The sequence below is a fragment of the Methylophaga sp. F-2 genome, from assembly GCF_056859315.1.
This window is the reverse complement of record NZ_JBSXOF010000016.1, coordinates 1-57357: the sequence shown is the minus strand read 5'-3', so window position 1 is coordinate 57357 and position 57357 is coordinate 1. Positions and strand designations below refer to the sequence as shown.

At 44.4% G+C, this 57357-nt stretch carries 62 protein-coding genes, 1 other RNA gene and 1 riboswitch (1 of these 64 only partly in view); of the genes, 21 read left to right on the top strand and 42 right to left on the bottom strand.

The features are described from left to right. From AC13DA_RS04530 to rsmI, 15 genes are all read right to left on the bottom strand, one after another. Positions 1-41 carry the beginning of a D-alanine--D-alanine ligase gene (locus tag AC13DA_RS04530; RefSeq protein ID WP_284452360.1) on the bottom strand. It extends 898 nt beyond the left edge of the window, so the window shows 41 of its 939 coding nt (coding positions 1-41); it begins with the start codon at positions 39-41; its stop codon lies beyond the left edge, outside the window. Beyond that, entirely contained in the window at positions 38-928 is an 891-nt protein-coding gene (gene murB / locus AC13DA_RS04525) for a UDP-N-acetylmuramate dehydrogenase (RefSeq protein ID WP_284452361.1), read from the bottom strand. The genes AC13DA_RS04530 and murB overlap by 4 nt, the downstream gene beginning before the upstream one ends. Next, complete coding sequence (gene murC / locus AC13DA_RS04520) at positions 925-2349, bottom strand: UDP-N-acetylmuramate--L-alanine ligase (protein ID WP_007146004.1); 1425 nt, start codon at positions 2347-2349, stop codon at positions 925-927. Before murC ends, murB begins: the two co-directional genes overlap by 4 nt. Continuing rightward, complete coding sequence (gene murG, locus AC13DA_RS04515) at positions 2342-3418, bottom strand: undecaprenyldiphospho-muramoylpentapeptide beta-N-acetylglucosaminyltransferase (RefSeq protein ID WP_284452362.1); 1077 nt, start codon at positions 3416-3418, stop codon at positions 2342-2344. The genes murC and murG overlap by 8 nt, the downstream gene beginning before the upstream one ends. Further along, entirely contained in the window at positions 3415-4554 is a 1140-nt protein-coding gene (gene ftsW, locus AC13DA_RS04510) for a putative lipid II flippase FtsW (protein ID WP_007146006.1), read from the bottom strand. The genes murG and ftsW overlap by 4 nt, the downstream gene beginning before the upstream one ends. Then, a complete protein-coding gene (gene murD / locus AC13DA_RS04505) occupies positions 4551-5894 on the bottom strand; it encodes a UDP-N-acetylmuramoyl-L-alanine--D-glutamate ligase (RefSeq protein WP_237701208.1) in 1344 nt (447 codons plus the stop codon). Before murD ends, ftsW begins: the two co-directional genes overlap by 4 nt. A gap of 8 nt (positions 5895-5902) precedes the next feature. Next, positions 5903-6985 carry a phospho-N-acetylmuramoyl-pentapeptide-transferase gene (mraY, locus tag AC13DA_RS04500; protein WP_007146008.1) on the bottom strand — a complete coding sequence of 361 codons (1083 nt, stop codon included), beginning with the start codon at positions 6983-6985 and terminating at the stop codon, positions 5903-5905. After that, positions 6985-8337: a UDP-N-acetylmuramoyl-tripeptide--D-alanyl-D-alanine ligase gene (locus AC13DA_RS04495; protein WP_284452363.1), complete on the bottom strand. Its 1353-nt coding sequence runs from the start codon at positions 8335-8337 to the stop codon at positions 6985-6987. Before AC13DA_RS04495 ends, mraY begins: the two co-directional genes overlap by 1 nt. Further along, positions 8337-9881 carry a UDP-N-acetylmuramoyl-L-alanyl-D-glutamate--2,6-diaminopimelate ligase gene (locus tag AC13DA_RS04490; RefSeq protein WP_284452364.1) on the bottom strand — a complete coding sequence of 515 codons (1545 nt, stop codon included), beginning with the start codon at positions 9879-9881 and terminating at the stop codon, positions 8337-8339. The genes AC13DA_RS04495 and AC13DA_RS04490 overlap by 1 nt, the downstream gene beginning before the upstream one ends. After that, positions 9878-11581 carry a peptidoglycan D,D-transpeptidase FtsI family protein gene (locus AC13DA_RS04485; RefSeq protein ID WP_273182695.1) on the bottom strand — a complete coding sequence of 568 codons (1704 nt, stop codon included), beginning with the start codon at positions 11579-11581 and terminating at the stop codon, positions 9878-9880. Before AC13DA_RS04485 ends, AC13DA_RS04490 begins: the two co-directional genes overlap by 4 nt. Continuing rightward, entirely contained in the window at positions 11578-11871 is a 294-nt protein-coding gene (gene ftsL / locus AC13DA_RS04480) for a cell division protein FtsL (RefSeq protein ID WP_007146012.1), read from the bottom strand. The genes AC13DA_RS04485 and ftsL overlap by 4 nt, the downstream gene beginning before the upstream one ends. Beyond that, complete coding sequence (gene rsmH, locus AC13DA_RS04475; RefSeq protein ID WP_007146013.1) at positions 11868-12806, bottom strand: 16S rRNA (cytosine(1402)-N(4))-methyltransferase RsmH; 939 nt, start codon at positions 12804-12806, stop codon at positions 11868-11870. The genes ftsL and rsmH overlap by 4 nt, the downstream gene beginning before the upstream one ends. A 10-nt stretch (positions 12807-12816) precedes the next feature. After that, entirely contained in the window at positions 12817-13257 is a 441-nt protein-coding gene (gene mraZ / locus AC13DA_RS04470) for a division/cell wall cluster transcriptional repressor MraZ (RefSeq protein ID WP_007146014.1), read from the bottom strand. 321 nt (positions 13258-13578) lie between these two features. After that, positions 13579-13932: RNase P RNA component class A (gene rnpB / locus AC13DA_RS04465), an RNA gene on the bottom strand. 21 nt (positions 13933-13953) lie between these two features. Then, positions 13954-14805 (bottom strand): 16S rRNA (cytidine(1402)-2'-O)-methyltransferase, encoded by an 852-nt coding sequence (gene rsmI / locus AC13DA_RS04460; protein ID WP_284450419.1) that lies wholly within the window; start codon positions 14803-14805, stop codon positions 13954-13956. A gap of 91 nt (positions 14806-14896) precedes the next feature. Between rsmI and AC13DA_RS04455 the strand changes: the two genes are divergently transcribed. From AC13DA_RS04455 to AC13DA_RS04445, 3 genes are read left to right on the top strand one after another with little or no spacing between them, the layout of a single operon-like run. After that, entirely contained in the window at positions 14897-16750 is a 1854-nt protein-coding gene (locus AC13DA_RS04455) for a penicillin-binding protein activator (RefSeq protein ID WP_284450420.1), read from the top strand. 2 nt (positions 16751-16752) lie between these two features. Further along, a complete protein-coding gene (locus AC13DA_RS04450; RefSeq protein WP_284450421.1) occupies positions 16753-17112 on the top strand; it encodes a YraN family protein in 360 nt (119 codons plus the stop codon). 44 nt (positions 17113-17156) lie between these two features. Further along, complete coding sequence (locus AC13DA_RS04445) at positions 17157-17744, top strand: BON domain-containing protein (protein ID WP_007146018.1); 588 nt, start codon at positions 17157-17159, stop codon at positions 17742-17744. Between the two features lie 55 nt (positions 17745-17799). Here AC13DA_RS04445 and hemJ read toward each other — a convergent pair whose 3' ends face one another. Next, entirely contained in the window at positions 17800-18225 is a 426-nt protein-coding gene (gene hemJ / locus AC13DA_RS04440; RefSeq protein WP_284450422.1) for a protoporphyrinogen oxidase HemJ, read from the bottom strand. A gap of 57 nt (positions 18226-18282) precedes the next feature. Here hemJ and AC13DA_RS04435 point away from each other — a divergent pair, with 57 nt between their 5' ends. Beyond that, entirely contained in the window at positions 18283-18666 is a 384-nt protein-coding gene (locus AC13DA_RS04435; protein ID WP_007146020.1) for a PilZ domain-containing protein, read from the top strand. Here the strand turns inward: AC13DA_RS04435 and radA are convergent. The 9 genes from radA to AC13DA_RS04390 all read right to left on the bottom strand — a co-directional run bounded on the left by radA (position 18663) and on the right by AC13DA_RS04390 (position 26363). Further along, positions 18663-20057 carry a DNA repair protein RadA gene (gene radA, locus AC13DA_RS04430; RefSeq protein ID WP_273182703.1) on the bottom strand — a complete coding sequence of 465 codons (1395 nt, stop codon included), beginning with the start codon at positions 20055-20057 and terminating at the stop codon, positions 18663-18665. The genes AC13DA_RS04435 and radA overlap by 4 nt on opposite strands. Further along, positions 20050-21135 (bottom strand): alanine racemase, encoded by a 1086-nt coding sequence (alr, locus tag AC13DA_RS04425; protein WP_284450423.1) that lies wholly within the window; start codon positions 21133-21135, stop codon positions 20050-20052. Before alr ends, radA begins: the two co-directional genes overlap by 8 nt. 2 nt (positions 21136-21137) lie before the next feature. After that, entirely contained in the window at positions 21138-22559 is a 1422-nt protein-coding gene (dnaB, locus tag AC13DA_RS04420) for a replicative DNA helicase (protein WP_007146023.1), read from the bottom strand. A gap of 102 nt (positions 22560-22661) precedes the next feature. Further along, positions 22662-23210 carry a 50S ribosomal protein L9 gene (gene rplI / locus AC13DA_RS04415; protein WP_007146024.1) on the bottom strand — a complete coding sequence of 183 codons (549 nt, stop codon included), beginning with the start codon at positions 23208-23210 and terminating at the stop codon, positions 22662-22664. 37 nt (positions 23211-23247) lie between these two features. Next, a complete protein-coding gene (locus tag AC13DA_RS04410; RefSeq protein ID WP_273182707.1) occupies positions 23248-24174 on the bottom strand; it encodes a YybS family protein in 927 nt (308 codons plus the stop codon). 34 nt (positions 24175-24208) lie between these two features. Beyond that, positions 24209-24436, bottom strand: a complete 228-nt coding sequence (gene rpsR / locus AC13DA_RS04405) for a 30S ribosomal protein S18 (protein WP_007146026.1) — start codon at positions 24434-24436, stop codon at positions 24209-24211. A gap of 30 nt (positions 24437-24466) precedes the next feature. Beyond that, positions 24467-24805 carry a 30S ribosomal protein S6 gene (rpsF, locus tag AC13DA_RS04400; protein WP_007146027.1) on the bottom strand — a complete coding sequence of 113 codons (339 nt, stop codon included), beginning with the start codon at positions 24803-24805 and terminating at the stop codon, positions 24467-24469. Positions 24806-24922: 117 nt separating this feature from the next. After that, positions 24923-25663 (bottom strand): 23S rRNA (guanosine(2251)-2'-O)-methyltransferase RlmB, encoded by a 741-nt coding sequence (gene rlmB, locus AC13DA_RS04395; RefSeq protein WP_284450454.1) that lies wholly within the window; start codon positions 25661-25663, stop codon positions 24923-24925. Between the two features lie 25 nt (positions 25664-25688). Continuing rightward, positions 25689-26363, bottom strand: a complete 675-nt coding sequence (locus AC13DA_RS04390; RefSeq protein ID WP_482945854.1) for a YiaD family glycine zipper/OmpA-like lipoprotein — start codon at positions 26361-26363, stop codon at positions 25689-25691. A gap of 93 nt (positions 26364-26456) precedes the next feature. Here AC13DA_RS04390 and moaB point away from each other — a divergent pair, with 93 nt between their 5' ends. The 5 genes from moaB to AC13DA_RS04365 are packed head-to-tail and all read left to right on the top strand — an operon-like array spanning position 26457 to position 30257. Beyond that, entirely contained in the window at positions 26457-26972 is a 516-nt protein-coding gene (gene moaB, locus AC13DA_RS04385) for a molybdenum cofactor biosynthesis protein B (RefSeq protein ID WP_284450425.1), read from the top strand. Further along, entirely contained in the window at positions 26972-27223 is a 252-nt protein-coding gene (locus tag AC13DA_RS04380; RefSeq protein WP_284450426.1) for a glutaredoxin family protein, read from the top strand. The genes moaB and AC13DA_RS04380 overlap by 1 nt, the downstream gene beginning before the upstream one ends. Before the next feature lie 51 nt (positions 27224-27274). Continuing rightward, positions 27275-28165 (top strand): alpha/beta fold hydrolase, encoded by an 891-nt coding sequence (locus AC13DA_RS04375; protein ID WP_284450427.1) that lies wholly within the window; start codon positions 27275-27277, stop codon positions 28163-28165. Between the two features lie 43 nt (positions 28166-28208). Beyond that, entirely contained in the window at positions 28209-29354 is a 1146-nt protein-coding gene (gene rnd, locus AC13DA_RS04370) for a ribonuclease D (RefSeq protein WP_284450428.1), read from the top strand. 3 nt (positions 29355-29357) lie between these two features. Next, positions 29358-30257, top strand: a complete 900-nt coding sequence (locus AC13DA_RS04365; RefSeq protein WP_007146034.1) for a carbohydrate kinase family protein — start codon at positions 29358-29360, stop codon at positions 30255-30257. 28 nt (positions 30258-30285) lie between these two features. Here AC13DA_RS04365 and AC13DA_RS04360 read toward each other — a convergent pair whose 3' ends face one another. The 7 genes from AC13DA_RS04360 to AC13DA_RS04330 form a co-directional block, all read right to left on the bottom strand. Further along, positions 30286-30771, bottom strand: coding sequence for a phosphatidylglycerophosphatase A family protein (locus AC13DA_RS04360; RefSeq protein WP_284450429.1), 486 nt, complete (start codon positions 30769-30771; stop codon positions 30286-30288). After that, the gene (gene thiL / locus AC13DA_RS04355; RefSeq protein ID WP_284450430.1) at positions 30755-31723 is read right to left on the bottom strand and encodes a thiamine-phosphate kinase; all 969 of its coding nucleotides are present in this window, start codon (positions 31721-31723) and stop codon (positions 30755-30757) included. Before thiL ends, AC13DA_RS04360 begins: the two co-directional genes overlap by 17 nt. A gap of 58 nt (positions 31724-31781) precedes the next feature. Then, positions 31782-32234, bottom strand: coding sequence for a transcription antitermination factor NusB (gene nusB, locus AC13DA_RS04350; protein WP_007146037.1), 453 nt, complete (start codon positions 32232-32234; stop codon positions 31782-31784). Beyond that, positions 32235-32381, bottom strand: a complete 147-nt coding sequence (locus AC13DA_RS04345) for a hypothetical protein (protein WP_007146038.1) — start codon at positions 32379-32381, stop codon at positions 32235-32237. A gap of 73 nt (positions 32382-32454) precedes the next feature. Continuing rightward, on the bottom strand, positions 32455-33327 hold the full coding sequence (locus AC13DA_RS04340; protein ID WP_284450431.1) for a symmetrical bis(5'-nucleosyl)-tetraphosphatase: 873 nt from the start codon (positions 33325-33327) through the stop codon (positions 32455-32457). A gap of 18 nt (positions 33328-33345) precedes the next feature. Continuing rightward, positions 33346-33825: a DUF934 domain-containing protein gene (locus AC13DA_RS04335; protein ID WP_007146040.1), complete on the bottom strand. Its 480-nt coding sequence runs from the start codon at positions 33823-33825 to the stop codon at positions 33346-33348. Beyond that, positions 33812-35464 carry a nitrite/sulfite reductase gene (locus AC13DA_RS04330; protein ID WP_284450432.1) on the bottom strand — a complete coding sequence of 551 codons (1653 nt, stop codon included), beginning with the start codon at positions 35462-35464 and terminating at the stop codon, positions 33812-33814. Before AC13DA_RS04330 ends, AC13DA_RS04335 begins: the two co-directional genes overlap by 14 nt. A gap of 309 nt (positions 35465-35773) precedes the next feature. Here AC13DA_RS04330 and AC13DA_RS04325 point away from each other — a divergent pair, with 309 nt between their 5' ends. Both AC13DA_RS04325 and AC13DA_RS04320 read left to right on the top strand, forming a co-directional pair. Next, positions 35774-36217, top strand: a complete 444-nt coding sequence (locus AC13DA_RS04325) for a DUF3465 domain-containing protein (RefSeq protein WP_284450434.1) — start codon at positions 35774-35776, stop codon at positions 36215-36217. Then, positions 36217-36753, top strand: coding sequence for a DNA-deoxyinosine glycosylase (locus AC13DA_RS04320; protein ID WP_284450435.1), 537 nt, complete (start codon positions 36217-36219; stop codon positions 36751-36753). The genes AC13DA_RS04325 and AC13DA_RS04320 overlap by 1 nt, the downstream gene beginning before the upstream one ends. Before the next feature lie 40 nt (positions 36754-36793). Here AC13DA_RS04320 and AC13DA_RS04315 read toward each other — a convergent pair whose 3' ends face one another. From AC13DA_RS04315 to AC13DA_RS04290, 6 genes are all read right to left on the bottom strand, one after another. Beyond that, the gene (locus AC13DA_RS04315) at positions 36794-38242 is read right to left on the bottom strand and encodes a catalase (RefSeq protein WP_284450436.1); all 1449 of its coding nucleotides are present in this window, start codon (positions 38240-38242) and stop codon (positions 36794-36796) included. 200 nt (positions 38243-38442) lie between these two features. Continuing rightward, positions 38443-39888, bottom strand: a complete 1446-nt coding sequence (cysN, locus tag AC13DA_RS04310) for a sulfate adenylyltransferase subunit CysN (RefSeq protein WP_284450437.1) — start codon at positions 39886-39888, stop codon at positions 38443-38445. Next, on the bottom strand, positions 39889-40791 hold the full coding sequence (gene cysD, locus AC13DA_RS04305; RefSeq protein WP_284450438.1) for a sulfate adenylyltransferase subunit CysD: 903 nt from the start codon (positions 40789-40791) through the stop codon (positions 39889-39891). Positions 40792-40802: 11 nt separating this feature from the next. Then, the gene (locus AC13DA_RS04300; RefSeq protein ID WP_284450439.1) at positions 40803-41501 is read right to left on the bottom strand and encodes a phosphoadenylyl-sulfate reductase; all 699 of its coding nucleotides are present in this window, start codon (positions 41499-41501) and stop codon (positions 40803-40805) included. Further along, on the bottom strand, positions 41498-41728 hold the full coding sequence (locus AC13DA_RS04295) for a sulfurtransferase TusA family protein (protein ID WP_273182728.1): 231 nt from the start codon (positions 41726-41728) through the stop codon (positions 41498-41500). The genes AC13DA_RS04300 and AC13DA_RS04295 overlap by 4 nt, the downstream gene beginning before the upstream one ends. Then, positions 41716-42516, bottom strand: a complete 801-nt coding sequence (locus tag AC13DA_RS04290) for a sulfite exporter TauE/SafE family protein (RefSeq protein WP_284450440.1) — start codon at positions 42514-42516, stop codon at positions 41716-41718. Before AC13DA_RS04290 ends, AC13DA_RS04295 begins: the two co-directional genes overlap by 13 nt. A 104-nt stretch (positions 42517-42620) precedes the next feature. On the opposite strand from AC13DA_RS04290, the gene cysB reads away from it, so the two are divergent. From cysB to AC13DA_RS04260, 6 genes are all read left to right on the top strand, one after another. Beyond that, positions 42621-43541, top strand: a complete 921-nt coding sequence (gene cysB, locus AC13DA_RS04285; protein WP_284450441.1) for an HTH-type transcriptional regulator CysB — start codon at positions 42621-42623, stop codon at positions 43539-43541. A gap of 45 nt (positions 43542-43586) precedes the next feature. Continuing rightward, positions 43587-43916 (top strand): hypothetical protein, encoded by a 330-nt coding sequence (locus AC13DA_RS04280; protein WP_284450442.1) that lies wholly within the window; start codon positions 43587-43589, stop codon positions 43914-43916. A gap of 88 nt (positions 43917-44004) precedes the next feature. After that, a riboswitch (TPP riboswitch) is annotated at positions 44005-44109 on the top strand. A gap of 66 nt (positions 44110-44175) precedes the next feature. Continuing rightward, complete coding sequence (locus AC13DA_RS04275; protein WP_284450444.1) at positions 44176-46335, top strand: TonB-dependent receptor; 2160 nt, start codon at positions 44176-44178, stop codon at positions 46333-46335. A gap of 53 nt (positions 46336-46388) precedes the next feature. Next, positions 46389-46646, top strand: a complete 258-nt coding sequence (locus AC13DA_RS04270) for a YkoF family thiamine/hydroxymethylpyrimidine-binding protein (RefSeq protein ID WP_091713279.1) — start codon at positions 46389-46391, stop codon at positions 46644-46646. 12 nt (positions 46647-46658) lie between these two features. Further along, positions 46659-47270 carry a nicotinamide riboside transporter PnuC gene (gene pnuC, locus AC13DA_RS04265; protein WP_284450445.1) on the top strand — a complete coding sequence of 204 codons (612 nt, stop codon included), beginning with the start codon at positions 46659-46661 and terminating at the stop codon, positions 47268-47270. Continuing rightward, positions 47271-47933 (top strand): HAD family hydrolase, encoded by a 663-nt coding sequence (locus tag AC13DA_RS04260; protein WP_284450446.1) that lies wholly within the window; start codon positions 47271-47273, stop codon positions 47931-47933. On the opposite strand, the gene AC13DA_RS04255 is transcribed toward AC13DA_RS04260, so the two are convergent. The 3 genes from AC13DA_RS04255 to mtnA are packed head-to-tail and all read right to left on the bottom strand — an operon-like array spanning position 47922 to position 50553. Continuing rightward, positions 47922-48809, bottom strand: coding sequence for a hypothetical protein (locus AC13DA_RS04255; protein WP_284450447.1), 888 nt, complete (start codon positions 48807-48809; stop codon positions 47922-47924). The genes AC13DA_RS04260 and AC13DA_RS04255 overlap by 12 nt on opposite strands. Positions 48810-48823: 14 nt before the next feature. Further along, the gene (locus tag AC13DA_RS04250) at positions 48824-49498 is read right to left on the bottom strand and encodes an SDR family oxidoreductase (protein WP_284450448.1); all 675 of its coding nucleotides are present in this window, start codon (positions 49496-49498) and stop codon (positions 48824-48826) included. Next, positions 49495-50553 (bottom strand): S-methyl-5-thioribose-1-phosphate isomerase, encoded by a 1059-nt coding sequence (mtnA, locus tag AC13DA_RS04245; RefSeq protein WP_273182745.1) that lies wholly within the window; start codon positions 50551-50553, stop codon positions 49495-49497. Before mtnA ends, AC13DA_RS04250 begins: the two co-directional genes overlap by 4 nt. Before the next feature lie 102 nt (positions 50554-50655). Here mtnA and AC13DA_RS04240 point away from each other — a divergent pair, with 102 nt between their 5' ends. The 4 genes from AC13DA_RS04240 to hpnC are packed head-to-tail and all read left to right on the top strand — an operon-like array spanning position 50656 to position 54226. Beyond that, entirely contained in the window at positions 50656-51978 is a 1323-nt protein-coding gene (locus AC13DA_RS04240; protein ID WP_284450449.1) for a TRZ/ATZ family hydrolase, read from the top strand. Further along, positions 51975-52682, top strand: a complete 708-nt coding sequence (ubiG, locus tag AC13DA_RS04235) for a bifunctional 2-polyprenyl-6-hydroxyphenol methylase/3-demethylubiquinol 3-O-methyltransferase UbiG (RefSeq protein WP_284450450.1) — start codon at positions 51975-51977, stop codon at positions 52680-52682. Before AC13DA_RS04240 ends, ubiG begins: the two co-directional genes overlap by 4 nt. Before the next feature lies 1 nt (position 52683). Continuing rightward, complete coding sequence (locus tag AC13DA_RS04230; RefSeq protein ID WP_284450451.1) at positions 52684-53337, top strand: HAD family hydrolase; 654 nt, start codon at positions 52684-52686, stop codon at positions 53335-53337. Between the two features lie 10 nt (positions 53338-53347). Further along, positions 53348-54226: a squalene synthase HpnC gene (gene hpnC, locus AC13DA_RS04225; RefSeq protein ID WP_284450452.1), complete on the top strand. Its 879-nt coding sequence runs from the start codon at positions 53348-53350 to the stop codon at positions 54224-54226. A gap of 8 nt (positions 54227-54234) precedes the next feature. Here the strand turns inward: hpnC and AC13DA_RS04220 are convergent, their stop codons facing one another. Beyond that, on the bottom strand, positions 54235-56577 hold the full coding sequence (locus AC13DA_RS04220; protein WP_284450453.1) for a fatty acid cis/trans isomerase: 2343 nt from the start codon (positions 56575-56577) through the stop codon (positions 54235-54237). Between the last annotated feature and the right edge of the window lie 780 nt (positions 56578-57357).

The window sequence follows — 57357 nt, the reverse complement described above, 5'->3', positions numbered from 1 at the left end:
ACTCGACCAAAATCAGCAGCAGAACTTATGCGTTTTGTCATAGTTGCTCTCCGATAATATGTACTTCTGGAATTAACTTGACGCCGTGCTCGAGTTCCACTCGTTGTTGCACATCAGCAATCAGTGTTTCAATGTCTGCCGCAGTCGCCTCACCGTTGTTGACGATAAAGTTGGCATGTTTATCTGAAACACTGGCGCCACCAACTGTCAGCCCTTTCAGACCGCTAGCTTCAATTAAACGTCCAGAAAAATCACCTGGCGGGTTACGGAATACCGAACCAGCACAAGGCTGATTTGTTGGTTGGCTGGTATTTCGTTTTTTCAATAACTCACGAATCAGTTCAAGTTCAGCATCACTGTCACCATGTTCGAACTGCATTTTTGCCGCCACAAACCATTGGTTCTCAGGCAAACTAACATGACGATAACGCACATCAAACGCTTCTGCCGGGTACTGATGCAGCTCACCCTGTTTATCTATGGTGGTCACTTGGACTACCGAGTCCCATGTTTCCGTACCATGAGCACCTGCATTCATTGCTAAAGCACCACCCAGCGTACCAGGAATGCCTGCCCAGAAAGCCGCGCCTTTCAAGCCCGCCTTAGCCGCTTGTTTAGCCAGCTTGCTGCAATAGAGTCCCACTTCAGCCGTAATTTCATTATCACGGATATCAATTGTTTGTAACGTCCCTGCGGTCACAATAACGGTACCGGCAAAACCACCGTCACGAATCAGTAAGTTACTGCCTAGCCCCACCCATAAAACAGGCTCGTTTTCCGGCAGTTGTTGTAAAAACAGGGCAAGATCATGTCTATCTGTAGGGCGATATAGTTGTTTTGCCGGCCCACCTACTCGCCATGAGTTATAACGAGACAAGGGTTCGTTTATTTTCAATTCACCTTTCAGTGTTTGTGGCAGCGCCATCATTCAGCACCCCCATCATTTAATATCTCGGGCAAGGCCTGCGCCATACGACCAATATCACCGGCACCTAAGGTCAACAACACATCACCGTCTTCCAATAAGCCTGGTAATAAGCTGTATAAAGCCTCTTTATCTTCTGCAAAGACCGGCTCAACCTGACCACGTAAACGAATCGCACGGCATAAACTACGAGAGTCCGCACCAGCAATTTTTGCTTCACCAGCGGGATACACTTCTAATACCACCAGGACATCCACACTGGATAATACGTGGGCAAAATCTTCAAACAGATCGCGTGTACGTGTGTAACGGTGGGGTTGGAATACCAACACCAAACGATTATTTGGCCAACCACCACGAGTAGCTGCCAACGTAGCGGCAATCTCCGTTGGATGATGCCCATAATCATCAATAAGCATGGCCTGACCTTGTCCGGCTTTGACCTGACCTAATAAATTGAAGCGACGGCCAACACCATCAAATTTCAATAAGGCTCTTTGGCAATCGTTGACGCTGACATCGAGGTTACGCGCCACAGCCATAGCTGCCGTTGCGTTCAGCGCATTATGTAAACCAGGCATATTCAGCGTGACAGGGAAACTCTGTCCTGAGCGTTTCTCAACAACGGTGAAAAAGCTTTGGCCCTGATGCTGAGTGAGTTCAACTAACTGATAATCAGCCTCTTCATTCTGGCCGTAGGTAATGAACGGTCTGGTGACATCGGCTAATAAAGATTGAATGACGGGATCATCCAGACACAAAACAGCCAAACCGTAGAATGGTAAGTGATGCAGAAACTCAATAAAGGTGGCTTTTAACTTGCCAAAGTCGCCGTCATATGTCGCCATATGATCTTCATCAATATTAGTAACAACAGCAATCATTGGCTGCAGATAAAGGAATGACGCATCACTTTCATCTGCCTCAGCCACCAGATAACGCCCAGTGCCTAATCGGGCATTACTGCCTGCACTGTTTAAACGTCCGCCAATAACAAATGTGGGATCCAGTTCGCCTTCACTTAACAAAGCAGCGATCAAACTGGTTGTTGTCGTTTTACCATGCGTGCCGGCCACCGCGATGCCATAACTGAACCGCATCAGCTCAGCCAGCATTTCAGCTCTTGGCACGACAGGAATTAACTGCTCTCTCGCCGCAATCAGCTCAACATTGTCTGAATTGACGGCGGTAGTCACCACCACCACATCAGCGCCTTCAAGATAGGATGCATCATGACCAATCATAATGGTCGCGCCCAGACTACGAAGGTGTTTGATCAGGCTGTTTTCAGCTAAATCACTACCACTCACCTGATAGCCAAGGTTTAACAAGACTTCGGCAATACCACCCATGCCTACCCCACCGATACCGATGAAGTGGATATGCTTCACGCGACTTTGCATAGCTGAGGTCAGTCTATCCATTTGCGGCCTCCATACATAAATCTGCGATATAAGCCGCTGTACCCATTTTTGCGACTTGTCTTGCCGCGTTTGCCATGTTCAACAATCCTTCTCTATCGCCATCCAGTCGGCGGATGGTGTTGGCAATCACATCAGCATCTAAGCTGTGATCAGCCATTAAAATGGCCGCATTAGCATCAACCAGAACAGCGGCATTGTGCGTTTGGTGATCATCTACGGCGTGCGGATAAGGCACTAAAATTGATGCAATACCTGCTGCAGCGACTTCAGCAACAGTCAGTGCGCCAGCACGACATATCACTAAATCAGCCCAGGCATAGGCTTCGGCCATATCTTCAATAAATTCTTTAACGTCCGCCTCGACACCCGCATCTTTATATGACTGACGGCAATCATCGCTGTGTTTGCTACCACATTGATGAATCACTTCTGGACGATGTTCAGCCGATATTTTGGCTAAGGCTTCCGGCACATAAGTATTCAATGAGCGTGCGCCCAGGCTTCCGCCTAATACTAAGAGTTTTAAGCGGCCTGTTTTTTCTGTCTGACGAAGATGAGGCATTGGCAAATCTTCAATCGTTTTTCTCACCGGATTGCCTACCCATTCAGCATCGATTTTTTTATCAAAACTATCAGGGAAACCCGTCAGAACTTTGTCTGCCAGTTTTGCTAATAAACGATTTGTCAGGCCCGGGATCGCATTTTGTTCATGGATAATTAACGGTTTACCCATCAGCCATGCAGCCAAACCACCTGGACCAGAGGCAAAGCCACCCAAGCCCATTACCACATCCGGTTTTAACTGACGGATAAGCGAACGGGCTTCCAGAACAGCTTTGACAACTTTAAATGGTGCCATCAACCAACCCAACGCACCGTTTCCACGTAAGCCTTTGACTTTAATTTCAGATAATAAATAACCGGCAGCGGGCACTAATTTCGCCTCAATACCATTAGCAGTGCCAATCCATGACACTTCAACATCTCTTTGACGCAATTCATCTGCCACCGCGAGCGCCGGGAAAACATGCCCACCTGTACCGCCTGCCATGATCATGACTCTTTTCATCGTCTGATCCTCGCTGAGGCTTTTTCAGGTACTCGTGTTTCCATATCTACACGGAATAACAATGCAATCGCTGCACAGACAATCACTAAACTACTACCGCCATAACTCATCAAAGGCAGTGTTAGTCCTTTTGTCGGTAAAGCTCCCATATTGACGCCAATATTGACGCAAGCCTGTAAACCTAACCAAATACCGATTCCATAAGCGATCTGTGCACCAAAAACTTGTCCAGCCTGCTCTGCTGCACGACCAATCGCTAAAGCTCGCCAGATAAAGACAAAAAACAGCACGATCACTGTTAATGCCCCTACTAAGCCCAATTCTTCAGCAATGATCGAATAGAGAAAGTCGGTATGCGCTTCTGGTAAATAAAATAATTTCTGCATACTGCTGCCAAGACCAACGCCGAACCAATCGCCACGGCCGAATGCGATCAACGCCTGTGTTAACTGAAAACCGCTGCCGAAGGGATCAGCCCATGGGTCCATAAAACTCTGTAAACGTTCAAGACGATAAGGTGCAATCCACACCAGCATCGCAAACAGCATGCCCATCACACCAATCAAGGTGGCGAATACATCCAGTCGTGCACCACCCAAAAACAACATAGCCAAAACGGTAGACATAATGACCACCATTGAGCCCATATCTGGCTGTAATAAAAGTAACAATGCAGCAACGCCCAAAAGTGTAAGTGGCGCTAAGACTTTTAAGAATGACACATGCAACTGACCATGGTGACGCTGTAAATAGTCAGCGATATAGATAATCGCAAACAATTTAATCAATTCTGCTACCTGTAAATTCACAGGTCCCAACGGTAACCAACGAGAGCTACCATTCACTTCACGACCAATGCCAGGGATTAATACCATGATCAGCATCGCTACCCCGGCCATCAACAGTTGTGGTGCAATACGCTGCCACACGGCTAAACGCACAGAAATAAACGCCCAGGCCACAGCCAGTCCCACCATCGCAAATGCAAACTGACGAATAAAAAAGTAAAGCGGTTGTTCGAGGCGACTATCTGCAACCGTGATAGAGGCTGAACAGACCATCACCAGACCGATAAACAGCAAAGCGCCTGTGGCAAACAGTAAGCTTTTATCGAATTGCAGTGATGAATCACTCATGCTGCAATCTCCCTGACGGCTTGTTCAAATGAATTGCCACGGTCGGCATAACTGCTGAACATATCAAAGCTGGCACAAGCCGGTGAAAGCAGAACATTGTCACCCTCACTGGCGATCGACTGTGCGATTTTTACTGCATCAGCCATGTCGCTTGCTTGAATTTGCTCAACACCAGGCGGAATCACTTTTGCAATCTTATCGGCATCAACCCCCATCAACACCACGGCTTTAACCGACTGTTTTAACGCTGACGTCAGCTCTGAAAAGTCCTGATCTTTACCTACACCACCAGCAATCAGAATAATATTGCCTGATCCGGCAAGCCCATTAATGGCTGCCACACAGGCACCCACATTGGTTGCTTTAGAATCATTAAACCAACGAATACCATTGAGCTGTCTGACTAATCGGCAACGGTGTGGCAGGCCTTTATATTCACGTAAAGCCGATAACATGGACGACATGGGTAAGGCCATGGCTGAGCCAAGTGCTAAGGCAGCCAACGCATTAGCGATATTATGTGAACCGACAATTTTCATTTGCTCAACCGGCAGTAACGGATATTCACCTTCCGCTAACCAGGTTTGCCCGTCAGCTTCCATTAAACCGAAATCCACCCCATGGGATTGTTTCAAACTGAATCCGATAGTATTTCGGCCAGATTGACGCATGTCATTAACAATGGGGTCATCCTGATTAATGACCATGACGCCATCACCATTAAAGATGGTTTGTTTCGCCCGCTGATATGCTTCCAGCGAATCATAACGATCCATATGATCAGGACTGACATTGAGTACCACAGCCGCAAACGCATTTAAGGAACGTACCGTTTCTAATTGGAAACTTGATAGCTCCAGAATATAAAAATCAGGTGCAGACTCTTCCAGCAGATCTAATGCTGGCGTACCTAAATTACCACCGGCACGTACTATTTTTCCCGACACCTGAGCCATCAAAGCAAGTAAGGTGGTGACGGTGCTTTTACCATTGGAACCCGTTATGGCTACAACAGGCGCATCAGCATAACGGGCAAACAGCTCTATATCACCGACAATCTCAATCCCCGCCTGACGTGCGATTTCAATTTCAGGTAAACGTGGATCAATCCCTGGGCTCAGAACAATAAGATCCGCTTTTAATAACCAATCCTGATCCAGCCCACCCGTTTTAATTAATACTTGTGGATACTCATTTTTCACCTCCTGCACAGACGGTGGATTCTCACGCGTATCCATGATGGCAATACCCAAAGCTCTGTTGGCTAAAAATCGCGCGCACGAAAGTCCCGTCTGACCCAGACCGATAATCAGGCAGTTTTTATGTGAAAGACTATTCATGCCGTATGTCATCGTATTTTCAACGTCGCTAAACCAATCAACACCAGGAACACAGTGACAATCCAAAACCGCACAATAATGCGAGGTTCCGGCCAGCCTTTCAGTTCATAGTGATGATGAATCGGTGCCATAAGAAAAACGCGTTTACCACGTAATTTGTATGAGCCCACTTGAATCATTACTGACAGTGTTTCAATAACAAACACACCGCCCATGATGAGTAAAACCAACTCTTGTCTGACCAATACAGCAACCGTGCCTAATGCCGCGCCAAGTGCTAAAGCACCGACATCGCCCATAAAAACTTGTGCTGGATAAGTGTTAAACCAGAGAAAACCAAGCCCGGCGCCCACCATTGCCGCACAAAAGACAACAAGTTCGCCCGCACTTGGGATAAAAGGAATTTGCAGGTAGGTGGCAAACTCAAAATGGCCCCCGACATAACTAAACAGACCCAGCGCAGCTGCTACCATCACTGTCGGCATAATCGCCAGACCATCTAAACCATCAGTTAAATTCACCGCATTACTACTGCCAACGATCACTAAATAAGTCAGCAGCATGTACCAGCCACCCAGTGGAATAACAATCTCTTTCACAAACGGTACGATGAGTTGCGTTTCAGCCGGCACGGTGGTCGTCATATATAAAAATACGGCAGCACCGCCACCAAACACAGACTGCCAGAAGTATTTGTAGCGACTGATTAAACCACGTGGATCCTGACGGACTAATTTGATGTAATCGTCAACAAAACCAATCAATCCAAAAGCCAGAGTAATAACCAGTACAACCCAGATGTAGCGATTGGATAAATCAGCCCACAGTAAGGTACTCACAGCAATAGCGACCAGAATCAGTGCACCACCCATCGTAGGAGTACCCTTCTTGCTGAAGTGTGATTCAGGACCATCTTGTCTAACCACCTGACCAATCTGTCTGAAACTCAAGTGGCGAATCATGGTTGGGCCAATAATCAAGGCAATCCCAAGCGCTGTCATCACCCCGAGAATGGCTCTTAAGGTCAGGTATTGGAAAACACTAAACCCACTGTAGAACTGGCTTAGGTAATCACTTAATAACAACAGCATTACTGTGCCTCCGCTACCAGCGCATCGGCCAGTTTGTCGAGTTGCATAAAGCGTGATCCTTTAATCAAACAAGTCACATCTGCAGTTAGTGTGTTTTGCAAAAGCTGTTGCAATGTTTGTACATCCTCAAAATGAATAGCGTTATCACCAAACGCGGCTGCCGCCAGTTGGCTTTTTTCTCCGACCGTAAATAATGTCGTCACACCAGCAGATTTCGCTTGTAATCCCATGGTTTGATGGATGGCATCAGCCTCATCACCCAACTCACCAAAATCACCGAGTACCAGCCAACGCGGCTCTTGAAATCCAGCTAAGGTTTCTAACGCCCGGAGATATGAGCCGGGATTAGCATTGTAGGTATCATCAATTAAACGGCTGTCTGACAGGCCTTTACGCATCTGTAGTCGATGGGGCACTGCTTGTATTTTGTTCAGTCCACGCACCATGGCATCAACCGGAATATCTAGGGCAACGCTCACAGCGATGGCTGCCAATGCATTGCTGACGTTATGCAATCCCGGCAGAGGTAAAGTCATGTGATGGTTAACACCGTCGATATGCACCAAAAAATGACTAGAAGCGGGTTCTGGCTGAATATATTCAGCATAAATATCAGCATTATTTTGCAAAGCAAACCGAATAGTTTTTCTATCAGCAATTAGAGGTTGCCAGATGGAGTCATAAGGCATATCAGCATTCACTACTGCTACACCGTTTTGCTTCAAGCCCTGATAGATACTGCCTTTTTCTCTGGCAATACCTTCTTCACTGCCTAATCCTTCCAAATGTGCTGCAGCAATATTATTGATAACTGACACATCAGGTGACACGATGCTCATCAGATAAGCTATTTCACCAGGATGATTGGTGCCCATCTCGATCACAGCATAATCATCATTTTTGTCGATTCGACAAACGGTTAACGGTACACCCAGATCATTATTCAAATTGCCCTGCGTTGCCGATACCGTGCCCACTTCTGCCAAGATAGCTTTAACCATTTCTTTCAAACTGGTTTTGCCATTACTGCCTGTGATAGCAACCACTTTTGCTTTGCATTCAGCTAGCCAGGCTCGAGCTATCTGCGCAAATGCGACACGCACATCATCGACCTTGATCTGTGGTAATTCATCATCCTGATATTCACTGACTAATGCTGCAACAGCGCCACTTTCTCTGGCTTTAGCAACATATTCGTGACCATCAACATGTTCACCTTTAAAGGCAATAAACAAATCACCCGGCGTTACCTTGCGAGAATCAATCACCGCACCGGTGACGGTAACATCAACGATAGGCATATCGGCTGAGACGATTTCAGCAATCTGTTTAAGTGGCAGTTGCAGTCCCATTAATGTCCTCCCACCACGTTTTTAATGCCATTTGCCTGAGCGTCAAATACAGCTGTCACTACCGCCGCATCACTGAATGGATAACGCACATGATTGATTTCCTGATAGGACTCATGGCCTTTACCCGCCACTAAGACAATATCTTTTGCCTCGGCATGATTTATCGCATAAGTAATCGCTAATTTACGATCAAGTTCGACACGAATTTTTTGAGGCTCATCACAGCCAGCCAGAATGTCTTCGATAATGAGCAAATGATCTTCTGTACGGGGATTATCATCTGTGACGATGACCTGATCAGCCTCACGTTCAGCGACTTTACCCATAAGTGGGCGCTTACCTCTATCGCGGTCACCACCACAGCCAAACACACACCAAAGCTGACCCGCATCAGGTAAATGTACCTGTAATGTTCTTAATGCCTGATGTAAAGCATCAGGCGTGTGGGCATAGTCAATGACAACGGTGGGCTGACCTGCCTGAGTATAGGTTTGCATACGACCACTTACCGCCCGACACTGATTAATCGCATCACGACATTGTTCTGTATTCAGTCCCAGTGCAGTTAATACCCCGATTGCCGCCAGAATATTATCGACATTAAACTCACCTAAAACGGGTAAGTCGACTGCTACAGACTTGTCATTGACCCGGGCATCAAACGCCACACCGTCACGTTTGTATGAAATGTGTTCAGCACGAATATTGACCTGGCTTTCAGCATCACCGTAAGTTAACAACGTGACGTTTTTTCTGAGTTTTGAGATGACATCGGTACCAAAAGCATCATCCGCATTAATAACGGCATACTGCACACTATCCATGTCGAATAAGCGTTTTTTTGCCGCGGCATAATTAGCCATAGTCTTATGGTAATCAAGATGATCACGACTGAGGTTGGTCAGTACAGCAATATCAATTTCGACACTGTTTAAACGGCCTTGTGCAAGCGCATGTGATGAGGCTTCCAATGCTACGTAGTCACAACCTTCACGTTGGAATCTTGCCAGCAGTTTTTGCATGGTGACCGGATCAGGCGTAGTCATACCAGTCATTTCCAGATCACATAGACGCCCCGCTCCCATAGTGCCAATAACACCGCAAGGTTTATTCATCGATTCAAGCGCCTGAGCAATAAACTGGCTCACCGATGTCTTACCATTGGTGCCCGTCACCGCAATCACTGTCATATCTGCCGACGGATGACCATAAAAACGGGCTGCAATGAACCCAGCTTTTTCAGCTAGATTGTCGACAGAGTAAGCAATCACCACGGCTGCATTGAGCATCTCCAGCTCAGTCTCAGTGAGAGGTTGCTGCTCATCAATCAATACCGCAAAAATATCTTTTTCCAGAGCCTGTCGAAGATGCTTTTCTCTGTCGACCGTATTTTTAGCCAGGGCTAAAAATAAACCACCCGCAGCAACTCTTCGGCTGTCCATACTGATGTCCGTCAAAGAACATTCTTGTAGGGCCGATTTGTCGACGACAACATCACTAAGTAATGCCATCAATGATTGAGGTTTTACGATTGAAGTCATCATTTGTGAGCCACCTGCATCTGGGTCATCGGTAAATCATCAGGGGGAATATTTAGCAAACGCATTGCCCCAGTCATCACTTCTGCAAACACAGGCGCAGCAACTGCGCCACCGTAATATTCGCCTTGAGGCTCATCAATCATCACCACCATCGCCAGTCGAGGCGCCGAGGCAGGAATAATGCCCGCAAAGACAGATTGATAACGTTTATCGGCGTAACCACCGCTAATCGCTTTTTTCGCTGTACCGGTTTTACCAGCCACATGATAATTGGCTACCGCTGCCCGCGTCGCAGTGCCACCTGGCTCAATGACTTTCACCATCATCTGCACCACTTCATGCATGATATCTGCTGAAAATTCTCGACGACCTTGTGGCACTTTATCTGTTTTGATAAACGTCACAGGCTTGAGAATGCCGCCATCAGCTAACACGGTATAGGCTCTAGCGAGCTGCATAGCGCTGGTTGATAGGCCGTAGCCATACCCCATAGTGGCGATATCCAGCGTGCGCCATGATTGTGGATCAGGCATGGTACCCATTGCTTCACCTGGGAAGTAAGCACCCGTCGCTTCACCTAAACCAAAACTGGCAAAGTCATGCCATAACTTATCCGGATCGAGTGCCAGGGCTATTTTACTGGCGCCAACATTGCTCGACTTCTGGATAAGCGTCGCTAAATCAATTTCGCCATAATCACGAAAATCCCTGATGGGATGACCACTGACTCGGTAATAACCGGGATGTGTATTAATAATCGTTGTGGTATCAAACTGACCGGACTTGATACCACTGGTAACCGTGAAGGGTTTGACAGTCGACCCAGGTTCGAATAAATCGGTGACGGCACGGTTTCTTAAATCACTCGGTTTTAACCCCGCTCGATTATTGGGGTTATAAGATGGCTGATTTGCCATTGCCAATACTTCACCGGTATGCGTATCCAAAATAACTGCCGTACCCGATTTGGCATGGTGTTCGGTAACCGCTTTTTTCAGTGCCTGATAGGTTAAATACTGTAATCTCAGATCGATGCTTAACTGAACGTTTTCACCTGATTTTGCAGGACGAATCAGCTCCCCACCTTCTACATAGTTACCACGGCTGTCACGCACCATACGTTTCAGGCCTGGACGACCAGTTAAAACCGCATCATAAGTCAGCTCAAGACCTTCCTGACCGATATCATCAACATTGGTAAATCCGACAATATGAGAAGCAACTTCACCAGCTGGATAATAACGTTTGTATTCACGTTGAAGTGCTACGCCCTGAATACCTATCTCTTTGACCTTGGCTGACAGCTCAGGTGTAATACGACGTTTCAAATAAACGAATTCACGCGATTGATTCTGTTCAATCTTTTCTCTGATAGTTTGTGTCGATAAACCAAGTAACTGCGCCAGTTTAGGTAAACGAGGATCAGTAGCAAGCACATCCTGAGGATTCAACCAAACAGAATGCACAGGTGTACTAATTGCTAAAGGCTCGCCATGGCGATCCAAAATCATTCCGCGGTGAGCAACAACTGGCACTTGACGAAGATGACGTGCATCACCCTGATGACGTAGAAACTCTGGATTAACGACCTGAATATCTGCCAAACGCCAGCATAAACCAGCGACCATCAACACAAACATGATGCGAACAAGATTAAGGCGCCACGCACCCACTGGATGAACTTTTTGACCACGATACTTCATGGTTTAATCACCACAGTCATATCTGATTTAGGTACCACCATACCTAAACGGCTTTTCGCTTCCTGTTCAATCCGGCTTGGACTCGCCCAGGTACTCTCTTCCAGTAGCAGGCGTCCCCACTCTTCATTCAGCGCATCACGTTCTTTTTCTAACCGTTGAAGTTGCACAAATTCGTTCCGGCTCAAATGCTTGGTATAAATCACCGCTACCGCCGACACCAAAACGACAAAAACCATCACAAACAATGGCGTATCAATTTTAATGGTTTCGAGCAGTGCTTTTATATTCATGCCAACTTCTCCGCAATACGAAGTACAGCACTACGCGCACGAGGATTTAAGCGAGTCTCATCTTCTGAGGCTTTAATCGCTTTACCAATCACTTTCAAACGTGGATTTAATTGATCCACGGTAATGGGAAAGTGAGACGGCAAATCATCCCCCCGGGCTTCATCACGGAAGAAACGCTTCACAATTCGATCTTCAAGAGAATGGAAGCTGATGACAGCTAAACGACCGCCCACCGCGAGCACATCCAAAGCTTGCTCTAATGCGGTTGTGAGTTCTTCCAGCTCATTATTGATAAAGATACGAATGGCCTGAAATGTTCTGGTCGCCGGATGCTTGAATTTATCGCGAGAAGGACTCGCTTTGTCGACTAAATCTGCTAACTGTTTAGTCGTGGTTATAGGGTTTTCGTCCCGGGTTTCCACAATCGCTCTGGCGATACGCTTGCCATAACGTTCTTCACCCAAGGTTTTGATGACATCCGCAATCTCATCCATCTCAGCGGTTGCCAGCCACTCAGCTGCACTGATGCCTGCGTCTGGATTCATGCGCATATCCAGTGGACCATCTTTCATAAAGCTGAAACCACGCTCCGCATCATCCAACTGGGGTGAAGAAACGCCGATATCCATCAGAATACCGTCAACACTTCCCTGCCAGAGACGAGAATGCACGGCCGTGCTGAGTTCTGAAAAATTAGCTTGCTCGATAGAGAAACGAGGATCTTCGGCTGCCAGAGCCAAACCGGTTTTAATTGCTTGAGGATCACGATCCAGTCCAAGTAGACGACCGTTATCAGACAGCAATGCCAGAATGGCACGGCTATGACCACCACGACCAAATGTCGCGTCAAGATATTTACCATCTGCCTTTACTGACAAGCCCTGTATGGTCTCGCTTAACAAGACTGGCAGATGTTCCGAGTAGTTCTCAGTCATAATTCCGCCTTTATATCGACAGGCTTTCTAATTCAGCCGGTAAAATCTCGCCAAAATCTTCTTCTAGACATTCATCCATGAGCTCATTCCAAGTTTGCTCATTCCATAATTCAAACTTGTTACCTTGACCAATCATCACCATGCTTTTATCAAGGCCTGCAAACTCACGTAATTTAGCGGGTAATAAAATACGGCCATTGCCATCCATTTCACATTCAGTGGCATAACCGAGAAGCATTCTTTTTAAACGACGTACTTGAGGATTCAAACTGGGTAATGCGGAAAGTTTTTCTTCAACAATTTCCCATTCTGGCAATGGGTACAACTGTAAACAATGATCAGAATGATCGATGGTGATGACTAATCGGCCTTCACAACAGACGTCAAGATGCTTGCGGAACTTGGCTGGAACAGCCATCCGCCCTTTTGCATCCAGATTGAAAGTTGCCACGCCTCGAAACACTGCTCATCCCCAAAAAATACGATCCACTAAGATCCACTTTCCCCCACTTGTCGACACTATAGGAGGGCAAATGGCCGAAGTCAAGCCTGTAAATAAACAAAATCCTCTTTTTATGACAATGACTTAGGGCATTTTCACAAAAGTGGGAGAAAAAGCTTGGAGGTGTTTCTGAAGGAGGTCTTTCTTATCAAAAAACTGGCATGTGAAGTTAAAGTAAATTCTAGAATACTCATCTAAAAGACAAAAAAATAACTGCCAAGACAGGAAAAATGATGCTGTCTATAGCAGTTATTTTGCTTGTTACATATAAGGTTGAGACGACCGATAAGCCGGGTTCTGTCGTGGACAATCATTCATCTGGGACTGATGTCACCATCAGCCTCAAGCAACCTACCCAGGAACAGTACGGGTCGCACATGTCTGCAAGCAGACGTTCCTCTATTTGGTCTTGCTCCAGGTGGGGTTTACCATGCCACTTCTGTTACCAGAAGCGCGGTGCGCTCTTACCGCACCCTTTCACCCTTACCGAATCGCTTCGGCGGTATACTCTCTGTTGCACTGGCCGTGGGCTCGCGCCCCCCAGGTGTTACCTGGCACCTTACCCTATGGAGCCCGGACTTTCCTCACCAATATGACTATCAGTGCGATTGCCAAGTCGTCTCAGTGCGCTATTCTACCTAAAGGCTAGTTTTTCTGCTGTAATTTCAACGCTAACTGATAGGCTTCGTTTTTACTGCCACCCGTAATGTTAGCCACCATCGCCGCGGCCTTTTTCACAGGAAGCTCAGTAAGCAGAATTTTTAATAGCCGACTGACCTCTTGTTCATCCGCCGTTGCTTCATTTTGACTACCTTCTATCAACAGTACACACTCACCCCGCTGTTGATTATCATCTGCTTTAACCCAATCAATTAAGTCGACCAATGGTCGCGTTTCGATGGTTTCATGGAGTTTGGTTAATTCACGTGCCAGACAGGCTTGTCGTTGTTCACCGAAGATCAAAACCGCATCTTCCAATGCCGCCAGTAAACGTCGTGGGCTTTCATAGAAAATCAAGGTTCTGGCATCTGACTTCAATGACTCCATGACTTGTTTGCGAGCTGATGACTTAGCCGGTAAAAACCCTTCAAAACTAAATCTATCAGAAGCCAGGCCCGAAGCAGATAATGCCGTAATTAATGCACAACACCCTGGAATGGGGATCACACGAATGCCCGCATCTCTAACGGTAGTAACCAGTCGATAGCCTGGATCACTAATCAGTGGCGTACCGGCATCACTAATTAATGCTACTGACTCTCCCGCAAGCAAACGTTGGCAAAGTGCGTCGCTGCGCTGTTGTTCATTATGTTCATGCAGAGAAATCGTCGAGGTCTGGATAGCATAATGCTGCAATAAATACTTACTATGGCGAGTATCTTCAGCAGCAATCACATCAACGCTTTTTAATACCTCAATCGCTCTAGCTGAAAAATCAGCTAAATTACCAATAGGCGTAGCGACAATGAATAATTGACCTGCCTGACTTTCGTTCACAGTCTTTCCTTAAAATCTTGAATACAGTGTGGTCGTAATATACGCGAACAGGTAAGATGATGCCTCCTATGACTAATAATAGAATGACCTTATGTTCCTGAAACGCAGCTTCTGGTTATCCGCCATTATCCTCCTGAGCTTGACGGCTTGTCAGCCTGTGCAATCACCGGTCAGCATGACAAAGCCTGCTCAAATTGAAACGGTCGCCTCAGAGTTATCCGGACAATACCAACAGGCAGCGGATGAATATGCCCAACTGGCAACGACAAATGACGGTGCTGAACAAGCGGCATATCAACTGAAAGCAGCTCAAATGTATTGGCAGTCAGGCCAAGTTGAATTAAGCCAAAGTCAACTAGATCAAATCAAACTCAGCTTACTGGATAAAAGCCGACGCTATGATGCCGCGATCCTGGGCGCCAATATCGCCTTGTTTAACAGTGAAGGTGAGCGTGCATTAGAAGCTGTCAGTGCTGTGCAGGAAAAAGACTTGTCCGCTCAGAATCTAAAGAATGTTCTAAAGCTTAAGGCAGATGCTTATACATTGACTGGAAATTGGCTGGAAAAAGCCAACACCCATTTGAAGCTTGAAAAAATTCTGACAGATCCTGAATCATTGAAAAACAACCGTGAAGCGCTTTGGCAGGCATTAATGCAAATGACGCCACAAGCATTGGATCTGTTTAACCCAGGCTATCCACCCGCCGAAGATAGTGGTTGGTTTGCCCTTGCCTACAACATTAAAGCGTATCAGGATAACCCGGAAGTACTGGCTGTCGCACTTGAAGACTGGAAACGAAGCTACCCCAATCATCCTGCTGATCCAGCGCTGTATCAAAAAACCTTGGCAGCCGGAACGCATATCCCAAAAGATATTGAAAATATTGCCGTCTTACTGCCTAACTCAGGGCCATTTGTAGAAGCGGCTAAAGCGATTAAAGACGCCATTATTGCCGCACAATATGTAAATGGTTCAACGGCCCAACTGCACTTTTACGATATACAAACCGATGCGATCAGCGGGCAAAGTAATGTGTTATCTCAATACGATGCTGCCGTTGCTGATGGCGCCGGCGTGGTTATCGGTCCATTGCAAAAATCATCAGTGGAAACATTAGCAACACACCCAAACTTGAGTGTACCGGTACTGGCTTTGAACCGCACTGATGGGCCTGAGGCTTATAAAAACCTCTATCAGTTTGGACTTGCGCCAGAAGACGAAGCTGCCGCTGCTGCCAATTATGCTAAGCAATTGGGCTACAAACGCAGCATTGTGCTCGCGCCCTATAATGACTGGGGACAACGCATCGCTTCAGCCTTTACCAATCAATGGCGGAAGGATGGTGGCACCACGTTATTAGTCTCAAATTATAATGAAGCTGAAAATGACTTTCGGGATACACTCATTCCATTAATGGGATTAAATGATAGTGAGCAACGTTATAAGTCTTTGCAAGGCACATTAGGGCGCTCGCTCGACTTTGAACCTCGTCGTCGTGAAGGCGTTGATTTTTTATTTTTAGTGGCTCGACCACTCAAAGCACGTCAGCTCGTACCACAGCTGAAATATCATCGTTCAGGTCAGTTACCGTTACTGGCAACCTCACATGTTTATAGCGGGCAGTCCGATCCGCAACAAAATATTGATCTGAATGACTTGATTATTTGTGATATTCCATGGGTATTTGAAGAATTAGCTGCAGAAGATCTGGTGTATCAGGCACTGAAAAATCAGTCTCCGGAGAACTTTGCCAGTGCAATCCGACTCTATGCTCTAGGTGTAGATGCTTATAAGTTGATTCCACAACTTAATAAACTAAGTCGAGATCCCACCAGCTCAATGGCAGGCGCTACTGGTACGTTATCTATCAACTCGCAGGGACATGTCATTCGCAAAATGTTGTGGGCAAAATTTGAACAAGGAGAGCTAAAGCTCATTAAATAATTATGTTTGCCAGGGAAAAAGGCCAGCAAATAGAAAAACAGGTTTCCAGCTATCTACAAAAGCATGGTATGCGTCTGATACAACAGAACTATCATTGCCGTGGAGGTGAAATCGATTTAATCATGAAAGAAAAAGATACCTTGGTATTTGTCGAGGTACGGTTTCGGAAGAATGCACGATTTGGTTCAGCACTGGAAAGCGTAAATAGTCAAAAACAGACTAAAATTATTCATACAGCGCAGCACTACATTCAAACAACATCATCACCATATCAGCACTATCGATTTGATGTTGTGGCGGTAACACCTGCTGACTCATCCATACAGATTGAATGGATAAAAAACGCTTTCCAGCTTAGTTAGCTAAAAAAATGTCAGTACATAGCGTTATTACAAGGAAAATCATTATGCTCAACATCAAAAAAGCAGCTTGGTTAGGCTTAGTTATTCCTGCCGCCACATTGTTTCTTCAAGCATGTGTGCCTGTTGTGGCAACAGGTGCAGCGACAGGCGCATCAGTTGCCTATGATCGTCGTACTACCGGTAGTGTGATTGATGATCAAGGGATCGAATTTAAAGCGTCATACGCCATCTATAACAACAAAGAAATCTATAACCAGAGTCATATTAACGTCACCAGTTATAACGGCGTTGTATTACTGACAGGTGAAACTCCGAGCGAGTCACTAAAACAAAAAGTAACGGCAGAAGTAAAAGCGATTCCTAAAGTCAGACGTATTCATAATGAGTTAGCGATTGCAGCCCCGAGCGCTTTGCCTTCTCGTAGTAGTGATGCCTGGATTACATCCAAAATCAAAGCGAAAATGACCACAGATGAAAATACGGATCCATTCCATGTAAAAGTGGTAACAGAACGTGGTGTAGTTTACTTGATGGGCATGGTGAGTCATGCTGAAGCGGATCAAGCCGTCAATATAGTTAGGAATTCTGCCGGTGTTCAGCGTGTAGTGAAAATTTTTGAATACACTGATTAAGTTAAGCCGTTTCAACAATCTTCAAAAAAAGGGCTCTTTATGAGCCCTTTTTTTATTAAAACGGTTTTACAACAACCAGAATAACAATCGCGATCAAGGCCAGTACTGGCAGCTCATTAAACCAACGGTAAAACGTATGGCTACGCTCATTTTGATCTGCAGCAAATTTCCTTACCATAGATCCGCACATACCATGATAAGCAAAGAGCAGTAATACCAACGTCAGTTTTGCATGCAACCAACCCATTGATGCTATTTGTTCTAGCGGATAATAACTCACTAACCAGACACCAAATATGAGAGTCAAAAGTGCACTTGGCGTCATAATGCCACGGTAGAGTTTGCGCTCCATAATTTTAAAGCGCTCTTTACCCGCTTGATCCTCAGTCATCGCATGGTAAACAAACAAACGCGGCAAATAGAACATGGCTGAAAACCATGTCACTACAAAAATGATATGAAATGCCTTCACCCAAAGCATGGTGTATTCCTCATACAAAAACAATGATAGTATCAGTTTATATTCAAGGGGGTATTTATGACCGATTCAACCGCTCAGGATAGACGCCGTTTCAGCCGCATACCTTTTGATGCTGTTGCCCACATCAACACTGAAAATGGTGATTTATTTCTCAATTGCCAAATCATTGATATTTCATTAAAAGGTCTATTAGTTCATAAACCAGGACAGTGGCAATCTGAGATTGGCGATAAATGTCGTCTCGACTTATTACTGGATAATGCCCAAGTCATTATCGAGATGGAAACCGTAATAGCCCATATCGATGATGAACAGATCGGTTTTGACTGCGAACATATCGGTTTAGATAGCATCACACACTTAAAACGCCTGATTGAGCTGAATCTGGGTGATGAAGCCATTCTCCACAGGGAATTATCAGCTCTGATTGATCAGCATTAAGCAGTGATATCCCGGAGTATATTAATCACTTCTGACAAGTGTTTTACCGCATGCACCTTCATACCCTTCAAGTCTTTTCGTGGCGCATTTGCTGCTGGCACAATCGCATGAGTAAAACCATGTTTATTTGCATCTTTAATGCGTTCTTCGCCGGCCTGCACAGGTCGAATTTCCCCGGTCAGTCCGACCTCACCAAATAATACCCAGTCTCTGGGTAGTGGTTTATTACGCAGGCTGGAAATAATCGCAGCTAATACCGCCAAGTCAGCCCCAGTCTCACTCAGTTTTACACCACCGACAACGTTAATAAATACATCCTGATCATGACAGGTAATTCCACCATGTCGATGCAAAATAGCCAGCAACATGGCTAAGCGATTTTGCTCAAGCCCCACCGTCACCCGTCTTGGGTTTCCGAGAGGACTACTATCAACCAAGGCTTGCACCTCAACTAACATCGGTCGGCTGCCTTCTCGTATCACTGTGACAATGCTGCCTGGCACAGACTCATCTCCCCGAGACAGGAAAATGGCAGATGGATTACTGACTTCTTTAAGTCCTAATTCCGTCATGCCAAACACACCAAGCTCATTCACAGCACCAAAACGGTTTTTAACAGCACGCAAAATTCTGAATCGTGTAGAAGTATCACCTTCAAAATAAAGCACGGTATCAACCATATGTTCAAGCACACGAGGCCCGGCTAATGCTCCTTGCTTAGTGACATGACCTACCAGAATCATTGTCGTGCCACTGGATTTAGCAAAACGAACCAGCTGTGCAGCACTTTCACGTACCTGTGCCACTGTTCCTGGTGCAGATTGTAATAACTCAGTGAATACCGTTTGTATTGAGTCAATCACCATCACTTGTGGTTTACGATTTTTTGCGACCTGAATCATCTGCTCAGCATGGGTTTCGGCTAATAGATCAACCGGTGCCTGTTCCAATTGAAGCCGTTCTGCACGCAAGCGAATTTGCTGTAAGGACTCTTCACCACTGATATAAAGTGGACTAATCCCACTACTGTCAGCCATTGTTGCCATAGCTTGTAGTAATAAGGTGGACTTGCCAATCCCAGGATCGCCACCTATCAAGACAACCGAGCCCGTGACTAAACCACCACCGAGTACTCTGTCGAGTTCTGGCAAGCCCGTAGTCCAACGTACGGCTTGCTCAGAAGTGACTTCTCCCAGTGCCTGAACTTCACTTTTTTGTTCTCCAGCATAACCAGAGTGCTTACTGATTGTGGCTTGTGCCGTGGACGAAGCGCTGGAATAGATCTCTTCTTCAAGACTATTCCATGCCCCGCAATCGGAACAACGTCCCGCCCATTGTGGTGTTTGAGCCCCACACTCTTTACAGACATAAACCTTTTTGACTTTAGCCATCTATAACGTCCCTGTTAACACGTTTACTCAACACAGTGACAAGCTCATAAGGGATGGTGCCCGCATATTCAGCCACCTCTTCTACCATTAATTCTGAACGGCCCCATAACAGCACCTCATCGCCGACACTCGCCTTTGAGCAATCGGTCAGATTGATACAAATCGTGTCCATAGAAATACGACCAATCACCGGGCAACGTTGGCCCCGAATCACCACTTCAGAACGGTTAGATAAATGCCGACTATACCCATCACCATAACCGATACTGGCGACACCAATAAGTGAAGCTTGTTTAGCTGACCAGTCACCACCATAACCAACCTGTTCACCAATATTGATGTCATAGACCGAAATCAATTGTGTCGTTAATTGCATGGCTGGCTGTAACTCATGCTCGGCAGCATTCGTATCTGCAAATGGTGAAATACCATACAGCATCAAACCGGGACGCACCCAATCCAAATGCGATTCGGGATACGCCAGCACAGCAGCGGAATTAGACAAACAGACTGGCAAACCGGTTTTGTGTTTGAGGCTTTGCATATGCTCAAGTTGATGTTGATTACGGATATCACCTACGAGATCAGAGTTTGCAAAATGACTCATCAAGCCGAACTCATCGTTCATATTGCCTGATGCTTTTAAACGACTAAGGGCTGTTTCAATATCCTCTGGTCGAATTCCAAGCCGGTGCATGCCACTATCAACCATGATCCAATTAAAACGCAAAGGCTGAATCAAGGTGATTGAACTCAATAAGTCGACTTGAGAACTGAGATGTATCACTGGCGATAAATTGAACTCTGCTGCAAGCTGAAAATCATCAGCCGTATTAACGCCTTCAAGAATAACGATCGGGAGTGTCACACCATGATGTCGAAGCGATAGCGCCTCTGACAATCGTGCCACAGCAAAAGCATCACTTTGCTTTAAGGCTTCTGCTACGGCTATCACACCATGGCCATAGGCATCGGCTTTAATAACCGACATAACCTTGCTCTTGGGTGCATAGTGTTTTACCCGTGCAAAGTTATGCTGTAGGGCACTAATAGAAATAGTCGCAGTGGGGAAAGTCAATGTTACTCCTCGCCGTAGCTCGGATAATTATCCTGATCTTCGTAATAACTTGGGGCAAAATTCTCAAATCGTGTGTACTTGCCCTGGAATGTTAACGCCACGGTACCAATAGGACCATTACGCTGTTTACCAATGATAATTTCGGCTTTACCTTTATCAGGTGAATCTGAATTATAGACTTCATCCCGATAGATAAAGACGATGAGATCCGCATCCTGCTCAATCGCACCCGATTCACGCAAATCAGACATTACCGGACGTTTATTTGGACGTTGTTCCAGACTTCGGTTTAACTGGGATAAGGCAATCACTGGTACTTCCAGTTCTTTACCAAGTGCTTTCAATGAACGCGATATTTCAGAAATCTCAGTAGCTCGGTTTTCATTGGCTTTACCGGCGTTTCCCTGCATTAATTGCAGATAGTCAATCACGATTAAACTTAGACCATGCTCACGTTTAAGACGTCTGGCACGCGCACGTAATTCTGTTGGACTTAATGCAGGAGTGTCATCGATAAATAACGGCGCTTCATTAAGTAAAGCTATCGCTGACGTTAACCGAGGCCAATCATCATCATTTAATTTACCCGTACGTAAGCGATGCTGATCGATTCGGCCTAATGAAGACAGCATACGCATGGCTAAGGCATCTGCAGGCATCTCCATACTGAACACCGCTACAGGTTGTTTACTGTGTATGGCACCATTTTCGGCAATATTCATTGCGAAGGTGGTTTTACCCATTGATGGGCGACCAGCAACAATCACCAAATCGGCCGGTTGCAACCCTGAGGTTTGCTCATCAAAGTCAATGAATCCGGTCGGTAAGCCAGTAATAGCACTGTCTTGCTCAAACAGGCTGTCAATTCTGTCGACCACTTTACTCAGTACATCTTTTACCTGAATAAAGCCACCACCACGTTTTGCGCCTTTTTCAGCAATCTCAAAGACATGGCGCTCAGCAATATCGAGCATATCTTCTTTGCTCATGCCTTCAGGCTTAAACGCCATATTGGCAATGCTATTGCCGACTTTGATTAATTGACGAAGAATAGCCCGTTCGCGCACGATTTCAGCATATGCGGTAATATTCGCAGCACTTGGTGTATTGCGTGCCAACATCCCCAGATAAGCCAGTTCGCCAACTTGGTCTAACTCACCACGCTTATCATGCCATTCAGCCAGTGTAATCACGTCAACAGGCTGTGAATGCTCCATTAACTGAGCAATCGCACGATAAATTAATTGATGGTCATGACGATAGAAATCTTGCTCAACCAGGAGATCGGCCACTTGTTCCCAGGCAGAGTTGTCGAGCATTAATCCGCCAAGCACTGACTGCTCAGCTTCGATGGAATGAGGCGGCACCTTCAGTGCTTCAGTGGCAGAATCCTTAAATGAATCGAAATAATTTAAGTCTTCCACAGTGTTTATAGCCTCTATATAACTAAGACACAATTCTCATAAATTGAGATGATGAGAATAAAAAATGGAGGCCAGACCTAGAGTCCAGCCTCCATACTTTCATTAAGCTTCTTCTTGTGCTTTTGCAATCGCTTCAGCTTCTTCTAAAGCTGCTTCTCTTGCTTTTTTCGCTTCTTCAGCTTCCGCTTTTGCTTGCAGTTCAGCTTCTGAGCTTACATTGACTTTAACGACTTCAATAACATCAGCATGTAATTGAATATCAATGTTGTATTCGCCTGTATGACGTAATGGACCTGTCGGTAAGCGAACTTCATTGCGGTCAATATCAGCGCCGGCTGCATTTAATGCATCAGCGATATCTGCAGCAGTGATTGAGCCGAATAGTTTACCCTCAACACCAGCATTAGCCATAATGTTAAGAGAACCAGCTGCAACCAGTTTCGCTTTACGCGCTTCAGCTTCAGCTAATAACTTAGCTGCTGCCGCTTCCAGATCCGCACGACGTGCTTCAAACTTTTCTCTGTTTTGCTTAGTTGCAGGTAACGCTTTACCTTTAGGTACTAAGAAGTTACGTCCAAAACCAGACTTAACATTGACTTCATCGCCCAGATTACCAAGCTTTTGAACTTTTTCTAGCAATATAACTTGCATCGTTCTACCCTCATTCGCAATCAAATCGATTGCTTATTCAAATACCCGTACCACTCTTTTTAGAGCGATCACGTAAATTAAACCACTGATCTAATACACCCAGGCTGGCTAGTATCATTACCATTTGTGGCAGCATAATGACGAGTAAAACATAGACAGTCACTAACCATGCTTTACTTTTTTGCTTTATCGCCACCATCGCATGCACGATAGCCAAACCTTGAACACCAAACACTACCAGCATCACTGGTAAACAATCCATCAACCATGGCACATAACTACCAATAGAGGTAAGTGCCAAAATGATAAGTAGCCCGGTAAAAACGGCAGGCGCTTTACCCAAGCGTAACTGTTTAAACTCTGCACCAAATGCTCCTGGATTATAGAGTTCAGACTGCCAGGCACGTCCGATAATGATGCCTAAAATCGCATTAAGACACACACCAGCAGCAACCAGACCGGTCATTAAACCAGATAATCTCATCGCCACCTGTTCGGTCTGTGTTGCATTTAATTGCCAACTAGGCTGTTCACTCAGATTATCGATGAATGGTTTTAACATCTGTTGCCACCAAGATGCTGTATCTGGAATAAACAGATGCAGCATCAGTACAACCAGAATGCCTAAACCACTCGCCGTTAATAAAGACAATGCAAATGAACGAGTATAACCAAGCGCCAGAGTTACCAGGTAAACCGGCAACCAACTGGTTAGCAAAACCAAACCCGCAATCCACAACTGCCCCACTAAGAAACCAGCAAGCAAAGCAAACACAACTAACGTTGCCAGAATAACGCTCACGCCTTCACGTGGGCCCATTCTCAAAGTCGTTAACGAAATCACACCACTAGACAAATAGTTTAGTGGCGGAAAGATTATCGCCAGAGCTGACAACACCGCTGTTGTTGCTGCCGCTTTCCAGCGACCTTGCATAGCGTAAGAGGCAATAACTTTAAACAGCATAACTGATACGTTTAAGTGCTTAGATCAAGACAAATTATTTATGCATGTCGCAGTATGGCAACAATGCCAGGAAACGCGCACGCTTCACACAAGTTGAAAGCTGACGCTGGTAGCGCGCTTTAGTACCTGTGATACGGCTTGGTACGATTTTTCCTGTTTCAGTGATGTAGTTTTTTAACAAATTTACATCTTTATAATCGATTTGTTTAATGCCTTCGGCAGTAAAGCGACAAAATTTTCTACGTCTAAAAAAACGTGCCATTATGAATTCTCCTAAAAGTCTGCAGCAGTATTAAGCTGATTTTTTCTCGTCTTCTTTTTGCATCATAGGTGAAGCTTCAGTAACCGCTTCTTCCATGTTAACAACCAGATGACGAATAACAGCATCGTTGAAACGGAATGCAGTAGTTACTTCATTCAACTGTTCAACACCACATTCAACGTTCATAAGAACATAATGTGCTTTGTGTACTTTATTGATTGGGTATGCAAGTTGACGGCGGCCCCAATCTTCCAAACGATGGACTTGACCACCTTCGCTTGTCAGTGTTTGGGTATAACGCTCGATCATGCCGGGCACTTGTTCACTCTGATCAGGGTGGACCAGAAACACGATTTCGTAATGTCTCATTTGAGCTCCTCACGGTTTAAACAGCTTTATGGTCTTAGCCATAAAGCAAGGAGTTTTGCTTAACTGACGAATCAGAATTTAAAGCAATCTGACATTTTACTTGAATTCAGGTACTTATCACAAGCTGCGTTGACGAAATGCTTCAAACAGGCACACGCCTGCCGCTACTGAAACATTCAAACTTTCGGCTTCGCCTTGCATAGGTATAAACACCACTTCATCACAATTTTCACGAGTCAAGTGGCGGATACCTTTACCTTCAGCACCCAGCACGATTGCCATTGGCCCAGTCAGTTTGGTTTGATACAGACTGGTTTCGCTATCACCCGAGGTACCAATTAACCAAACACCTCTTTGCTGCAATTCTCGCATCAAACGCGCAATATTCGTTACTTGGGCAAAAGGTAAGCGCTCTGCTGAGCCACTGGATATCTTAATCGCCGTTGCAGTTAAGCCAGAAGCACGATCCTTGGGAGCAATAACAGCATGAGCTCCTGAAGCTTCAGCTGTACGTAAACATGCGCCTAGATTGTGAGGGTCTTGAACACCGTCCAGAATCAACAATAAAGGCGGCTCATTCAGATTGTCTAAAAGATCGAATAACCCTTTCTCATCCAGACTTTCCAGAGGCCGACATTTAGCGACACAGCCTTGGTGCTGAACATCAGGAGCAATCTTATCGAGGGTTTCACGTTCAGAAAAGTGAATAACCACACCTTGCTCATTTGCCGCAGCAAGGAGATTCTCAACACGGTTATCCTGTCTTTCGGCTGCCAGCCATATTTCTTTCACACGGCTGACAGGTACTTCCAGAGCGGCCTGCACAGCATGCAGGCCAAAAATGACATCTGGATCAATCGGTGCGTGATGGGCCGTTTTCGTTTTACGGCGTTTGATAGGCTTCAGACTCTTGTCCTTCAATAATAGGTTTAACAAACAATTCGACACGACGATTTAATTGTCGGCCAGCTTCAGTATCGTTAGTTGCACGCGGATCACTTTCACCTTTGCCAATAGCGTATAAACGACTGGAAGACACGCCTCTGGAGGATAAATAATCAACAACAGATTGCGCTCTTCGCTCTGATAGTTTCATATTGTAGCTTTCTGAACCTACGCTGTCTGTATAACCAACTACATGAATAATGGTATTAGGATAACGCTGTAAGATATCAGCGACTTTATTCAGTGTCGGTGTAAAAGCCGATTTTAATGAAGCACTGTCAAAATCAAATGACACTTCACTGGCAATATCAATTTTCAGTGTTTCATTTTCTAATTGCTGAATTTTTAATTCATTGCGTGCACGCTCATCAGCTAAAGCCGCTTCCATTTCTTGCTGCTGTTTATCCATGTAGTGTCCGACACCACCACCAGCCAGCGCACCCACAGCCGCGCCAGCGAGAACACCACCAGCTCCGTCATCGACTGCATAACCCAATAGAGCGCCAGCCGCAGCGCCTATCGCCGCACCTGTTTTCGTTTTCTGGTTAGGATCGTCAGCAGCACAGCCACTCAAGGCCGCGGCAATCAGTGAAACCAAGACAATTTTCTTCATCTAATTTTCTCCTAGGGTTTTAATCGATTCTAGACCGTAGACTGGTTGCTCATTATACTGGTTCCGCAAATATCATTTTAAAGCAGGTACCAGATGGGCTCAGAATTTATTCCTGTCAACATTGCTATTTTGACAATATCCGATACACGCACTAAAGACAACGATACCTCAGGCGACGTGCTGCAAGATAAAGCTACAGCGGATGATCATAGCGTGACTCATCGTGACATTGTGGCTGATGATACCTACCGGATAAGGGCGGTTATTTCACAATGGTTAATCAATGACGATATTGATGTCATCATTACTACAGGTGGAACAGGCCTGACCGGTCGGGATGGTACTCCAGAAGCCGTAAAAGTATTATTCGATAAAGAAATTGAAGGCTTCGGCGAGTTATTTCGTGCTCGTTCTTATGATGTTATCAAAACATCGACAGTTCAAAGTCGAGCTATCGCAGGCCTAGCCAATGGTAAATTTATTTTTTGCCTGCCCGGTTCTAAAGGTGCCTGTATTACTGGCTGGGATGAAATACTCCATGACCAGTTAAATGCCACGCACAAGCCCTGCAACTTTATTGACCTGATTCCACGTTTATTAGAAAAATAATGGTCATTCATCTTTATACCACGACTGGTTGTCACTTATGTCAGCAAGCTCAAGAGCTGTTACACGCGTCGTCACAGGCATATGCAATCGATATCAAGCTTATCGAAATCGGTGATGATGATAAGCTTGTTGAAGAATTCGGAGTACATATTCCGGTTGTCGAATTTCCAGACAAACAACAACTTTTCTGGCCGTTTGATTTGACACAACTCAATCAAAAAATCCAAGAGCAAACAGTTTCTTACACGTAAACTTCACATCGCTAAAACTATGCTCCGGTAAGATTCATCTTGGAGCATGTGATGTCTGTAAATTCCATATCCACTGTTATTTTTTTGTGCCTATTTCTTAGTTCTGCCTATGCCAGCGAATATCCTAAGGCACCTGGCGTCCGTTATGATCTAGGTGGATACAAACTTCATATGCTATGCAAAGGTCATGGACAGCCCGTCGTTATTATCGATACTGGTCTTGGTGATGACTCCACAGCCTGGTTTGATATTCAAAATAACATTGCCAAACACACACGTACCTGTGTATATGACAGAGCGGGTTATGGCTGGAGTGATGCAGGACCACAACCTCGTACCAGTGTCCGTATTGCAAATGAATTAGAAACCCTGATCCATAAAGCAAAGTTAGATGGTCCATTCATTTTGGTTGGACATTCGTTTGGTGGCTATAACATGCGAGTATTCGCGGCTAGTCACCCTGAAGAAGTGACTGGTATTGTGTTAGTAGACGCTTCACATGAAAATCAGTATGAAAAGTTAAATATTAAGCTACCGCAAAATTACGATCGTAAACGAAATATCATCATTCTTCCCAAACCTTCGGGTACGCCACTGAACGCCGAACAATCTATGCTCAAAGAACGGGCAATTAACGCTGCTCGAACTGAAATATCCTCACTTTATCAAAGTGCTTTACAAGTTAAACATCTCAGACATCTGCCAAATGTGCCATTAGTTGTTATCAGCCGTGGCCAGAGTGAGTGGCAAGGCCAAAAGGATGCTGAAAATCGTGAAAAAATCTGGGTTCATCTCCAACAAGACTTATGGAAACTCACCTCCCATAGCCAGCATTTGTTTGCTTTTCACAGTGGTCATGATATCCATCTTCATCAACCTGACATTATTGTAAATGCTGTTTTAGATATGGTGTCAACACATCAGGGTCAGGTTATGCATTGAACAAGAAACTGGCTATACTGTGTTCCTTTTTTAAAGACACAGCATGACTATTCAGTTTGTAAATACAGAAGCCGGTCTCAATACACTCTGCCAACAGCTAGCAGACAGTGAATGGCTGGCAGTGGATACCGAATTCCATCGCGAAAAGACCTATTTCCCGCAGTTATGTTTAATTCAGGTTGCCAGCAATGATGTCATCGCTTGTGTTGATCCATTGGCAATTAGTGATTTATCTCCCTTGATGGCGTTGTTTTACTCTGAAAACATCACCATTGTATTTCATGCTGCCAGACAAGATTTAGAATTATTTTTCTTAATGAAAAATGCACTCCCGCCCAAAGTCTTTGATACACAATTGGCCGCAACAGTCCTAGGCTACGGCGATCAAATAGGTTATGGCAATTTAGTTAAACAATGTCTCGGTGTTGAGCTTGATAAAGGTCAGGCAAGAACAGACTGGCGCCAACGACCTCTATCAGAAGCACAGGTCGACTATGCCGCCGATGATGTCAGATATCTTCGACAACTTTATCTTCAACTTGTAGATGAACTTAACCGAACAGGTCGGGTGGAGTGGCTGAGTGATGACTTTGCGGCATTAACTGCAAAAGAAACTTATCAAGAAGATCCACAACAAAGCTGGTTGAGAGTGAAAGGTGCAGGACGCTTAAAAAGTCAGCAATTAGTGATCTTGCAAGAACTCGGTGCCTGGCGTGAGAAACGAGCCATTGAGGTTGATTTGCCACGTCGCTGGATATTGAAAGACGATGTTATGCTGGATTTAGCACGCTTTTCTCCAACAACTGTTGATGCTATGAAAAAAATTCGTGGTATAGAACCACGTGATATTGATCGTTACGGCAAGATATTAATTAACGTCATTACAGCGGCAAAAGAAATACCGAAAGAACAATGGCCTGTATTGAAACGGCCTACCGCTTTAAGTAACCAACAAGAGGCCTTGATTGATGCCCTGATGGCATTATTGAGAAAAAGTTGTGACGAACAGTCCATTACACCTTCTGCAGTTGCTACACGTAAAGATATTGAATCATTGGTTAGAGGCCAGCACTGTGCTTTATTACACGGCTGGCGCTACAAAATTATTGGGCAGACTTTGCAAGCATTTATGCAAGGAAAAATCAGTATCCAGGCCCAACCTACTCATTTAGAAATAAAGGAAAGTTAAGCTATGTCAGTGCTCATATGTGGCTCCTTCGCTTTTGATAATATTATGGTTTTCCCTGATAAATTTAAAAACCATATCCTGCCGGATAAGGTGCATATGCTAAATGTTGCCTTTCTGGTGCCAGAGTTACGTCGGGAATTTGGTGGCTGCGCTGGCAATATCGCCTATAACCTGAAGCTTCTTGGTGATAATCCCGTACCGATGGGAACAGTCGGCACCGACTTCACACCCTATGCCGAATGGATGGATGCTAAAAATATCAATCGTGAGCATGTGCATGTCAAACAAGGGCATTACACTGCTCAGGCCTTTATCACCACCGATAAGGATGATAATCAGATTACAGCTTTCCACCCCGGAGCCATGAACCTGGCACATGAAACACCTATCAGTGAAGCCAAAGATATTAAACTGGCTATCATTGCTCCAGATGGTCGTGATGGCATGATTCAACATGCTGAACAATTAAAATCAGCCGGTATTCCTTTTATTTTCGACCCAGGTCAGGGCTTACCGATGTTTAATGGTGATGAATTGATGGCCTTTGCTGAACAAGCCAGTTATATCGCCTTAAATGATTATGAAGCACAATTATTCATGGACCGTACAGGGCTTCCTGAAGAAGAAATCGCTCGTCATGTTGAGGCATTGATTATCACCCGTGGCGCCGAAGGCTCTTACATCTATACTGAAGGTAAGCGCATTGATATTGCGTGTCAGAAAGCGGCTCAAGTTGTTGACCCAACAGGTTGCGGTGATGCTTATCGTGCTGGCCTGTTACACGGTATTTTGCATGGTAAAGATTGGCAAGAAACCGGCAGAATTGCGTCTACCCTTGGGGCTTTAAAAATTGCCCATCACGGTACACAAAATCACTCGATTGATGCCGCTTCTATCCTGTAGAGAAAGATAAATATTGGTTATCGTCGGATTAGACAAAATACGCAATAAGCTGAAGTATCAGCAAAGCGTATAATCCGGCGATAACATCATCTAACATCACACCAAAACCGCCATGCAGTCTTTTATCAGCCAGACTGACTGGCCAGGGTTTCAAAATATCGAATACCCGGAATAGAACGAATCCCAACAAAATCCATAACCAGCCGCTCGGGGCTGCAATCATAGTGATGAGAAACCCAACAATTTCATCCCAGACAATAGCGGAGGGATCATCCTGTTGTAACCAGTCGACTGTTTTCTGACAAAACCAGATGCCTAGGAAAAAAAATACAACCGTCAGCAAGAGATAACTCGCCATAGGTAAGGACTGCATCAAATAGAAAACAGGGATAGCCGCCAAAGTGCCAAATGTCCCGGACGCCTTAGGTGCAAGACCTGAACCAAACCCATAAGCTAAAAATGCCGTTGGTCTTTCTAATAATTGTTTAAAGGTCACTTTAGGCAAAATGGTCATATCCTTTGCTAGTGATATCTAATATCGAGGGTTTCCCATCTTCATCGAGCAGAACAATGGTCTGTTCATCGATAATTTCACCAATTTGTTGAATATCCAGATTTAATGCTTCAACGGCAGCCGCCTGTTCTGCCGCCACGGTAAAGCAGAGTTCATAATCATCACCTGAACTCAGTGCTAATTTTAGCGCCTGTTGTCTATCGATTTTTTGTAGGCTGGAAGATAAGGGAATGGCATCGAGATTAATTCTGGCACCCTTACCACTCGTCTCCAGAATATGACTAAGGTCAGCTAATAAACCGTCTGAAATATCAATTGCTGCGTGAGTAAAAGGTAAGATTTTTTGTGAAATCGCTAGTCGTGGGCTTGGTTGCTCAAGCCGTTTATTAAGGAATAGCCAATCTTGTTCTGTCAGTTCTGATGGTTGCCATGATGATAGACGTTTTTGTAAAGCTGCACCGGCATCCCCCAGTGTTCCGCTGACATAAATCTTATCGGATAACTTTGCTTGACTGCGTCGTAGCTGCGTGCCTTTTTTCACCAGCCCATGAACCTGAATACTGATGGTCAGAGGTCCTTTCGTCGTGTCACCGCCCACAAGTTGAATATTATGCTGGCTAGCTAATGCTGTCATACCTTCAGCAAAAGCCGATAACCAGTTTTCATCCAATTCGGGTAATGTTAACGCGAGTGTAAACCAGGCTGGTGTTGCTCCCATAGCTGCCAAATCACTTAACCCCACAGCAAGCGATTTATGACCTAGAGTAAACGGATCCACATCAGCAAAAAAATGAATGCCTGAAACTAAGGTATCAATGGAAATAGCAATATCGCTGTCTTCAGGACAGCACAGCACAGCACAATCATCGCCTATATCGACAATAACATCCTGGCGCTTTTGCGTAGCATCAGCAAAATACTGTTTTATCAGAGAGAACTCGTTTAAAGCCACACAGAAACCTTATAGTAATCAGGGCCTGAATCCAGCTGGATTTAGGCCCTGAGCTTAATTATTTCTTTTGACGTGCAGCTTTTGCTGCCTGATGTTCATGCGTGCGCAGACGCGCGCCCATTTTATCTAATACACCGTTGACGTATTTATGGCCTTGTTCACCACCAAATGATTTGGCTAATTCAACAGCTTCATTGAGCACAACGCGGTAAGGTATTTCCGGCAAATGCATAAATTCAAACACAGCTAAACGTAAAACCGACACTTCAACAGGGTCAATTTTGTCCAGGTCACGATCAATCACTTTGGTGAGCTCAGCGTCAATTTCGCCCTGATACTTGAGCGTACCATCGATTAACGTCACAAAATATTTCTTATCAATCTTGTCAGCATATTCGGCGGTAACAAACTCAAGTGTATCTTTTTGTGGTGCTTCACCATTGACTTGAGCCTGATAGAGCGCTTGTACAGCCGCTCGGCGTGCTTTTGTTCTGGGTAATCCCGTGGCCATTTATTTGCCAGCCTCAATTTGTTTTAAACCATTAACCATTTCAATCACTCCAGTGGCTGCCTTAGCAACGCTGAAAAGGTGAGTGTCAGTCCCCATCTCCTCGCCTTTCGCAAATACGTCAGCGGAATAGCTCGTGACATCACTCATTATTTTTAATCCAGAAATTAATCAATATGAAATATATTGTACTCATTTTCACAGAGCAGTGGCGAACCAATACCTACAGCCAACGTCTCCGCTTTTTATCCGACTTTTTTTTAGGGAAAGGTAAACTAGCCGCATCAGCTTCAACCGTTATCCACTCATATGGCTCTTGGTCAATCCGGACTGCTGTTAGTGTTTCTCCCCACACAGCGCCACTGTCTAATGAAAACACATTGCCATAACGCCCCACCCCCAGGGTAGACCAATGCCCAAAAACAATACGATCATTGGCTGTTAGCCGATTGGGCATTTCAAACCAGGGACGTTGATGCAACGGTTTATCTTCCGGTGCCCCTTTAAACTTTAAGGCGATTCGGCCATCTTCATGGCAATAACGCAGCCGGGTAAAACAATTGGTAATGAAGCGTAATCTGTCCCAACCTCTGAGCTCCGGTGTCCAGCGTTTAGGTTTATTACCATACATATGCTGAAAAAAATCGCGCCAGTTATCACTCTTTAAAACGGTTTCAACTTCTGCCGCTCGCGCCAGTGATTCCTTTACAGACCATTCAGCCGGAATACCCGCATGTACCATACTAAAATCAATAGCGGGATCATGATAAAACAAGGGCTGTTGTCTTAACCAACCGATAAGCTCATCTCTGTCAGGTGCTGAGAGGATTTGCTCAATCGTGTCCAGATGGTGTTGATACTCAACCACACCAGCCGCATTAGCCAGTAAATGCAGGTCGTGATTTCCTAAAACGGCAACACAACTATTGCCCAGCTGTTTTGCCAATCTCAATACTTCAGCGGATTTAGGCCCTCGGTTGACAAGATCACCAGCCAACCATATCTGATCATCTGCTGGATCGAACTGAATTCGATCCAGCATTTTGACTAACTCATCGTAACAGCCCTGAACATCACCAATCGCATATACAGCCATATAGACGAGAACTGAAACCTAACGACGACGATAAAGCGGTTCAGGACGCAACACTGTGGCTTGATAACTTTCACTAAAGTCATCAAAAGCGGTCAATGCCTTGTCGATACGATTTGGATTCGCCAGTTCAAAACTATTAATCCCGCACTGTGACATATAAAACAGCTGATCATGTAATACATCACCTTGCGCACGGATTTCAGCTTTAAAGCCATAGCGCTCACGTAGTAAGCGAGCAAAGGAATAACAGCGTCCGTCCGTAAACGCAGGAAAAACCAACACAATTAGCGAAAAATGAATCAAATCCGGAACGACTTCTTCCAAAGGATCATCACCACTCAGACGTAAACCCAGTTCACCTTCATGCTTGACCAGTGTTTCATGTTGTTCCTGCCAACGAGCTAAGGAGACGGTAATATTGCCAGCAACCAGATCTGCATCATCATCCAGATGTGTCCAATTATCTTCGACGATTTCACGATCTTTAATTATCTGCATATACACGCTCCTTGAATGGATCAATACCTAAACGACGGACAGTGGCCAGGAATGACTCATCCTCATGACGTAAGTCGACATAAGCATCCAGTAAATGACCCACAGTATCAACGACTTCTTCTTTAGGAATAGCCTTACCTAAACGTTCACCTAATGATGCATCAGCTTCTGAGCTGCCACCAAGCGTGAATTGATACCACTCTTCACCTTTCTTATCGACACCCAGGATACCGATATGACCAACACTTTGATGAGCACATCCATTCATGCAGCCTGAGAACTTGATCTTGATGTCACCTAAATCGTATAGATAATCCAGATCTCCAAACCGTTCCGCGATCTGTTTCGATAGAGGAATTGATTTAGCATTCGCTAGACCGCAATAATCCAGGCCTGGGCAACAAATAATGTCAGTGAGCGTATTAATATTTGGTGTTGCCAGATTATCTGCTTCGAGTTTTAACCATAACGCATACAAATCTGCTTGTTTTACATCAGCAAAAACCAGATTTTGGGTATGAGTTGAGCGAACTTCACCCAAACTGAACTCATCAGCCAGATCGGCAATCACTTCAAGCTGGTCAGATGTGACATCACCAGGCGCAATACCGGGCGCTTTCAGTGAGACATAAACGGCACGATAACCAGGCTGTTTATGAGCAAACGTATTTTGTTTAGCCCAGCGTGCAAACGCCTTATCTTCAGCCAGTGCTTTTTCATAGCTTTCATCTGCTGCTGCGTCAGCTTCATATTCAGGTTCAGTGAAATAAGACTTAACACGGTCAATTTCTTTCTGATTCAACTCAAGCTGGTCACGAATTTGCACCCACTCAGCTTCAACCAATTCACGAATATGATTAATACCATGTTCACGAACAGTAATCTTGATACGTGCTTTGTATTTATTATCACGACGGCCCAGTCGGTTATAAACACGCAAGATAGCTTCCAGATAAGACAGCAGATCCTTTTTCTCAAGGAACGGTCTGATTTGCTGACCAATGATAGGAGTACGTCCCAAACCACCGCCAACTAACACTTCAAAACCAATCTCACCTTCATGGTTTTTGACTAAATGTAAGCCGATATCATGTAGTTTTGTCGCAGCACGGTCTTCTTCAGAACCGATGACCGCAATTTTGAATTTACGCGGTAAATAGGCAAACTCGGGATGAAAGGTTGACCATTGACGAATAATTTCTGCCCATGGACGAGGATCTTCAATCTCATTAGCATTGATACCCGCAAACTGATCAGACGTTGTATTACGAATACAGTTACCACTACTTTGGATGGCGTGCATCTGTACAGTGGCCAGTTCAGCAAGGATATCTGGCACATCTTCTAACTTCGGCCAGTTCATTTGGAAATTCTGACGCGTAGTGAAGTGAACAAACCCTTTATCATAACGGCGTGAGACTTCCGCGATTTTACGAACTTGTTTGGATGACATCAGTCCATATGGAATAGCAACACGCAACATAGGTGCATGTATCTGAATATATAAACCATTCATCAGTCGTAAAGGACGGAACTGCTCTTCGGTCAGCTCACCCGCCAAGAAACGACGTGTTTGATCACGGAACTGTGCGACCCGCTGCTCAACCATCGTTTGATCATACTTATCGTATTGATACATTTAAGCTCTCTAAACTCTTAATACCGGACTCGTTATTATAACGCTGGCGATATATAACAGGAAATTATAAATACCAATATCTATATTAGTTAATTAACTAATACCGCGTCACCTCTATGGTTTAATCCGACCACAAAATATCGTTTTACCGCCAGCGATTGCTGTCAGTTTTAATTGTGCGCGTCACTTAACGGGCAAATCTCAGTTTTAATCACTCCTGAGTCAATCTGTTTTGCTGTTCTCACTACTCTCTCTAATTCACTGTAAAACTGGTTATACTGAACACATTTTTTGATCAGGAAATCTTGCATGTCTAAAGCAAGTCGACAAAAACAACGTTTATGGCTAGTGATCGCTTTTGGCTTTCTGATTTGGGGCGCCAGTCATTATCAGCCACACAATAAAAATGTTAGCAGTCCTGAAGCCACATCGATTTCGTCACTTTACCAACAGCAAAAAAGTGATGTTCTGGTTGAAGTCAGTGGTGTCGTTAGTCGTATTCTCCCAGACGATACTAAAGGCAGTCGTCATCAGCGTTTTATTATCACCCTGCCGGATAAGCTGACAGTCTTGATTGCTCATAATATTGATCTGGCACCACGTATTGACGCTCTGAAAGTCGGCGATGAAGTACATGTTTTTGGTGAATATGAGTGGAATGACAAAGGCGGTGTCATTCATTGGACTCATCATGATCCTGACAATAAACATCCTCACGGCTGGATACGCTACAAGGGTCAGTTATATCAATAATGTCAGCTAATGAATCTCGCTGTTATAGCTTTCCACCGATCGCCAAGCCTTCAGCTGAAATTCTCATTCTCGGTTCTATGCCAGGATTAGAATCACTTCGGCAACAGCAATACTATGCTCATCCACGCAATGCTTTCTGGTCAATTATGCAAAGTCTATTTGCTATTGAAAAAAGCTGGCCATATCAGCAACGTTGTGAACTGCTGACGCAACAACGCGTAGCAGTGTGGGATGTGTTAAAGGCCTGCGACAGATCAGGCAGCCTGGATAGCAATATTGCGCCTGACTCTATTGAAGCCAACGACTTTAATGCCTTTTTTCAGGCTCATCCCAATATTCAGGCTGTGTTTTTTAATGGTGCTAAAGCAGAACAAATTTATATGAAATACGTTCAGGCGAGCTTAGAAAAACCATGGCAGAACATCACGACATCTCGGCTGCCATCCACCAGTCCTGCTAATGCGGCTCTGTCTTTAGAGAAAAAACAAATCATCTGGCGTGAACAACTAAGCAGCATCAAGCAACTTATCCAATAAATAAAGGGGCGTATTTAACGCCCCTTTATTTTGAGACTCTTTAAGCCTTTAGTGCAGCCGCTACTCTGGCAGCATAGTCCGCATCAGCCTTTTCAAACTGAGCTAACATACGTTGTTGAACAGAGGCATCACACTGCCCAAGTCCACCAGCAATATTATTTGCTAATTGCTGTTTTTGATCGTCACTCATAATACGGAACAAATTGCCCGCTTGTGTGTAATGATCCTCTTCATCAGTATCAAAGCGATCCAACCAGGCTCCCGCTTCAACAGGCATCGGAGGTTCTGCCACAGCTTGATCCGGTGCCGGACCATCATCACGATCATTCGGATAAAAGTTTGCACCACTTGTCTGATGATGATGTCCACCCGCCGGGCACAAGCCCGCCATAGCCCCATCACGCTGATAATGATTGACCGGACATTTTGCCGCATTAACAGGTAACTGATTGTAGTTCACCCCCACTCGATAACGATGAGCATCCTGATACGCTAACAGCCTTCCTTGCAACATTTTGTCAGGTGATGAACCAATACCCGGCACAAAGTTACTTGGTGCAAAAGCCGCTTGCTCGGTTTCAGCAAAATAATTATCTACGTTACGGTTTAACTCTAACTGACCTACCTCAATCAGTGGAAATTCATCATGCGGCCATACTTTGGTTAAATCAAACGGATTAACCTCCGCATCACGCGCTTGCTGTTCCGTCATGATCTGCACTTTTGCGGTCCAGCTTGGGAAATCACCACGGTCAATGGCTTCCACCAAATCCTGTTGCGCCCCATGAGGGTCTGCTACTGCCGCTTCTTCTGCTCGCAGCGTTTTAATACCCTGATTAGTTTTAAAGTGCCACTTAAACCAAAACCGTTCGCCCTTTTCATTCCAGAAGCTATAAGTATGAGAGCTATAGCCATTCATATTTCTGTATGAAGCTGGAATCCCCCGATCGGACATCAAAATAGTCACCTGATGTAAGGCCTGAGGATAATTAGCCCAGAACTCATAAGCCATGCGAGGATCTGGCAAGTTGGTACGCGGATTCTTTTTCTGTGAGTGAATAAAGTCCGGAAACTTACTTGGATCACGCAAGAAAAACACTGGAGTATTATTCCCCACCATATCGTAGTTACCTTGCTTGGTATAAAACTTTATGGCAAAGCCACGTGGGTCACGGGCGAAATCATGTGAATCCTGACCACCACCTACTGTCGAGAAACGAATAAACACATCCGTTCTTTTACCTTCATTTTGCAAGAAATCAGCAATGGTGAATTCTTTTAAACTTTTGGTGAGGGTAAAGGTTCCGTAAGCCCCGGTACCACGTGCATGGACCACGCGTTCAGGAATTCTCTCACGGTTGAAGTGAGCCAATTTTTCGAAGGTGTAGTGGTTGTCATAAGTCAAAGGTCCTCTTGGTCCGACACTGATACTGTTATTATCATCAGAGACAGGGGCTCCTGCTGATGTCGTCAAAACTTTTTTAGTCATCATTTATTCCTTGCTGCTGCTAATTATGTTGAGCAAATTCATTGCACACAACAAAGTCTATCCATCCATGAATGACTTGTATAATTGTTTATTATGTTTTAATTAATCGATAAAAACGATTTATATATTTTTAACGGACACAAAAAAGCCAGTCAGCAAACACTGACTGGCTTTATTCTGCGATAAGATTTGTCGTGCTTTTATTTGAGAAGTTGATTCAAATCTTTGGCATCCCAGTGAGGGAAATGTTTACGAATCAGTGCATTCAACTCTAATTCAAAAGCAGAAAACTCACCTGCAGCCACGACTTCATGACTACCTGAAACGGCATCCGTAATCATACCGGCACCAATGGTCACATTCGTCAGACGATCAATAATGATGAAGGCACCAGTAGTACGATTGCGTTTATATGAATCAAACACAACCGGTTTATTCAGTGAAAATTCACACAAACCAATTTCATTGAGTTTGAGTTCACTGACTTTATTATGCTCCAGCGTATTCACATCAATTTGATAGTCAATCCCAGTTAAGGAACCACCCGCATCACTGACACCAACTTTAATGCTGTACTGCTTGTTTGACACTAACGGTTGCTCGGTCATCCACACAACCATCGCTTTAAACTGGCTTGATACATGTGGTTGATGATGATTGCTATGAACAAGCATATCGCCGCGGCTGACATCAATTTCATTTTCTAATGTGACAGTAATGGCTTCACCCGGCACAGCATGATCCAAGTCACCATCGTAAGTGACAAGCGCTTTTACTTTACTTTCTTTACCTGACGGCAACACTGTCACTTCATCACCCGGCTTCAAAATACCCGATGCCAGAGTGCCACAATAACCACGGAAGTTCAGGTTTGGACGATTCACAAACTGCACAGGGAAACGCATATCATCGAAGTTGGGATCTTTATCAACATTGACGGTTTCCAGAATCTCCATCAAGGTTTGTCCTTGATACCAGTCCATCTTTTCACTGCGGTTAACGACGTTATCACCCACCAACGCAGACATCGGCACAAAGTGAATATCTTCCAGTTCTAACTCACGTGAGAACTCGGTGTAGTCGTGACGGATGTTATCAAACACTTCCTGACTATAATCCATCAAATCCATTTTATTGATGGCCACAACCACGTGTTTAATGCCTAGCAATGAGGCAATAAAGCTATGTCTGCGCGTCTGTGTTTGAACCCCATAACGTGCATCAATCAGGATAACCGCTAACTGACAGCTGGATGCCCCTGTTGCCATATTACGCGTGTACTGCTCATGCCCCGGTGTGTCGGCGATGATGAATTTACGTTTGGTGGTAGAAAAATAACGGTAAGCAACGTCAATGGTAATGCCTTGCTCACGCTCCGCCTGTAAACCATCTACCAATAAAGCTAAATCCACCTGTTCACCCGTAGTACCTGACTTGGCACTATCACGTGTGACGGCTTCAAGTTGATCTTCATAGATCATCTTCGAGTCATGTAAAAGACGGCCAATCAGCGTACTTTTACCATCATCCACATTACCGCATGTTAAGAAACGTAACATTTCTTTGTTTTCATGCTGCTTCAGATACGCTTCAATATCTGTGGCAATCAGGCTATCTGATTGATATGAACTTGATTCAGTAGTCATCTAGAAATAACCCTCTTGTTTTTTCTTCTCCATAGAACCCGCTTGGTCATGGTCAATCGCACGACCCTGACGCTCAGATGTCGTGGTCAGCAACATTTCCTGAATAATTTCAGGCAAGGTGTCTGCTGATGATTTCACTGCGCCTGTTAACGGATAACAACCTAAAGTACGGAAACGTACTTTCTCCATGCGTGGCTCCTGCCCTTCAGGAATACGCATACGATCATCATCGACCATGATGGTCAGACCGTTGTAGTCAACAACCGGACGTTCAGCAGCATAATAAAGCGGCACAATGGGAATTTGTTCCAGATAAATGTATTGCCAGATATCCAGCTCAGTCCAGTTTGACAGAGGGAAAACACGAATGCTTTCACCTTTATTGACTTTACTGTTATAGATATTCCAGAGTTCCGGTCGTTGCGCTTTTGGGTCCCAACGATGGTTTTTATCACGGAAAGAATAAACACGTTCTTTTGCACGCGATTTTTCTTCGTCACGACGAGCACCACCGAAAGCGGCATCAAAACCATATTTGCTCAATGCTTGTTTTAACGCATCGGTTTTCATAATGTCAGTGTAGCGAGGATGATCAAACGGGTTGATACCGGCTTCTTTACCTTCTTGGTTAGTATGCACAATCAGTTCAAGACCAAGCTCTTTGGCTTTCTCATCACGGAACTTGATCATTTCCTTAAATTTCCATGTGGTATCGATATGCATCAATGGAAATGGGGGTTTACCCGGCGCGAAAGCTTTCATCGCTAAGTGCAACATGACGGCTGAGTCTTTACCAATTGAATACAGCATTACTGGATTCTCAAACTCAGCAGCCACCTCACGCATGATATGGATGCTTTCTGCTTCCAACTGCTTTAAGTGTGTTAATTGTTTTTCAGTCATTATCTTTCTCGTTAGTTAGATTTGACATGCAAGCCGCATTCTTTATTTTCTGGATCTTCCCACCACCAGCGTCCGGCACGAATGTCTTCGCCCATGGTGATAGCTCTTGTACAAGGCGCACAGCCAATACTGGCGTAGCCCTCATCGTGTAATTTGTTATAAGGCACATCATTCGCTCTTAAATAAGCCCAAACATTGCCATTTGACCAGTCCGTTAAAGGACTGAATTTCTGTAAGCCGTGATCATCATCCCACTCAGACACGGGTAACTCAGCACGAGTGACCGACTGCGAACGGCGCATGCCGGTAATCCAGGCTTTTTTGCCAGATAAAGCACGATTCAACGGCACTACTTTTCTGATACCACAGCATTGTTTTCTTAATTCAACACTGTCGTAAAATGCATTTGGTCCGTTATTGGTGACAAATAATTCAACATCGCCGGTGTTGGGGAAAAACACGTCGACTTTTTTATCGTAGTGTTTATTCAACGTTTGCATCAGCTCATACGTCTCTTTTGGCAAACGCCCAGTATCAAGAGTAAAAATATCGATGCCCGGAGCATGTTTGCAGATTAAATCCATCAGCACCATATCCTCAGCACCAAAGCTGGTTGCCAGCGTGGCGGGGAGATAATTCTGTTCAATGTCTTTTAACACTGCGATCACAGCATCTATTTTGGCGGCCAGAGCCGGTTTTATTTCACTCATTGTTTTCTTCTCACACGAATTGTTGTGGTTAACCCCTCTGTTGAGGTGATCTCACACTGCTGCCCATCCTGGGTTAAGCTGTTGAATACTTCATCCACGGCATCACCAGTATTCACCAGTAGGTCTATTGACTGTTCTAATGCCAGTTTCTGCACGGCTTCTCTGGCTTTGATATAGTGCATCGGGCAGCCAAACAGGGTTAAATCGACTTGCTTTATATCAGACATTTTATCCCCACCAGTACAAGTATGACGGCCAGCAATGGACGCATAATGTGATCCGAAATACGAACCCCCAGATGCGTACCAATAAAAATGCCTGGTAATGATCCGGCTAATAAATACACTAATAAGGACCAGTCTACCGTGCCCACGGCTGAATGCCCGAGACCTGCTACAAATGTCAGTGGCACTGCATGAGCAATATCCGTCGCCACAATTTCCACCCCTTTCAGGCGTGGATACAAAAACAACAAAATCACTGCACCAAGCGCCCCGGCTCCCACCGATGAGAGCGTGACCATTACACCAAGCAGTGCCCCGGTTATGACCGTAATCATGGCCTTATTTAATTCATTTTCGCGAATATCATAAAGCGCACTCACCACAGGATGACTTTCCTGTGAACGCAATAATCTGCCTAAAGGCGCTTTGAGTAATAATGCGCTGGAGGTCAAAATCAACGCTATCCCGAGCGCTTTTGTAATAATTTCATTGTGGTTGCCATCGTGCATTCCTGTTGCATTCATAAACCACAACGTTGCCAATGTTGCTGGAATACTGCCCGCAGCCAGACGCCATACGATATGCCATTTGACGACACCATGACGCCAGTAAGACCAGATACCACCTGCTTTGGTGATCGCTGCAAATAACAAATCCGTACCAACAGCAATAGCTGGTTGCACATGAAAAATAAAAATGAGTATGGGTGTCATTAAAGACCCGCCTCCCACACCGGTCATGCCGACCATAATGCCGACAAATAGTCCAGCAAGAAGAAAGCCCCATTCCATTTGTTTTACGCCTTATGTATTACGAAAATGCTGACAAGTTTACCAAAGCGTAATATTCTATCAATGAATATTATTGACTATCTTTATAACTAAATCATATATAGATGAAGCTTCAGCAATTAAAATATGTCCGTGAAATAGCCAGAAGGGATCTGAGTATCTCTGCTGCAGCAAATGCATTACACGCCTCACAACCCGGTGTCAGTAATCAGGTACAGTTATTGGAGGATGAGCTTGGATTACAGATATTCGAACGACACGGTAAACGATTAACCGGCATTACCCCCATTGGTCAGTCTGTCATAGAGATGGCTGAGAGAGTCTTGCAGGATGTCGACAATATTCGTCAGTTAGTAGCGGATAGTAAAACCGAACAATCCGGTACTTTATCAATTGGTACAACACACACCCAGGCCCGTTATGCCTTACCTAGTGCCATTAAAAAATTCTCCGAACACTACCCGAATATTCATTTAAATATGGTGCAAGGCACCCCAACTGAAGTCGGCGAAATGGCAGCGACAGGCAAAATCGATTTGGCCATTGCGACAGAGGGGCTCGCTCAATTCGAATCATTGGCTATTCTGCCTTGTTATGAATGGAATCGTTGTGTTGTTGTTCCGCCTGAACACCCGTTATTGTCGGTGAAAAAGTTATGTCTGGAAGATATCGCGCAATATGAAATTCTGACCTATGTGATGGGCTTTACTGGCCGCGCCAAACAAGATCAGGCCTTTATTGAAAAAGGCTTGCACCCTAACGTTATTTTTACGGCGACAGATGCCGACGTCATCAAAACCTACGTTGAGTTAGAAATGGGGATTGGGATTATCGCCAGCATGGCATTTGATCCTGACAAAGATGCGCCTCTTCAGGCACTGGATGCCAGGCACTTATTTCCACCCAGTGTTACCCACATGGGTATTCGTAAAGGCAGTTATCTTCGAAGTTATATGTATGCATTTATCGAGTTTTTTGCGGCTCATCTTGATAAAAAGACTGTTGAAAAAGCCATCAGTCTTTAAATCTGCCAAGATAATCTTTTTAGTTCACTTTCACTGGGATCATCAATGAACACAACACCTTCCCATACCAAAATAAGACAGCTAATAAAGCAGCTTGAAAACATTATCCCTGAGGAACATCACTATTTACTGTCTGAACTTAATACTGAAATTGAGCAATTAGTGACTGTTTTACCCGATACATTATTATCGGGGGAATACCTCGCTAAACCTGAATTCGATGGTTCATCGGGGTGTTATCGTCGCGGTCAGGAATCAGTATTTTATTGCCCCCGTTGCTATGAAAGACAACAAGATTTAATCGCCACGCAACGTATCAACAGCCGTCTACGTGTATGCCCTCAGTGCAGAGCCAGTATCAAACCTGCCAAATAAATGCCGTGATAAGTTTCTTGCTAGAAAAAAGAGTGTAATTACAATAGAATAATCACCATTCACAGGATGTGACTGCATAAATATAAGGAATGATGCCTCGGGGTGGCGAAAGCCTGAGATGCTCGTTTAAAGAGCGGACCCGATGAACCTGATCCAGTTAATACTGGCGTAGGGACAGGCTGAAATAGATCTTCATCTACACCGCATTGGTGTCTCTCGATTTATTCCCCTGTCCTTTTTGATTCAAAAAAGGATAACCATGAAAGTAAAAACACTTGCCATAGCTGTTTCAACGGCTATGTCATCGCCAGTGGCCTTGGCGGAAGTCACCCCTGCTGACTTACCATCGATGATCGTCAGTGCTGACTTTCGTCCTAACGATGCGCATGACACACCGATTAGTTTAACGACGATCGATCAAGACACCATCGAATCTCGCGGCGCTCAACATATTGAGGACGTTCTTAACCTCGCTCCTAATGTCAACGTCTCCAGCGGTGCGTCACGAGGCCAGTATTTTCAGATTCGCGGTATTGGTGAACGAAGTGAGTTCCAAGCACCACTCAACCCTTCGGTAGGTATGTATATCGATGGCATCGACTTTAGCCGAAGTGGTGGTGCTGCAACTCTATTTGATATTGAGTCAGTCGAGATTTTGCGTGGTCCTCAAGGCACACGTTATGGTGCAAACGGAATGGCGGGCACCATCAACTTGAAAAGTACTGAACCGACAAATGATCTTGCTATGAAGTTTGAATCAACTTTAGCCACTTATAATACTCATGCTGAAGGTATCGCTGTTGGTGGTCCATTGATTGATAATACTTTGCTTGGTCGTTTTTCTGTTCACAGCTATAAGTCTGATGGCTACATGGATAACGACTTTTTAGGTAGAGATAATACTCAAAACCGTGATGAAACCACTGCCAGAGGCCACCTAAAATGGCTTGCCACTGATGACCTGACTATCGATCTTAACGTATTGCATCTCAATATTGACAATGGTTACGATGCATTCACACTTGATAACAGTCGCAACACTTTTTCAGACCAGCCAGGTAAGGATGCTCAAAATACTAATGCCTTTGCTTTAAAAGCAGATTACCGTGCTAATGACAAAGTTCAATTACAATCCAGCCTCAGTTATTCAAAATCCAATCTTGAATATAGTTACGATGATGACTGGTCTTATAAATCACAATTTCCAGTTGATGTCACCTGTGTAGACTCCGATGACTCTAACGATGCATTCACCTGTCCTTATAGTGGTTTCGATCAATATAAGCGTAAACGTGAAAACACCGCTTTAGAATTCCGTGCATTATCAAATGAGAATGGACGTGTTTTTGCTGATACGACGGATTGGACAGTTGGACTATATATTTCAGAACAACGTCAGAACTTGGATCGTACTTATTATTCAAATGCTATTAATAGTGATGCTGTAACAGGATTTGTCACAAAAAATGCCTATAAAACACTAAACACCGCTGTATATGGTCAATTGGATACCGCTCTGACAGAAGATCTCAAACTAATTAGCGGGTTACGCGCTGAGTATTGGGATGCAGACTATAAAGATTCTGCAGGACTTAAAGATGATCCAAACGACTGGATGTTTGGTGGAAAGCTAGGTCTTGAATATCATCTTAATGAGGATCACATGGCCTTCACGACTTTATCTCGAGGTTACAAAGCTGGAGGTATAAACGTCGAACCTAGAATCAGCGATGATCTACGTTCTTTTGATACTGAGTCGTTATGGAACCTTGAAGCTGGTTTAAAATCTTTTTGGCTTGATGGAGACCTTATCACTTCTATTACAGCCTTCTATACACGTAGAAGCGATGCCCAAATAAAAAGCTCGATTCGAGTACCAAAGACATCGGGCAGTGGTACCGACTTTGTTGATTATTTTGTGAATGCTGACAGAGTTAGAAACATTGGTCTCGAAGCAGAGTTAAACTGGTCCATTAACGAAAAATATCGTGTGATTGCTTCTCTAGGGCTATTGGATGCAAAACTTGAAGATTATGAAAATCCCAGGTTATTAGAAGGAGGCACTAAACTAAGCGGTCGAAGAATTGCTCACGCACCTGCCTACCAATTTAATCTGGGTGGTGAGTATTACTTTGCTCCAGGCTGGACTTTTAAAGCGGACATGGAAGGTAAAGACGAGTTTTACTACTCAAACAGCCACAATGCAAAATCCCACTCTTATGTTCTATACAATGCCAGTGTCGAATACAAAAAGGATCAATGGAAAGTCACCTTATGGGGACGTAACTTATTCGATAAAGACTACTACACTCGTGGCTTTTACTTTGGTATCGACCCATCAAAATCATATGCTGAAGAAACCTACACTCAATATGGTGATCCAAGAGTTGTTGGTCTAACGCTTAGCTACGACTACTAATCAGACTAGAGGGCTTATCTAAGCCCTCTTTTTATTTTTTTAAGGAATCATATATGCGCGTTTCTGTTGATATCAGTCTCTACCCACTCACCGAACAATTTGTTGAACCTATTCTGGCATTTATTAAAAAGCTGGAAGACAATCCAAAGCTGAATATTTCACGGAATAATCTGAGCACACAAATCTTTGGTGAATACCGTGATGTGATGGATGCCATGGATGCCGAGATTGAAGCCGTTTTTGAGCAACTACCACACAGTGTATTTGTCCTGAAAATGATCGGTAACGATCGTTACCACGTTGAAGATTAGGCGAAAAGACTCATGATAGATGCCATGATTAATGGCCTGCTGGCGTTATCGGGCTGGGAAGTATTTGCTGCCTTGCTGGGAATGGCTTATGTCATTCTGGCGGCTAGGGAATCGCAATGGTGTTGGCCCATGGCGTTTATCAGTACACTAATCTATACCGTGTTATTTTGGGAAGGTCAGCTCCCTATGCAAGCTTTGCTCAATTTTTATTATATGGGCATGGCGGTATATGGCTTCGTTTTGTGGCGGCGACATCTGCAAAATAATGATGAACTCGTCATTCACAATTGGTCACTTCATTCCAACTTGCTCTTTGTTGTATCAGGCACCATCATTAGTTTTGTACTGGCGTATTATCTAGACAAGAATGAAGCCTCACAACGTCCCTATCTCGACGCGGGCATTACTGTCTTTTCTGTAATGAATACTTGGTTGATGGCGAGAAAAGTGCTGCAAAACTGGTTTTATTGGATCATTATTGATGCGGCATCCGTCGTGTTGTATTTCCAAACGGGTTACTATGCCACCGTGGTGTTATTCTCAATCTACACCGTGCTGGCAATGATAGGTTTTGCCAACTGGATCAAGCTCTACCATAAACAGCCGATACCTCGGACTCACTAAATGCAAGCTGTTATTTTTGATATGGATGGGCTGCTGATTGACTCAGAGCCTTTCTGGAAACAAGCTGAAAAACGTGTATTTTCTGCACTTGGTATTGAAATCACCGATGCGCTATCGGCTAAAACTATGGGCATGACTACCCGCGAAGCAACCGAATTCTGGCTGCATCATGCAGGCCTGTCACTCAGTCAGGACGCCATGGAAAAAGTCGAAAATGATGTCATCGATGAAGTTGCCTTATTAACCGCCACGCAAGGCCAGCCACTGCCGGGTGTTCATGATCTGTTGGAACAACTCAAACAACATAAGCTGAAAATTGGTCTAGCGACTAATGCTCCGGCCCGTCTTGTCCCTGTGGTACTGGAAAGACTACATATCACAGCATTATTCGATAGTTATGTCGCCGATGATCACGTGGAACAAGGCAAACCCCATCCTGCTATCTATCAACTGGCTCTGGAACGCATTAACGCTCAAGCAAACCATACCATCGCTTTTGAGGATTCCGTCACCGGTATGACGGCCGCTATTGGTGCCGGTATCCGCACTGTTGTTGTTCCGTCAAAAGCCAATTATCACTTACCACACTATGATGTTGCCGCCTTAAAACTGGAGAGTCTAAACGGGCTTGCCATTCAAGAGCTGCGTGATTTATTTAAATAAGATGGGCTGCTCAAGCCAGTTTCGCAAATCGGTTTCACCAAGAATATTCATCAAAAACAAAAGTAAACGGTAACTTAAGCGACAGTTCGTAAGATCAGGGATGGGCTGATATTGTGAATAGGCTTCGACAAAATGTTTCGCTTGCTGAGGGCTCAGCAGATATTCCAGTATTACCCACTCAACTTCACGGGGTGCTCTGACAAAGGCATCCAAATCCACCACGGCTAATTGATGATTTTCACACTGGCGCAGTTGGTCCCAGCGAAAATCCGGCATGATCGGCACAAACTGTTGAGCTGATAGTCTTCGACATTGTTCATGGCTGAGTTTTAACGTATCTGCAGGGATCGGGATATCACTGCGGCCAGATAAAAACTGAATCGTCTGCTCCAGTCGCACAGGCCAATCATTCGCATTGAATACGGGGTTATCGAGACAACCCCATTGAGATGATATTTGTTGATGCAGTTTGCCCCAGTGATGAGCAAGCTGCGTCAACATGGTATTGTCGATCTTTTCTGCTGTCAGATCCGTCCCATCAAGGTAACGCACCAATACATACTGCCTTGCCTGTTCAGCCACGACATCGGGTATGCTAAAACCACCCTCTCGTTGTAGAAATTGACTGATGATTTGGGTACGAGCTAAAGACTGTGGAAAGTCGAGTTGAAACAGATTATTCATCCCCAGCCAAAACGTTGAGTCTTGCACTCGCGATTGGTGACAGACTTTTAAGATCATCATGCCATCAGCGGTATCACACTGCCAAAGCTGGTGCGTGCTATCAGGAAATTGTGCATCCAAGGCTAATGCAGGTGCACGTAACACCGGCAATGTCGCCTGCTGCTCAACAGTTAATTCAGGATACGAATACATCTAACGTTGCTGTATTACCAAGGTAATTTTTCACCATTGGTATGCCAGAAAGTGCCACTGGTTTCGAGTGTTAACTCTTCCATACGTTGGATGAGACCTGCTGCTGATTCATCTGGATCAATCAATCCACCATGTCCGGTCATATCCGTTCTTACCCAACCTGGATGCAGGATGGCGACAGCAATGCCTTTGGGTTTGAGATCAATTGATAATGATTTCCCGGCGGCATTCACCGCTGATTTCGACATTCGATACGCATAACTACCACCCGAGTCATTATCATCAATCGAGCCCATGCGGCTGGTAATAATACCAACTTTACTGCCCTGTCCCAGATGATTTAATAAAGCCTGAGTGGTCAGTAATGGTCCAAGGCTATTCACACGATACATTCTGACAAAATCATCGATCGCATTATCATCAATTTGCCCAAGACCAATGCCACCGGCAATACCCGCATTATTGATTAGCCAGTCAATTTTTCTGTTCTCTAATGAATCAGCCAGTTTTGCTAAGCTTTTAGGCTCACTGACTTCCACATCTTCAATAATTTCGACATTCAGGGACGTTAATTCAGATGAGGCTTTACGGCAGGTTGCAATAACATGCATGCCTTTTGCGGCAAGCTGACGGCAGAGTTCTAAACCAATTCCCCGGTTACTTCCGGTCACTAATGCTGTTTGTGTCATTTTTCCTCCTCACTTTTGAGTTGCTTCATATTTTCTTTTGAAGGCGACCTTACCACGCCTGACTCTGTCACAATGGCATCGATTAATTCTGCCGGTGTGACATCAAACGCCGGATTCGATACATGAACCTCTGAAGGTGCAATCGGACGTCCATCTATTTCTGAGACTTCTGAACCCGTGCGTTGTTCAATCGGAATCTGACTCCCATTATCAATTGACCAATCAATCGTTGTGGTGGGAGCCACCACCATCAGTTTCACCCCATGATATTTCGCTAATACGGCTAATGAGTAGGTACCAATTTTATTGGCTGTATCACCATTTGAGGCAATTCTGTCAGCGCCAACAATGACCCAGTCTAATTGACCACTCGCCATCAACGCGCCTGCAGCTACATCGGCGTGTAAGGTCATAGGAATGCCTTCCTGCATAAGCTCCCATGCTGTCAGTCTGCTACCTTGCAACCATGGACGGGTTTCATCCACGTAAACATGCTCAATTTTTCCATCGATAAAACCTTGCCGAATAACGCCCAAGGCCGTGCCAAAACCAGCAGTGGCAAGCGCACCAGCATTACAATGTGTCAGCACAATACTGTCATTATCCAGCAAGTCAGCTCCATATTGCCCCATGGTTCTATTGGCTTTAACATCTTCTTGATGTATCTGCTGAGCAAATGTTAACAAGGCGGGTTCTGGTGACTCATATTTAGACAGTGATGCAGAGGCCGTCTTCATACGATCAATCGCCCACGACAGATTCACTGCGGTAGGACGTGATGCAGCTAATCTTTTGAGTGGTGGATTGATTGCCTCCTGCCAGTTTTCTCCAGCACTAAACCAAGCTTCTCTTGCTGCCAACACCACACCATAAGCAGCAGTCACACCAATAGCTGGGGCACCACGAACCACCATCGTTTTAATGGCTTCAGCGACGGCATCGGAATCATGAAATTCCAACCAATTTTCTTTATGTGGTAAAACACGTTGGTCCAATAAATGAAGTCGTTCATCACGCCATAAAATTGGCTCAATAGTCTGCAATAGTTTGGTCAAAACAAGCTCCTGTGATGCTTGATGAATTTTAGTTGTGATTGGTTTGTCATGATAATTGATTAGAATAGGTTTTCATTCAGCTCAACGGTATAATCAAACCCTATGGAAAATGTCGATCTGATAATTAACGCACGCTGGTTAGTCCCCGTCACTGAAGACCAGACCGTGTTAGAAAACCACGCCATCATTATCAAGGATGCACGTATTTTAGCGCTTCTGCCACAGCAACAGGCAAAACAGCTTTACTCAGCCAATGCGACTCATGATCTGAATGAGCATTGTTTAATACCTGGTTTAATCAATAACCATGCCCATACCCCCATGTCGCTGTTTAGGGGACTGGCTGATGACTTACCTTTAATGACTTGGCTGAACGATCATATCTGGCCCGCAGAAAAAGCCTTTGTTAGCGATCTGTTTGTGGAAGCGGGCAGTGCACTGGCCATTGCAGAGATGATTCGGGGTGGCACTACCTATTTCAACGATATGTATTTTTTTCCGGAAGCCACGGCCAGAGTTGTTGATACATCAGGTATTCGAGCCAGTCTAGGTATTGTTGTTATTGAGTTTCCGACAAACTGGGCCAGCTCAGTAGAAGAATATTTACATAAAGGCCATCAATTACACGATCACTATCGTCATCACCCACGGATTAATACGATTTATTCACCGCATGCCCCATACACTGTCGCAGACAAAACACTGGAGCAAATCATTACCAATGCTGAAGAAATGGATATGCCGATCAGTATGCATATTCACGAAACAGCAGATGAAATATCACAGAGCGTTGCAGAGTTTGGGGTTAGGCCGCTTGAGCGTTTGAAACAAATCGGCCTGCTCTCGCCCCGACTACTCGCTGTGCATATGACACAACTTAATGACCAAGAAATCACATGGTGCGCCGAAGCGGGTGTTCACATCGCTCATTGTCCTGAGTCTAACTTAAAACTGGCCAGTGGCTTTTGCCCTGTTGCTGAACTGCAAAAAAATAATGTGAATGTCACGATTGGCACCGATGGCGCTGCCTCAAATAATGATCTGGATATGTTTGCAGAAATGCGTCAAACAGCTTTACTTGCAAAAGCAGTAGCCAAAGATGCTGCCGCGGTGCATGCTCATAATGTGCTAGAAATGGCGACTATCAACGCAGCAAGATCATTAGGACTAGACCAGGAAATAGGATCACTCGAAGTAGGAAAACAAGCTGATATCGTTGCGGTGAAGTTATCGGATATCGAAACACAGCCTGTTTTTGATGTCGTATCTCAGTTGGTTTACGCCGCCAGTCGGGATAAAGTCACCGATGTTTGGGTCGCAGGTAAACAGCTACTCAATTCCCGTCAACTAACGACATTAAACGAATCAAAAATTATCCAAGATGCTCAGCAATGGGCAATAAAAATAGGATCACTCGGTCAATGAGCCAAAAACAAGCAAACGTCGACTTAAATGAAGTAGCAAAATTTGATGCCTTAGCATCCAGTTGGTGGGATCTGGAAGGTCAATCGAAACCGTTACATGATCTTAATCCAATTCGTTTGGCTTATACCGCAGAGCGAACATCATTAAAAGATGCCAACGTGATTGATGTTGGTTGTGGTGGTGGCATTCTTTCAGAAGCGCTGGCAAAAAGTGGGGCCCATGTCACTGGTATTGATATGGGCGAGATGCCACTTAATATTGCCAAGCTTCATGCGTTGGAAGAAGGTTTGACGATCCATTATCAACAGATCACCGCAGAAGAAATGGCTGCGCAAAATAAAGAACAATATGATGCCGTTACCTGCCTCGAAATGTTAGAACATGTGCCGGATCCAGCATCTATCATCAGTGCCTGTGCAGATTTAGTTAAACCGGGTGGTGATGTGTTCTTTTCCACATTAAACCGTCATCCCAAAGCCTATCTTCTGGCTGTGCTTGGCGCTGAATATATTATGAAAATGCTACCAAAAGGCACCCATGACTATAAACGCTTTATTCGTCCAGCTGAGTTATCTGCCTGGTGTCGCCAAGCAGGACTGAAAGTCAAAGATGTGACAGGAATGAATTACAATCCTTTGACGCGTCAATTTAGTCTTGGAAACGACGTCAAGGTCAACTACCTCATCCACTGCAAAAAAATCTGATATGGCAAAATACGATGCTGTTTTTTTTGATCTGGATGGCACCCTTGTTGATACCGCACCAGACTTAGCTTACGCACTTAATCAGGTTTTGCTTGAATACAATAAATCGCCACTGCCTCTCGAAACAATTCGCCCTGTGGCCAGCGATGGTAGTCCGGGATTAATCAAACTCGCTTTTGGGATCTCAGCTGAAGATCCTGAATATACGACGATACAAACACGATTTATTGAACTTTATCGTCACCATATCAACCGGGAATCCAGGCTCTTTGACGGTATGGAAAATGTTCTACAAACCATAGAAAAAGCAGGCTTGAAATGGGGAGTGATTACTAACAAACCTGCATTTCTGACCGATCCTTTAATGCAGGCATTAAAGCTGAATCAGAGGGCGAGTTGTATCGTGAGTGGAGATACCACGGCCAATAGCAAACCTCATCCAGATCCAATGTTATTTGCATGTAACGCCTCTGCCGTTAAGCCAGAAAACTGCTTATACATCGGCGATGCCCAACGCGATATCGAGGCTGGGAATATTGTGAATATGGATACGCTCATCGCTCATTACGGTTATTTAAAAAGTACTGACCAACCAGAAACGTGGCAGGCGAAAGCCACGATTTATAAGCCTGAAGAAATCCTCAACTGGATTTAACTATTGCGTTATGACAACGAATAAAAATCTGGCTGCTGCTTATGATTTCTGCTTAAAACTTGCAAAGTCGCACTACGAAAACTTTCCTGTCGCCTCAGTTTTACTTCCTAAAAGGTTAAGAAAACCGATTGCTGTTATCTATGCCTTTGCTCGCACTGCCGATGATTATGCTGATGAAGGTCAGCTCACCAAAGCAGAACGAATAACCAAGCTACAAAACTATCGTTCGCATCTCACTGAGATAAGTGATGGTTCATACACAGGTGATGATCCGATCTTTATTGCTCTTGATGATGTGATCACACACTTTCAGTTACCCATCTATTTATTTGATGATTTGTTATCGGCTTTTATACAGGACGTTGTCAAAAACCGCTATCAGACAATGGAAGAAGTTCTGCATTACTGTCAACGTTCTGCTAATCCTGTAGGTCGTTTATTACTACACTTAAATGGTCAGCCAACACAACAACAGTTAGTAGAGTCTGACGCCATCTGCACATCGTTACAATTGATTAACTTTTATCAGGATATCCTGCAAGACAAACAGGAAAACAACCGCATTTATATCCCCCAGCAGATGCTTACAGAGGCTGGGCTGAATGAGGATGACATTACCCTGGCAAATAGCCGGAAATTAGCACCTCTGCTTCGTCATTTATTCCAACAAACGATGGCTCTGATGAATGAAGGACTGGAACTCGGTAATGGTATTAAGGGACGCTTAGGCTGGGAAATCAGAGCGATGACATTAGGTGGACTGGAAACATTAAACAAATTATCGGCACAAGATGATGAGAACATATTGAGCCGACCAAGATTAACGCGCAGAACACAGTTAAAAATTTTATTGTTCAGTCTCTCAAAATCGCACTTAAAACGCCGCTAAAATCAGCTTTAAAGATTCTCATAGCGGTTTGCATCGAATACCCCCGCATCAATGGGATTTTGTTCACGTTGCCACTGAGTGAAATCATGAAAAATTTGCCAGAACTGTGGATGTGTTCTGCGGACACCCCACTTCAGTACTAGGGCATCAAATTCTTCTTCAGATGTCGCTTTCATCAAGGCTTTCTCGAACGGTTCCAGTTCCTCAGCATTAATATCAAAGATAAAGTTAGGATAACTTCCGGCAATTCCCGGATAAACCGTTAAACTGTCTTTTTCAGGTTTATAGCGAAGTGACTCACCAAACAGAAAAGCCACATTACTGTGATAACGATTGCGTATTAGGGAATAAACTGTTCTTTCATCACCATGCTTCACCCGTATAAATGTTAACTCAGGCAGAAACTGTAGCCCTGACTTTTCCTTAAATCTAGCTTCCGTTATACGACTTAACCGTGAATCAGCTTGTTGTATCCAGTCAGTCTGTGACTTCCTGAAACATTGCTGATTTTGACAACGATTAATCGCATCGTTTGCAGCAGCGTTAACCTGACTAGATTGCTTTAATAATCGATTGGCCAGCTCATTTTTGGTATCCTCAGACAAGAATTTTTCAGCAGTTCTACTATCAACATCAAGCGGTGCATAGGTGAAGTAAGTTTTGACTACGCCCATACCTTGGTACCAATCCTCCAACACTGACTTTCGTTTGTCTTTAGGCAATAATCGAAGAAAATTATGCTCGGCACCATTACGGATTAAATCAAAATATAACCGCGTTTGAAGTTGATGAGCTACATTGCCAAATAAATCAAAATTAACCACTAACTCATAATAGGTTCGCTCAAATAATGGAAAATCCATCCACCAAATCGTTTGAGGAACCTGTCCCACCATACCTTTAACAACACTGGCATTATCGAAGTGCCTGAACACGGTCAGAAACGCATTAGTATTACTGCCATCGCCGTCCCAGATAGCATTAGTCGAAGTCCAGTTTATCGGTGCATCTCGATAATGTTGATCTCTTAAAGATAAATAAGCATTGCGTTTATCTTTATATTTATCCCAATTATCTTTTGCCTCTGTCAGGTTGTCGTCCTGTCCAGGCAAACCTAGAAGTGGCTCTACTTTTTTCCTATAGCTAGGATCAGTGATGAAAAGATCATTGGCTGGATCCTGATACATCACCCAAAACTGATCACGGATCACATCTGTTGCGATTTGACCGCGACAAACAGGGCCTCTAATAAACGTTCGTGTGAAATATTCGGCATGTTCCAGCAAGAACCGATATCTGGCTTCAGCCGGTATCGCAGAATACGTTAAAAAGGGATTAGCTCTATCTTCATAATCATAACCAGGCATAGTATTTATTTGCCATGGCTCTGAGAAGAAGAGTTGCTCTATATGTTTTTTTAGCTTCTCATCAAACAAAAATGTTATGTGACGTTTATGAACAGTAATCCCTTTTACTAATCTTAATCTGTAATAAATTGGCTGTCCTGGATCAGAATTTGGAAGACGGGTTTTTACAATTGAAATTGGCTTACCTGTCGGTGTATAGGATCTAACAAGTTCAAAGAAATGGGTATTTTGACCTTGGTTCTCAAAGTACAGATGAGCTAGAAAAAGGTGCTCAAAAAGCCACCTGGAAACTAACCTACGCGGATTAGATGTTTGATTAAGGTATGTTTCCCATTTTTTTATTGCTGATAATTCTTTTTGGCTTAGCTTAACCTCATTTATATTGACTTTAGCGCCCTGATATAACCAACCACTGATTGTGGAGAATTCATCATCTGTAAGTCCGGAGACGGCAAATGGCATCCCTGTTAGAGGATGTTTCTCTTCATATTCAGCAATCGTATCGAGGGTTGGACATTGGTTATCTCGGCGAATACTAATATCAAGATCATCCGGTAACTTACTGTTGTCTCTAAATTGATGAGTTTTTCCCAGAGCTAACATTCTATATAACAAGCTAGCTTGTGCATCATGCCCGGTAATAATCGAGTGAAACCCAGCTTCTTGCCATTCTTCTTGCGAATGGGCATCTATAAATAAGCGTGTCGGTGTAATAGGCTCCTTCCTTGTCCCATCATAAGCATTTAATTTGGTGGCACCACGCAGGAATCCCTCTGTAGATTCCATTTTTAACTGGCATGGCGCATCAAAGCAGCCGTGACAAGCAACACATTTTTCTTCAATAATCGGTTTTATCTCAGAAGCATAATCAACATCTATTGTACGTGGAAGAGGTAGATTATTATTGAGCACAAGCTCTTGAGTGTCATCTAAACAGGCCGTCACTAAGCAGGCGATAAAAAGGTAAATAAGTGTTTTGTACATTAATCGCCTTGCGAAATTCTAATATTTTAAAGCTCATATTTTACTTCAAATTAGTGACAGGCTGGTTAACCTAAGTGAAGAATTCAGGCTATCGACAATACCCAAGTAACAACTATTTTCACTAACTTTCTATATACGATACCCATGTTGATAAACATCCAGCAGAAATTCTAAAGCGAACCAACATTTGTAATGATCAAGATCTTTGTCTATTGATGAGCACTCTCTTTGTATTAACTTCATTAACATTTACCAGGATATGCTGTATGCCGTCCATGTAGAGCGATTGGCAGTCACTTCGTTCAAAGTAGGTCATATATCTAGATTACAGACAATAAAAAAGGTCACCATTATTTAAGATGAGCTATTCTAATATCCAAAAGCCTGTCGGTGATCTACTTTATTGCCTGCATCTCTGTAGGCGCCCCTTCAGGTTTGCTTCACTTATTCAAAAGGCTTATCGCCAAGGATGGAATCTATGCAAAGCAATCTCTGGCACATTGCTTATCGCTGCTTTTTGTTAGTCACAAGCAAGTGATGTGAGCCAGCCATACAGGCACGATTACTCGTCACAGGGTGTGTTGCCCAGCACAGGCAGGTTAATATAAAACAGTGAGACATAAAAAAGCCCATCCGTTGGGATGGGCTTCTCTTGTATATAAAGCCTGGCAGTGACCTACTTTATCGCCTACATCCTTGTAGGCGCCCCTTCGGGTTCGCTTCGCTCATTCAAAAACGCTCCCGACGTTTTTGTCACGGCGTTCAAGTAGGTTATGGTCT

Excerpts from the sequence above, each read along its gene's own strand:
- murB (WP_284452361.1), bottom strand. The coding sequence starts at position 928 with ATGATGGCGCTGCCACAAACACTGAAAGGTGAATTGAAAATAAACGAA.
- murC (WP_007146004.1), bottom strand. The coding sequence starts at position 2,349 with ATGGATAGACTGACCTCAGCTATGCAAAGTCGCGTGAAGCATATCCAC.
- murG (WP_284452362.1), bottom strand. The coding sequence starts at position 3,418 with ATGAAAAGAGTCATGATCATGGCAGGCGGTACAGGTGGGCATGTTTTC.
- ftsW (WP_007146006.1), bottom strand. The coding sequence starts at position 4,554 with ATGAGTGATTCATCACTGCAATTCGATAAAAGCTTACTGTTTGCCACA.
- murD (WP_237701208.1), bottom strand. The coding sequence starts at position 5,894 with ATGAATAGTCTTTCACATAAAAACTGCCTGATTATCGGTCTGGGTCAG.
- mraY (WP_007146008.1), bottom strand. The coding sequence starts at position 6,985 with ATGCTGTTGTTATTAAGTGATTACCTAAGCCAGTTCTACAGTGGGTTT.
- AC13DA_RS04495 (WP_284452363.1), bottom strand. The coding sequence starts at position 8,337 with ATGGGACTGCAACTGCCACTTAAACAGATTGCTGAAATCGTCTCAGCC.
- AC13DA_RS04490 (WP_284452364.1), bottom strand. The coding sequence starts at position 9,881 with ATGATGACTTCAATCGTAAAACCTCAATCATTGATGGCATTACTTAGT.
- AC13DA_RS04485 (WP_273182695.1), bottom strand. The coding sequence starts at position 11,581 with ATGAAGTATCGTGGTCAAAAAGTTCATCCAGTGGGTGCGTGGCGCCTT.
- ftsL (WP_007146012.1), bottom strand. The coding sequence starts at position 11,871 with ATGAATATAAAAGCACTGCTCGAAACCATTAAAATTGATACGCCATTG.
- rsmH (WP_007146013.1), bottom strand. The coding sequence starts at position 12,806 with ATGACTGAGAACTACTCGGAACATCTGCCAGTCTTGTTAAGCGAGACC.
- AC13DA_RS04455 (WP_284450420.1), top strand. The coding sequence starts at position 14,897 with ATGTTCCTGAAACGCAGCTTCTGGTTATCCGCCATTATCCTCCTGAGC.
- AC13DA_RS04450 (WP_284450421.1), top strand. The coding sequence starts at position 16,753 with ATGTTTGCCAGGGAAAAAGGCCAGCAAATAGAAAAACAGGTTTCCAGC.
- AC13DA_RS04445 (WP_007146018.1), top strand. The coding sequence starts at position 17,157 with ATGCTCAACATCAAAAAAGCAGCTTGGTTAGGCTTAGTTATTCCTGCC.
- hemJ (WP_284450422.1), bottom strand. The coding sequence starts at position 18,225 with ATGCTTTGGGTGAAGGCATTTCATATCATTTTTGTAGTGACATGGTTT.
- AC13DA_RS04435 (WP_007146020.1), top strand. The coding sequence starts at position 18,283 with ATGACCGATTCAACCGCTCAGGATAGACGCCGTTTCAGCCGCATACCT.
- radA (WP_273182703.1), bottom strand. The coding sequence starts at position 20,057 with ATGGCTAAAGTCAAAAAGGTTTATGTCTGTAAAGAGTGTGGGGCTCAA.
- rplI (WP_007146024.1), bottom strand. The coding sequence starts at position 23,210 with ATGCAAGTTATATTGCTAGAAAAAGTTCAAAAGCTTGGTAATCTGGGC.
- AC13DA_RS04410 (WP_273182707.1), bottom strand. The coding sequence starts at position 24,174 with ATGCTGTTTAAAGTTATTGCCTCTTACGCTATGCAAGGTCGCTGGAAA.
- rpsR (WP_007146026.1), bottom strand. The coding sequence starts at position 24,436 with ATGGCACGTTTTTTTAGACGTAGAAAATTTTGTCGCTTTACTGCCGAA.
- rpsF (WP_007146027.1), bottom strand. The coding sequence starts at position 24,805 with ATGAGACATTACGAAATCGTGTTTCTGGTCCACCCTGATCAGAGTGAA.
- AC13DA_RS04390 (WP_482945854.1), bottom strand. The coding sequence starts at position 26,363 with ATGAAGAAAATTGTCTTGGTTTCACTGATTGCCGCGGCCTTGAGTGGC.
- moaB (WP_284450425.1), top strand. The coding sequence starts at position 26,457 with ATGGGCTCAGAATTTATTCCTGTCAACATTGCTATTTTGACAATATCC.
- AC13DA_RS04380 (WP_284450426.1), top strand. The coding sequence starts at position 26,972 with ATGGTCATTCATCTTTATACCACGACTGGTTGTCACTTATGTCAGCAA.
- AC13DA_RS04375 (WP_284450427.1), top strand. The coding sequence starts at position 27,275 with ATGTCTGTAAATTCCATATCCACTGTTATTTTTTTGTGCCTATTTCTT.
- rnd (WP_284450428.1), top strand. The coding sequence starts at position 28,209 with ATGACTATTCAGTTTGTAAATACAGAAGCCGGTCTCAATACACTCTGC.
- AC13DA_RS04365 (WP_007146034.1), top strand. The coding sequence starts at position 29,358 with ATGTCAGTGCTCATATGTGGCTCCTTCGCTTTTGATAATATTATGGTT.
- AC13DA_RS04360 (WP_284450429.1), bottom strand. The coding sequence starts at position 30,771 with ATGACCATTTTGCCTAAAGTGACCTTTAAACAATTATTAGAAAGACCA.
- nusB (WP_007146037.1), bottom strand. The coding sequence starts at position 32,234 with ATGGCCACGGGATTACCCAGAACAAAAGCACGCCGAGCGGCTGTACAA.
- AC13DA_RS04345 (WP_007146038.1), bottom strand. The coding sequence starts at position 32,381 with ATGAGTGATGTCACGAGCTATTCCGCTGACGTATTTGCGAAAGGCGAG.
- AC13DA_RS04340 (WP_284450431.1), bottom strand. The coding sequence starts at position 33,327 with ATGGCTGTATATGCGATTGGTGATGTTCAGGGCTGTTACGATGAGTTA.
- AC13DA_RS04335 (WP_007146040.1), bottom strand. The coding sequence starts at position 33,825 with ATGCAGATAATTAAAGATCGTGAAATCGTCGAAGATAATTGGACACAT.
- AC13DA_RS04330 (WP_284450432.1), bottom strand. The coding sequence starts at position 35,464 with ATGTATCAATACGATAAGTATGATCAAACGATGGTTGAGCAGCGGGTC.
- AC13DA_RS04325 (WP_284450434.1), top strand. The coding sequence starts at position 35,774 with ATGTCTAAAGCAAGTCGACAAAAACAACGTTTATGGCTAGTGATCGCT.
- AC13DA_RS04320 (WP_284450435.1), top strand. The coding sequence starts at position 36,217 with ATGTCAGCTAATGAATCTCGCTGTTATAGCTTTCCACCGATCGCCAAG.
- AC13DA_RS04315 (WP_284450436.1), bottom strand. The coding sequence starts at position 38,242 with ATGACTAAAAAAGTTTTGACGACATCAGCAGGAGCCCCTGTCTCTGAT.
- cysN (WP_284450437.1), bottom strand. The coding sequence starts at position 39,888 with ATGACTACTGAATCAAGTTCATATCAATCAGATAGCCTGATTGCCACA.
- cysD (WP_284450438.1), bottom strand. The coding sequence starts at position 40,791 with ATGACTGAAAAACAATTAACACACTTAAAGCAGTTGGAAGCAGAAAGC.
- AC13DA_RS04300 (WP_284450439.1), bottom strand. The coding sequence starts at position 41,501 with ATGAGTGAAATAAAACCGGCTCTGGCCGCCAAAATAGATGCTGTGATC.
- AC13DA_RS04295 (WP_273182728.1), bottom strand. The coding sequence starts at position 41,728 with ATGTCTGATATAAAGCAAGTCGATTTAACCCTGTTTGGCTGCCCGATG.
- AC13DA_RS04290 (WP_284450440.1), bottom strand. The coding sequence starts at position 42,516 with ATGGAATGGGGCTTTCTTCTTGCTGGACTATTTGTCGGCATTATGGTC.
- cysB (WP_284450441.1), top strand. The coding sequence starts at position 42,621 with ATGAAGCTTCAGCAATTAAAATATGTCCGTGAAATAGCCAGAAGGGAT.
- AC13DA_RS04280 (WP_284450442.1), top strand. The coding sequence starts at position 43,587 with ATGAACACAACACCTTCCCATACCAAAATAAGACAGCTAATAAAGCAG.
- AC13DA_RS04275 (WP_284450444.1), top strand. The coding sequence starts at position 44,176 with ATGAAAGTAAAAACACTTGCCATAGCTGTTTCAACGGCTATGTCATCG.
- AC13DA_RS04270 (WP_091713279.1), top strand. The coding sequence starts at position 46,389 with ATGCGCGTTTCTGTTGATATCAGTCTCTACCCACTCACCGAACAATTT.
- pnuC (WP_284450445.1), top strand. The coding sequence starts at position 46,659 with ATGATAGATGCCATGATTAATGGCCTGCTGGCGTTATCGGGCTGGGAA.
- AC13DA_RS04260 (WP_284450446.1), top strand. The coding sequence starts at position 47,271 with ATGCAAGCTGTTATTTTTGATATGGATGGGCTGCTGATTGACTCAGAG.
- AC13DA_RS04255 (WP_284450447.1), bottom strand. The coding sequence starts at position 48,809 with ATGTATTCGTATCCTGAATTAACTGTTGAGCAGCAGGCGACATTGCCG.
- AC13DA_RS04250 (WP_284450448.1), bottom strand. The coding sequence starts at position 49,498 with ATGACACAAACAGCATTAGTGACCGGAAGTAACCGGGGAATTGGTTTA.
- AC13DA_RS04240 (WP_284450449.1), top strand. The coding sequence starts at position 50,656 with ATGGAAAATGTCGATCTGATAATTAACGCACGCTGGTTAGTCCCCGTC.
- ubiG (WP_284450450.1), top strand. The coding sequence starts at position 51,975 with ATGAGCCAAAAACAAGCAAACGTCGACTTAAATGAAGTAGCAAAATTT.
- AC13DA_RS04230 (WP_284450451.1), top strand. The coding sequence starts at position 52,684 with ATGGCAAAATACGATGCTGTTTTTTTTGATCTGGATGGCACCCTTGTT.
- hpnC (WP_284450452.1), top strand. The coding sequence starts at position 53,348 with ATGACAACGAATAAAAATCTGGCTGCTGCTTATGATTTCTGCTTAAAA.
- AC13DA_RS04220 (WP_284450453.1), bottom strand. The coding sequence starts at position 56,577 with ATGTACAAAACACTTATTTACCTTTTTATCGCCTGCTTAGTGACGGCC.